Annotated in this window: 51 protein-coding genes (1 of these 51 running past the window's edge); 35 read left to right on the forward strand and 16 right to left on the reverse strand. The window is 72.2% G+C overall.

Going from position 1 to position 55,538, the window contains the following annotated elements:
- The first annotated feature begins 292 nt into the window (after positions 1-292).
- The 5 genes from ACFC0Z_RS32840 (at position 293) to ACFC0Z_RS32860 (ending at position 4,851) form a co-directional block, all read left to right on the forward strand.
- On the forward strand, positions 293-811 hold the full coding sequence (locus tag ACFC0Z_RS32840; protein ID WP_376445811.1) for a toxin-antitoxin system HicB family antitoxin: 519 nt from the start codon (positions 293-295) through the stop codon (positions 809-811).
- A 108-nt stretch (positions 812-919) separates the two neighbouring features.
- Complete coding sequence (locus tag ACFC0Z_RS32845) at positions 920-1,762, forward strand: DUF4097 domain-containing protein (RefSeq protein WP_376445813.1); 843 nt, start codon at positions 920-922, stop codon at positions 1,760-1,762.
- A 108-nt stretch (positions 1,763-1,870) separates the two neighbouring features.
- Entirely contained in the window at positions 1,871-2,851 is a 981-nt protein-coding gene (locus ACFC0Z_RS32850; protein WP_376445816.1) for an ATP-binding cassette domain-containing protein, read from the forward strand.
- On the forward strand, positions 2,848-3,633 hold the full coding sequence (locus tag ACFC0Z_RS32855; protein ID WP_376445819.1) for an ABC transporter permease: 786 nt from the start codon (positions 2,848-2,850) through the stop codon (positions 3,631-3,633). Before ACFC0Z_RS32850 ends, ACFC0Z_RS32855 begins: the two co-directional genes overlap by 4 nt.
- Positions 3,634-3,993: 360 nt before the next feature.
- Positions 3,994-4,851 (forward strand): hypothetical protein, encoded by an 858-nt coding sequence (locus ACFC0Z_RS32860; RefSeq protein WP_376445822.1) that lies wholly within the window; start codon positions 3,994-3,996, stop codon positions 4,849-4,851.
- Here ACFC0Z_RS32860 and ACFC0Z_RS32865 read toward each other — a convergent pair.
- Complete coding sequence (locus ACFC0Z_RS32865; RefSeq protein ID WP_376445824.1) at positions 4,848-7,295, reverse strand: cation-translocating P-type ATPase; 2,448 nt, start codon at positions 7,293-7,295, stop codon at positions 4,848-4,850. The two genes, ACFC0Z_RS32860 and ACFC0Z_RS32865, sit on opposite strands and share 4 nt — an antisense overlap.
- 147 nt (positions 7,296-7,442) lie before the next feature.
- Entirely contained in the window at positions 7,443-7,754 is a 312-nt protein-coding gene (locus ACFC0Z_RS32870) for a DUF2530 domain-containing protein (protein ID WP_376445827.1), read from the reverse strand.
- Positions 7,755-7,932: 178 nt separating this feature from the next.
- Between ACFC0Z_RS32870 and ACFC0Z_RS32875 the strand changes: the two genes are divergently transcribed.
- A complete protein-coding gene (locus tag ACFC0Z_RS32875) occupies positions 7,933-9,387 on the forward strand; it encodes an NCS2 family permease (RefSeq protein ID WP_376445830.1) in 1,455 nt (484 codons plus the stop codon).
- 97 nt (positions 9,388-9,484) lie between these two features.
- On the opposite strand, the gene ACFC0Z_RS32880 is transcribed toward ACFC0Z_RS32875, so the two are convergent.
- On the reverse strand, positions 9,485-9,952 hold the full coding sequence (locus tag ACFC0Z_RS32880; protein WP_376445832.1) for an NUDIX hydrolase: 468 nt from the start codon (positions 9,950-9,952) through the stop codon (positions 9,485-9,487).
- Positions 9,939-10,715 (reverse strand): DUF5919 domain-containing protein, encoded by a 777-nt coding sequence (locus ACFC0Z_RS32885; protein WP_376445835.1) that lies wholly within the window; start codon positions 10,713-10,715, stop codon positions 9,939-9,941. Before ACFC0Z_RS32885 ends, ACFC0Z_RS32880 begins: the two co-directional genes overlap by 14 nt.
- A 108-nt stretch (positions 10,716-10,823) precedes the next feature.
- Between ACFC0Z_RS32885 and ACFC0Z_RS32890 the strand changes: the two genes are divergently transcribed.
- Together ACFC0Z_RS32890 and ACFC0Z_RS32895 are read left to right on the forward strand one after the other, a co-directional pair.
- Positions 10,824-11,357: a class IV adenylate cyclase gene (locus tag ACFC0Z_RS32890; RefSeq protein ID WP_376445838.1), complete on the forward strand. Its 534-nt coding sequence runs from the start codon at positions 10,824-10,826 to the stop codon at positions 11,355-11,357.
- Positions 11,358-11,430: 73 nt separating this feature from the next.
- Positions 11,431-12,552 carry a radical SAM protein gene (locus ACFC0Z_RS32895; RefSeq protein ID WP_376445841.1) on the forward strand — a complete coding sequence of 374 codons (1,122 nt, stop codon included), beginning with the start codon at positions 11,431-11,433 and terminating at the stop codon, positions 12,550-12,552.
- On the opposite strand, the gene ACFC0Z_RS32900 is transcribed toward ACFC0Z_RS32895, so the two are convergent.
- Entirely contained in the window at positions 12,474-12,719 is a 246-nt protein-coding gene (locus tag ACFC0Z_RS32900; RefSeq protein ID WP_376446088.1) for a ribbon-helix-helix protein, CopG family, read from the reverse strand. The two genes, ACFC0Z_RS32895 and ACFC0Z_RS32900, sit on opposite strands and share 79 nt — an antisense overlap.
- A 174-nt stretch (positions 12,720-12,893) precedes the next feature.
- Here ACFC0Z_RS32900 and ACFC0Z_RS32905 point away from each other — a divergent pair, with 174 nt between their 5' ends.
- The 3 genes from ACFC0Z_RS32905 (at position 12,894) to ACFC0Z_RS32915 (ending at position 15,380) form a co-directional block, all read left to right on the forward strand.
- Positions 12,894-13,337, forward strand: coding sequence for a MarR family transcriptional regulator (locus ACFC0Z_RS32905; RefSeq protein WP_360799701.1), 444 nt, complete (start codon positions 12,894-12,896; stop codon positions 13,335-13,337).
- A gap of 26 nt (positions 13,338-13,363) precedes the next feature.
- Positions 13,364-14,701 (forward strand): MFS transporter, encoded by a 1,338-nt coding sequence (locus ACFC0Z_RS32910; RefSeq protein WP_376445845.1) that lies wholly within the window; start codon positions 13,364-13,366, stop codon positions 14,699-14,701.
- A 205-nt stretch (positions 14,702-14,906) separates the two neighbouring features.
- Entirely contained in the window at positions 14,907-15,380 is a 474-nt protein-coding gene (locus tag ACFC0Z_RS32915; protein WP_376446091.1) for a lamin tail domain-containing protein, read from the forward strand.
- Between the two features lie 42 nt (positions 15,381-15,422).
- Here the strand turns inward: ACFC0Z_RS32915 and ACFC0Z_RS32920 are convergent, their stop codons facing one another.
- The gene (locus ACFC0Z_RS32920; RefSeq protein WP_376445847.1) at positions 15,423-15,929 is read right to left on the reverse strand and encodes a GNAT family N-acetyltransferase; all 507 of its coding nucleotides are present in this window, start codon (positions 15,927-15,929) and stop codon (positions 15,423-15,425) included.
- A gap of 34 nt (positions 15,930-15,963) precedes the next feature.
- On the opposite strand from ACFC0Z_RS32920, the gene thpR reads away from it, so the two are divergent.
- The 3 genes from thpR (at position 15,964) to ACFC0Z_RS32935 (ending at position 20,120) form a co-directional block, all read left to right on the forward strand.
- On the forward strand, positions 15,964-16,554 hold the full coding sequence (thpR, locus tag ACFC0Z_RS32925) for an RNA 2',3'-cyclic phosphodiesterase (RefSeq protein ID WP_376445850.1): 591 nt from the start codon (positions 15,964-15,966) through the stop codon (positions 16,552-16,554).
- A gap of 164 nt (positions 16,555-16,718) precedes the next feature.
- A complete protein-coding gene (locus ACFC0Z_RS32930; protein WP_376445853.1) occupies positions 16,719-17,708 on the forward strand; it encodes an aldo/keto reductase in 990 nt (329 codons plus the stop codon).
- A gap of 126 nt (positions 17,709-17,834) precedes the next feature.
- Positions 17,835-20,120, forward strand: a complete 2,286-nt coding sequence (locus ACFC0Z_RS32935) for an FG-GAP repeat domain-containing protein (RefSeq protein ID WP_376445854.1) — start codon at positions 17,835-17,837, stop codon at positions 20,118-20,120.
- Between the two features lie 26 nt (positions 20,121-20,146).
- On the opposite strand, the gene ACFC0Z_RS32940 is transcribed toward ACFC0Z_RS32935, so the two are convergent.
- Complete coding sequence (locus ACFC0Z_RS32940; protein WP_376445857.1) at positions 20,147-20,698, reverse strand: MarR family winged helix-turn-helix transcriptional regulator; 552 nt, start codon at positions 20,696-20,698, stop codon at positions 20,147-20,149.
- 31 nt (positions 20,699-20,729) lie between these two features.
- Here ACFC0Z_RS32940 and ACFC0Z_RS32945 point away from each other — a divergent pair, with 31 nt between their 5' ends.
- Positions 20,730-21,143 carry a carboxymuconolactone decarboxylase family protein gene (locus ACFC0Z_RS32945; protein ID WP_376445860.1) on the forward strand — a complete coding sequence of 138 codons (414 nt, stop codon included), beginning with the start codon at positions 20,730-20,732 and terminating at the stop codon, positions 21,141-21,143.
- Between the two features lie 21 nt (positions 21,144-21,164).
- Here ACFC0Z_RS32945 and ACFC0Z_RS32950 read toward each other — a convergent pair whose 3' ends face one another.
- Both ACFC0Z_RS32950 and ACFC0Z_RS32955 read right to left on the reverse strand, forming a co-directional pair.
- Positions 21,165-21,863, reverse strand: coding sequence for a GDSL-type esterase/lipase family protein (locus tag ACFC0Z_RS32950; protein ID WP_376445862.1), 699 nt, complete (start codon positions 21,861-21,863; stop codon positions 21,165-21,167).
- Positions 21,864-21,922: 59 nt separating this feature from the next.
- Positions 21,923-22,780 carry an alpha/beta fold hydrolase gene (locus tag ACFC0Z_RS32955; protein ID WP_376445865.1) on the reverse strand — a complete coding sequence of 286 codons (858 nt, stop codon included), beginning with the start codon at positions 22,778-22,780 and terminating at the stop codon, positions 21,923-21,925.
- A 70-nt stretch (positions 22,781-22,850) separates the two neighbouring features.
- On the opposite strand from ACFC0Z_RS32955, the gene ACFC0Z_RS32960 reads away from it, so the two are divergent.
- The gene (locus tag ACFC0Z_RS32960) at positions 22,851-23,840 is read left to right on the forward strand and encodes a WD40 repeat domain-containing protein (protein ID WP_376445866.1); all 990 of its coding nucleotides are present in this window, start codon (positions 22,851-22,853) and stop codon (positions 23,838-23,840) included.
- Between the two features lie 67 nt (positions 23,841-23,907).
- On the opposite strand, the gene serC is transcribed toward ACFC0Z_RS32960, so the two are convergent.
- The gene (serC, locus tag ACFC0Z_RS32965) at positions 23,908-25,026 is read right to left on the reverse strand and encodes a phosphoserine transaminase (RefSeq protein ID WP_376445869.1); all 1,119 of its coding nucleotides are present in this window, start codon (positions 25,024-25,026) and stop codon (positions 23,908-23,910) included.
- A gap of 51 nt (positions 25,027-25,077) precedes the next feature.
- Here serC and ACFC0Z_RS32970 point away from each other — a divergent pair, with 51 nt between their 5' ends.
- From ACFC0Z_RS32970 to ACFC0Z_RS32980, 3 genes are all read left to right on the forward strand, one after another.
- Positions 25,078-27,855, forward strand: coding sequence for an FAD-binding and (Fe-S)-binding domain-containing protein (locus ACFC0Z_RS32970; RefSeq protein WP_376445872.1), 2,778 nt, complete (start codon positions 25,078-25,080; stop codon positions 27,853-27,855).
- Between the two features lie 105 nt (positions 27,856-27,960).
- Positions 27,961-29,697, forward strand: coding sequence for an FG-GAP repeat domain-containing protein (locus ACFC0Z_RS32975; protein WP_376445875.1), 1,737 nt, complete (start codon positions 27,961-27,963; stop codon positions 29,695-29,697).
- Between the two features lie 111 nt (positions 29,698-29,808).
- Positions 29,809-30,402: a hypothetical protein gene (locus ACFC0Z_RS32980; RefSeq protein WP_376445878.1), complete on the forward strand. Its 594-nt coding sequence runs from the start codon at positions 29,809-29,811 to the stop codon at positions 30,400-30,402.
- 54 nt (positions 30,403-30,456) lie between these two features.
- Here ACFC0Z_RS32980 and ACFC0Z_RS32985 read toward each other — a convergent pair whose 3' ends face one another.
- Positions 30,457-31,314 carry a LysR family transcriptional regulator gene (locus ACFC0Z_RS32985; protein ID WP_376445881.1) on the reverse strand — a complete coding sequence of 286 codons (858 nt, stop codon included), beginning with the start codon at positions 31,312-31,314 and terminating at the stop codon, positions 30,457-30,459.
- A 218-nt stretch (positions 31,315-31,532) separates the two neighbouring features.
- On the opposite strand from ACFC0Z_RS32985, the gene ACFC0Z_RS32990 reads away from it, so the two are divergent.
- From ACFC0Z_RS32990 to ACFC0Z_RS33000, 3 genes are all read left to right on the forward strand, one after another.
- Positions 31,533-32,471, forward strand: coding sequence for a DMT family transporter (locus ACFC0Z_RS32990; protein WP_376446094.1), 939 nt, complete (start codon positions 31,533-31,535; stop codon positions 32,469-32,471).
- Between the two features lie 36 nt (positions 32,472-32,507).
- The gene (locus ACFC0Z_RS32995; RefSeq protein ID WP_376445883.1) at positions 32,508-32,888 is read left to right on the forward strand and encodes a VOC family protein; all 381 of its coding nucleotides are present in this window, start codon (positions 32,508-32,510) and stop codon (positions 32,886-32,888) included.
- A gap of 80 nt (positions 32,889-32,968) precedes the next feature.
- A complete protein-coding gene (locus tag ACFC0Z_RS33000; RefSeq protein WP_376445886.1) occupies positions 32,969-33,157 on the forward strand; it encodes a DUF1272 domain-containing protein in 189 nt (62 codons plus the stop codon).
- Positions 33,158-33,163: 6 nt separating this feature from the next.
- Here ACFC0Z_RS33000 and ACFC0Z_RS33005 read toward each other — a convergent pair whose 3' ends face one another.
- Entirely contained in the window at positions 33,164-35,725 is a 2,562-nt protein-coding gene (locus ACFC0Z_RS33005) for an FtsX-like permease family protein (RefSeq protein ID WP_376445889.1), read from the reverse strand.
- 237 nt (positions 35,726-35,962) lie between these two features.
- Here ACFC0Z_RS33005 and ACFC0Z_RS33010 point away from each other — a divergent pair, with 237 nt between their 5' ends.
- From ACFC0Z_RS33010 to ACFC0Z_RS33030, 5 genes are read left to right on the forward strand one after another with little or no spacing between them, the layout of a single operon-like run.
- Positions 35,963-36,778 carry a TIGR03084 family metal-binding protein gene (locus ACFC0Z_RS33010; protein WP_376445892.1) on the forward strand — a complete coding sequence of 272 codons (816 nt, stop codon included), beginning with the start codon at positions 35,963-35,965 and terminating at the stop codon, positions 36,776-36,778.
- A complete protein-coding gene (locus ACFC0Z_RS33015) occupies positions 36,775-38,535 on the forward strand; it encodes an acyclic terpene utilization AtuA family protein (protein WP_376445894.1) in 1,761 nt (586 codons plus the stop codon). Before ACFC0Z_RS33010 ends, ACFC0Z_RS33015 begins: the two co-directional genes overlap by 4 nt.
- A complete protein-coding gene (locus tag ACFC0Z_RS33020) occupies positions 38,532-40,130 on the forward strand; it encodes an acyl-CoA carboxylase subunit beta (protein ID WP_376445897.1) in 1,599 nt (532 codons plus the stop codon). Before ACFC0Z_RS33015 ends, ACFC0Z_RS33020 begins: the two co-directional genes overlap by 4 nt.
- A gap of 8 nt (positions 40,131-40,138) precedes the next feature.
- Positions 40,139-42,052, forward strand: a complete 1,914-nt coding sequence (locus ACFC0Z_RS33025) for a biotin carboxylase N-terminal domain-containing protein (protein ID WP_376445900.1) — start codon at positions 40,139-40,141, stop codon at positions 42,050-42,052.
- On the forward strand, positions 42,049-43,194 hold the full coding sequence (locus ACFC0Z_RS33030; RefSeq protein ID WP_376445903.1) for an acyl-CoA dehydrogenase family protein: 1,146 nt from the start codon (positions 42,049-42,051) through the stop codon (positions 43,192-43,194). Before ACFC0Z_RS33025 ends, ACFC0Z_RS33030 begins: the two co-directional genes overlap by 4 nt.
- A 34-nt stretch (positions 43,195-43,228) precedes the next feature.
- Here ACFC0Z_RS33030 and ACFC0Z_RS33035 read toward each other — a convergent pair whose 3' ends face one another.
- Positions 43,229-44,125, reverse strand: a complete 897-nt coding sequence (locus ACFC0Z_RS33035) for a sporulation protein (RefSeq protein ID WP_376445906.1) — start codon at positions 44,123-44,125, stop codon at positions 43,229-43,231.
- A 71-nt stretch (positions 44,126-44,196) separates the two neighbouring features.
- On the opposite strand from ACFC0Z_RS33035, the gene ACFC0Z_RS33040 reads away from it, so the two are divergent.
- From ACFC0Z_RS33040 to ACFC0Z_RS33055, 4 genes are all read left to right on the forward strand, one after another.
- Positions 44,197-45,318: an ABC transporter substrate-binding protein gene (locus ACFC0Z_RS33040; protein ID WP_376445907.1), complete on the forward strand. Its 1,122-nt coding sequence runs from the start codon at positions 44,197-44,199 to the stop codon at positions 45,316-45,318.
- Between the two features lie 51 nt (positions 45,319-45,369).
- Positions 45,370-46,392: a hypothetical protein gene (locus ACFC0Z_RS33045; RefSeq protein WP_376445910.1), complete on the forward strand. Its 1,023-nt coding sequence runs from the start codon at positions 45,370-45,372 to the stop codon at positions 46,390-46,392.
- Positions 46,393-46,467: 75 nt separating this feature from the next.
- Entirely contained in the window at positions 46,468-47,199 is a 732-nt protein-coding gene (locus tag ACFC0Z_RS33050) for an enoyl-CoA hydratase family protein (protein WP_376445912.1), read from the forward strand.
- A complete protein-coding gene (locus ACFC0Z_RS33055; RefSeq protein ID WP_376445915.1) occupies positions 47,187-47,789 on the forward strand; it encodes a TetR/AcrR family transcriptional regulator in 603 nt (200 codons plus the stop codon). The genes ACFC0Z_RS33050 and ACFC0Z_RS33055 overlap by 13 nt, the downstream gene beginning before the upstream one ends.
- Positions 47,790-47,793: 4 nt before the next feature.
- On the opposite strand, the gene ACFC0Z_RS33060 is transcribed toward ACFC0Z_RS33055, so the two are convergent.
- Entirely contained in the window at positions 47,794-48,864 is a 1,071-nt protein-coding gene (locus ACFC0Z_RS33060) for a M4 family metallopeptidase (RefSeq protein WP_376445917.1), read from the reverse strand.
- Between the two features lie 393 nt (positions 48,865-49,257).
- Here ACFC0Z_RS33060 and ACFC0Z_RS33065 point away from each other — a divergent pair, with 393 nt between their 5' ends.
- Positions 49,258-50,367, forward strand: a complete 1,110-nt coding sequence (locus tag ACFC0Z_RS33065) for an isopenicillin N synthase family dioxygenase (RefSeq protein WP_376445920.1) — start codon at positions 49,258-49,260, stop codon at positions 50,365-50,367.
- An 84-nt stretch (positions 50,368-50,451) separates the two neighbouring features.
- On the opposite strand, the gene ACFC0Z_RS33070 is transcribed toward ACFC0Z_RS33065, so the two are convergent.
- The gene (locus tag ACFC0Z_RS33070; RefSeq protein ID WP_376445923.1) at positions 50,452-51,552 is read right to left on the reverse strand and encodes a citrate synthase 2; all 1,101 of its coding nucleotides are present in this window, start codon (positions 51,550-51,552) and stop codon (positions 50,452-50,454) included.
- Positions 51,553-51,741: 189 nt separating this feature from the next.
- On the opposite strand from ACFC0Z_RS33070, the gene pdxH reads away from it, so the two are divergent.
- Both pdxH and ACFC0Z_RS33080 read left to right on the forward strand, forming a co-directional pair.
- Entirely contained in the window at positions 51,742-52,413 is a 672-nt protein-coding gene (gene pdxH, locus ACFC0Z_RS33075; RefSeq protein WP_376445925.1) for a pyridoxamine 5'-phosphate oxidase, read from the forward strand.
- Between the two features lie 457 nt (positions 52,414-52,870).
- On the forward strand, positions 52,871-54,184 hold the full coding sequence (locus tag ACFC0Z_RS33080) for a PAS domain-containing protein (protein ID WP_376445927.1): 1,314 nt from the start codon (positions 52,871-52,873) through the stop codon (positions 54,182-54,184).
- Between the two features lie 107 nt (positions 54,185-54,291).
- Here the strand turns inward: ACFC0Z_RS33080 and ACFC0Z_RS33085 are convergent, their stop codons facing one another.
- Positions 54,292-54,642: a winged helix-turn-helix transcriptional regulator gene (locus ACFC0Z_RS33085; protein WP_376445929.1), complete on the reverse strand. Its 351-nt coding sequence runs from the start codon at positions 54,640-54,642 to the stop codon at positions 54,292-54,294.
- Between the two features lie 81 nt (positions 54,643-54,723).
- Here ACFC0Z_RS33085 and ACFC0Z_RS33090 point away from each other — a divergent pair, with 81 nt between their 5' ends.
- Positions 54,724-55,538, forward strand: the 5' portion of a protein-coding gene (locus ACFC0Z_RS33090) for an NAD(P)-dependent oxidoreductase (RefSeq protein WP_376445933.1). Its footprint extends 76 nt past the window's final position; the window shows 815 of its 891 coding nt (coding positions 1-815); the start codon lies at positions 54,724-54,726; the stop codon falls past the right edge of the window.

The raw sequence follows: 55,538 nt of genomic DNA on the forward strand, positions 1-55,538 counted from the left end.
GGCCATCGGCTTCGCCGACTTGCCCTTGACGCGGCGCCGGAAGCTGCGACTCTCGGAAAGAGGGCGGTCCCACCAGGAGCCCATAGGAAACCCCCACCTCTAGGGCCCCTCTTTCCCTTATAGGGCCAGGCGCCCCGGCGGTGACGCCACCTACTGGTGCCACATGGCGCCACCCGGCGCCATGTGGTGCCACCCATTGTTTCCGCAGGTCAGGGGCCCAGGTGCCAGAAAGTGCACCCGATGGCACCACTAGGGGTTGCGCATGGCGCCATCGTGGTGCCATGATGACGTCATGGACCTCACCCCGTATGTCGACACTCTCCGCCGCGAACTCGCGGTGGCTGCCGAAGCCGGCGGCGACGCGGCTCGCGAGCTGGCCGAGAGGCTCACCGCTCCTCTGGAGTCGGCGACCCGCCTGGCGATGCTCAACGTGCTGTCCGCCGCGACGGACGAGATCACCCGTGAACTCGCCCCCGGCTCGGTCGACGTACGGCTGCGCGGGCTCGACCCCGACTTCGTGGTGACGCTGCCGCCCACCGGCGGCACCGCCCCCGCCGAGCCGGTCGCGCCCGTCGAACTCGCGAAGGCCTCGGCCCCGGCCGAGGGCGACGACGGCAGCACCGCCCGCGTCAACCTCCGCCTTCCGGCGCACCTCAAGGCCCGCGCGGAGGAGGCCGCCGCCCGCGAGGGCCTGTCGGTCAACGCGTGGCTGGTGCGGGCCGTCTCGGCGGCGGTGGACGGCGGGACCCGACCCCGTACCCAGGACACGACCCACACCGTCGGACAGAGCATCACCGGCTGGGTCCGCTAACAGTCCACCTCGCCCCAGCCCAGCTCACCCCAGCGCACCTCACTCCCTTCACCCACACCACGTCCCACCAGCGGGGACGCCCTGAAGACCCAAGAGGACGGGACAGCCATGCCTTCTTTCGACACTCCCGAAGCGATCTCGGCCACCACCCGCGTCGAGGCCGGCTCCATCCGGTTCGCCGCAGGCGACCGCGTCGACACCGTGGTCTCGGTGGCGCCGCGCAACCCGAAGAAGGACCTGGACGTGAAGGCCGCCGACCAGACCGAGGTCACGTACTCGGGTGGCGTCCTGACGGTCAGGACGCCGAAGTCGGGCCTGTTCGGCCGTACCGGCGTCGTGGACGTGACGGTCGAGCTGCCCACCGGCTCGCGGGTCGAGGTGGACGGCGCCTGGACCCAGGTGCTCGGCGAGGGCCGGCTCGGCGAGGTGCGCGTGAAGACCTCGTCCGGTGACGCCCGCTTCGACACCACCGGCCCGCTGAACCTCACGGCCTCGCACGGCTCGATCACGGTCGACCGGGTCGAGGGCCAGGCCGAGATCACGACGAGCTCGGGCAGCATGCGGGTCGGCGTGATCGACGGTTCGGCGGTCCTCAAGAACTCCCACGGCACGACGAACGTCGACGCCGTGACCGGCGAGATCCGCGTGAGCGGCGCGAACGGCGACATCGAGATCCGCCGCGCCGATGACTCGGTCACCGCGAAGACGGCGCACGGAACGGTCCGGATCGGCGAAGTGTCCAACGGGACGGTCCAGTTGGAGACGCGCCACGGCGGGATCGAGGTCGGCATCCGCCCCGGTGTGGCCGCGTGGCTGGACGCCAACTCCGGTCAGGGGCAGGTGCGGAACTCGCTGGCGACGTCGGACGCGCCGGGTGAGGCGGAGGGCCGGGTGAAGATCGTGGCCCGGACGTCGTACGGAAACATCGACATCCGCCACGCGAAGCACTGACCGAGGCCGAAGCGCACCGGGGGCCCAGGCCCCCATCCCCTCCCGCCCCTCCCTCCCTACCTCCCCTTCCCCAGCCCTCTAACGGAGGACCCCATGCCTTCTTCTGTCATGCCCACATCACACGACGCTTCACGCGCGGCCGTCTCGGCCACCGGCCTCCGCAAGTCCTACGGCGACAAGACCGTCCTCGACGGCATCGACCTGAGCATTCCGGCGGGTTCGGTGTTCGCACTGCTCGGCCCGAACGGAGCCGGGAAGACCACGGCCGTGAAGATCCTGTCCACGCTGATCTCGGCGGACGGCGGAAACGCCCAGGTGGCGGGCCACGACCTCGCCAAGGCGCCGCAGGCCGTACGGGCCGCGATCGGCGTCACCGGCCAGTTCTCGGCGGTCGACGGGCTGATCACGGGCGAGGAGAACATGCTCCTCATGGCGGACCTCCACCACCTCCCGAAGCGCGAGGGGCGGCGGGTCGCCGCCGAGCTCCTGGAGCGGTTCGACCTCACGGCGGCGGCGAAGAAGCCGGCGTCGACGTACTCCGGCGGCATGAAGCGCCGCCTGGACATCGCGATGACGCTGGTGGGGAACCCCAGGATCATCTTCCTCGACGAGCCGACGACGGGCCTGGACCCGCGCTCCCGCCACAACATGTGGGGAATCATCCGGGGCCTGGTGTCCGACGGCGTGACGGTCTTCCTGACCACCCAGTACCTGGAAGAGGCCGACGAGCTGGCCGACCGCATCGCGGTGCTGAACAACGGCAAGATCGCGGCAGAGGGAACGGCGGAGGAGCTGAAGAGGCTGGTCCCGGGCGGGCACGTACGGCTCAGGTTCTCGGACCCGGCGACGTACCAGACGGCGGTGTCAGGCCTGGGAGAGGCGCTCCGCGACAAGGACGACGAGGCGCTGACGCTCCAGATCCCGAGCGACGGAAGCCAGCGCGAACTCCGCTCCATCCTCGACTGGCTGGACGCGACGCAGATCGAGGCGGACGAACTGACGGTCCACACGCCGGACCTGGACGACGTCTTCTTCGCGCTGACCGCCCCTTCCGCTTCCCTCAACTCCTCGAAGGAGAACGCCCGATGAGCACGATCTCGCTCGCCGTCCGCGACTCGACCACGATGCTGCGCCGCAACCTCCTGCACGCGCGCCGCTACCCGTCGATGACGCTGAACCTCCTCCTGACCCCGATCATGCTCCTGCTCCTCTTCGTCTACGTCTTCGGCGACGTGATGAGCGCGGGCATGGGCGGCACGGGCCGCGCCGACTACATCGCGTACCTGGTCCCGGGCCTGGTTCTGATGACGATCGGCTCGACGACGATCGGCACGGCGGTCTCGGTCTCCATGGACATGACCGAAGGCATCATCGCCCGCTTCCGCACGATGGCGATCCACCGGGGATCGGTCCTGATCGGCCACGTCATCGGCAGCGTGCTCCAGTCGGTGGCGAGCGTGGTCCTGGTCGGCGGCGTCGCCGTCGCGATCGGCTTCCGCTCGACGGACGCCACGGCCGTCGAATGGCTCGCGGCCTTCGGCCTCCTGGTCTTCTTCGCCCTGGCCCTGACCTGGATCGCGGTCGGCATGGGCCTGGTCAGCCCGAACGCGGAGGCGGCGAGCAACAACGCGATGCCGCTGATCTTCCTGCCGCTGATCTCCAGCACGTTCGTGCCGATCGACGCGATGCCGGGCTGGTTCCAGCCGATCGCCGAGTACCAGCCCTTCACCCCGGCCATCGAAACCCTCCGAGGCCTCCTCCTCGGCACCGAGATCGGCCACAACGGCTGGCTGGCGGCCGGCTGGTGCGTAGCCCTCACCCTCCTCGGCTACTTCTGGTCGAAGTCAGCCTTCAACCGCGACCCGAAGTAATCCCCCTCGCCCCTCGCCTCACCGAGCCCACCCTCCTCTTCGCGTCCGGCGAAGAGGAGGGTGGGCTCGGTGAGGGGTGCGGGGAAACGCCTGCGTGGCTTCACGGTCGTCTTCCTCACCGGGGCGTGGTGGGCCGCGTCCCGGTCGGGTGCGGCGCCCTATAAAGGAATGAGGGTAAGGACCTACCAAACCTCCCCTTCCGCGGCTGAGTTGGGGAGTGTCACACGTTCGGGTGACGGGGCGTCCGGAAGGCGGACGGATGGGGTACGGTCGGCCGCAACAACGGCATATGACAGTGCGGCCCCCGACAGGACTGGCATCCTGGCGAGGGCCTGACCAATCAGGAAGTAGCGCTTCCCCATGGCTTGTCAGCAGTCTAACGCGGTCGTCTCCGCGTACCCCGATTCCTTCCAGATCCCCGCCGACGCGCCCGCCTCCGGGCTGATCCGCGTGCGGTTCCGGCACACCGAGAGCTTCACCGTCGTCGGCAACCACCTCGGCCAGCATCCGACGCTCGACCCCTTCGCGATGGGGCTCGGACTGCACATCCAGTCGAAGCCCCCGGGCGCCAACGTCACCGTCAAGAAGCTCGTCGAGCGGTTCGGCTGCGAGATCAGGATCCGCCGCGCCCTCAACGAGCTGGCTGCCGCAGGGTACTTGCTCCGCGTCCGGGTCCCCCTCGAACGGGGCCGCTTCTCCACCCGCGTCGTGTGGTTCGAGAACCCGCAGTCCCGGATGGCAGCGCCGACACCCCCGCCGCCGCCCCCGCCCGCCCCTGTGGAGCCCGTACCGGACCCGACTCCCGAGCCCGAGCCCGTACGGACGAAGGCACCGGCGCCGGTGCGGGCGCCGGAGGCTCCGGCCACCCCCGCCACCGACATCCTCGCCCGCCTCCGTACCCAGGACCCCCGCCTCTGCCTCTCCCGGCGGGACGTCGAGCGCCTCGCGCCCGCCGTGGACGAGTGGCTGGCCAGGGACCTGTCCCCGGCCCAGGTGGTCCGTACGCTCACGGCGACCCTGCCGCCCGCCCACGTACCCATCCACCACCCCGCCCGCTTCGTCGCGTACCGCCTGTCCGCCTTCCTCCCACCCCGGCTCCCGGCGGCCTCACCGCCCCAGGCGGCCCCGCCACCCCTCGTCACCTGCGACGGCTGCGACCGCGCCTTCCGCAGCCACGATCCGGACGCGAGCTGTGCGGAGTGCCGCACGGCGGCTTAGGCCGGGAACCTCTTCGTCACCCAGCGCCAGGCGATCTCCAGGAGCACTCCGCCGATCGCCGCGATCGCGACCGCCGTCCACGGCATCGTCACGCCGACCAGTTTCAGGGCGAAGAAGTCCTGGAGCCAGGGGATCACGAGGACGAGGAGGAAGGCGCCGGCCATCGTGGCGACCAGGGCCAGGCGCCACAGGGTGTAGGGGCGGGCGATGATCGCGAGGACCCACATGGAGACCAGGAAGAGGGTCAGGGTCGCCGCGCTCGTCTCCGCTTCCAGGGCGCCTTCGCCGACGTAGTAGTGGCGGGCCAGGAGGTACGTCGTGAAGGTGGCAGCCCCGGCGATGACGCCGCCGGGGATCGCGTACCGCATGACCCTGCGGACGAAGTTCGGCTTCGCCCGTTCCTTGTTCGGCGCGAGGGCCAGGAAGAAGGCCGGGATGCCGATCGTGAGGGTGGAGAGGAGCGTGAGGTGGCGGGGGAGGAAGGGGTACTCGACCTGGGAGCAGACCACCAGGACCGCGAGGAGGACGGAGTAGACCGTCTTCGTCAGGAAGAGGGTGGCGACTCGCGTGATGTTGCCGATGACCCGGCGGCCTTCCGCCACCACCGACGGGAGCGTGGCGAAGCTGTTGTTCAGGAGGACGATCTGCGCGACCGCCCGCGTCGCCTCCGATCCCGAGCCCATCGAGACGCCGATGTCCGCGTCCTTCAGCGCGAGGACGTCGTTCACGCCGTCGCCCGTCATCGCGACCGTGTGCCCGCGGGACTGGAGCGCCGCCACCATGTCCCGTTTCTGCTGCGGGGTGACCCGGCCGAAGACCGCGTTCTCGTCGAGGACCTTCGCCATCTCGTCGACGTCGGTGGGGAGGGTCCGGGCGTCCACGGTGTTCTCCGCGCCCGGCATGTCGAGTTTTCCGGCCACCGCGCCGACCGAGACGGCGTTGTCGCCCGAGATGACCTTCGTCGCCACGTTCTGGTCGGCGAAGTAGGCGAGGGTGTCCGCCGCGTCGGGGCGCAGGCGCTGTTCGAGGACTACGAGGGCCGTCGGTTTCGTGCTCTTGGCGACCTCGGGGGAGTCGAGGTCGTGGACCGTGCGGGAGAGGAGGAGGACCCGGAGGCCCTGCTCGTTGAGGTGGTCGATCTCGGGGAGCGTCGGGTCGTCGGCCGCGAGGAGGACGTCGGGGGCGCCGAGCAGCCATGTCGAGTTCTCGCCGTCGCCCTCGCTGAACGCCGCCCCGCTGTACTTGCGGGCCGAGGAGAACGGGAGGCTCTCGGTGCACCGCCACTCCACCGTCTCCGGGTACGCGTCGATGATCGCCTGGAGGGAGGCGTTCGGGCGCGGGTCCGATTCGCCCAGCGCGCCGAGGACCTTCCGTACGTACGTCTCGTCCGCGCCGTTCAGGGTCCGCAGCTCCGTGACGTCCATGCCGCCCTCGGTCAGCGTGCCCGTCTTGTCGAGGCAGACGACGTCGACCCGGGCGAGGCCCTCGATCGCCGGCAGCTCCTGGACGAGGCACTGCTTGCGGCCGAGGCGGATCACCCCGATCGCGAAGGCGACGGAGGTGAGGAGGACGAGGCCCTCGGGGATCATCGGGACGATGCCGCCGACCGTGCGGGCGATGGAGCCCTTGAGGTCGTTGTCCTTCACCACCAGCTGGCTGATGATCAGGCCGATGGCCGTGGGGATCATCATCCACGTCACGTACTTCAGGATCGTGGAGATGCCGGTACGGAGTTCCGAGTGGACGAGCGTGAAGCGCGAGGCCTCCTCCGCGAGCTGCGCCGCGTACGCCTCCCGGCCCACCTTCGTGGCCGTGAACGCGCCGCCGCCCGCCACCACGAACGAACCCGACATGACCGGGTCGCCGGGCTGTTTCACCACCGGGTCCGCTTCGCCGGTGAGGAGGGACTCGTCGATCTCCAGGCTGTCGGCCTCGGCGACGACGCCGTCGACGACGACCTTGTCGCCCGGGCCGAGCTCGATGAGGTCGCCGAGGACGATCTCCGAGGTGGAGATCTCGGCGGCGGCTCCGTCGCGGCGGACCGTCGGTTTCGCCTCGCCGATGACGGCGAGTCCGTCGAGGGTCTTCTTCGCGCGGAGCTCCTGGATGATGCCGATGCCCGTGTTCGCGACGATCACGAAGCCGAAGAGGCTGTCCTGGATCGGCGCGACGAACAGCATGATCACCCAGAGCACGCCGATGATCGCGTTGAAGCGGGTGAAGACGTTGCCGCGCACGATGTCGGCGGTCGAGCGCGAGCTCCGGAGGGGTACGTCGTTGATCTCGCCGCGCGCGACCCGCTCGGCCACCTCGGCGGTGGTCAGGCCGCCCGGGCGGTGGACGACTTCCGGCCGACCGGACGTTTCCGACCGGCCGGCCGCTTCCGGCGGCCTCACCGCCTCGGCTCCGCCGTCGTCCGTGTCGGTCTTCGCCCGCTGAGTCATGGTTTCGACGTTACGGGCGGAATCGGTCGATTACCTGCTGATCTCCGTCAGGAGAGGGCAAGATCCGACCGGGGGAGGAGGCGGATCGTCCCTGGGTGGCATGCCGCAGCGGGACCCCAGCAGGACGTCACCTTCCGTGGGGCGGTGTTACGCCTCCGGGGTCGGCGCCGAGCCGGAAGTCCCGTCGGAAGCGGCGCCCGCCGCCCGCTCCGCCTCGTGCCGCTTGATCGCCGCGTCCCGCCCCCGTACGTACCAGATGCCGATCAGGCCGAGGCCCGCGCCCGCGAGGCAGGTCCAGATCCACCAGGTCAGGTCGCGGTCGGCGAACCAGCTGTAGAAGGGGACCTGTACCAGGAAGAGGACGAACCAGAGGATCGTTCCGCCGGTGATCGTGGCGACGACCGGCCCTTCGAGGGGTTCGGGTGCCTCGTGCTTCGGTGTCCACTTCGCCTTCGCCATGGGGCTCAGTTTAGGCCGCCCGGATTCGTATCTACGCGCGGAGATGGACTCCCCCTCGTTCATGTGTTCATACTGAAACGGTTTGCCTCTGGCGGGTTTCCTTCGTATGAATCGACAAATCGATCACCAAGCCGATTGATAAGCCGCCAAGCCCTTTGACCTCCGTAGAGGAAACCCCATGAGCTCGACGGCCACCGCCAAGGCCAATCAGCCGGAGAACCCTGGAACCCCGGGAACGCCCACCTCCGGCCTCGACCGCTACTTCAAGATCTCCGAGCGCGGTTCCACCGTCGCCCGCGAGGTCCGTGGCGGCTTCGCCACCTTCTTCGCGATGGCCTACATCATCGTGCTGAACCCGATCATCCTCGGCAGCGCCAAGGACATGTACGGGCACCAGCTCGACGGCGGCCAGCTCGTCACCGCGACCGTCCTCACGGCCGCGTTCACGACCCTCCTCATGGGTGTCATCGGCAACGTCCCGATCGCCCTCGCCGCCGGCCTCGGCGTCAACACGGTCGTCGCGCTCCAGCTCGCGCCCAAGATGTCCTGGCCGGACGCCATGGGCATGGTCGTCCTCGCCGGCATCGTCGTGATGCTGCTCGTCGCGACCGGTCTGCGCGAGCGCGTCATGAACGCCGTCCCGGTCGGCCTGCGCAAGGGCATCGCGATCGGCATCGGCCTCTTCATCATGCTGATCGGCCTCGTCGACTCGGGCTTCGTCTCCCGCATCCCCGACGCCGCGCACACCACCGTCCCGCTCCAGCTCGGCAGCGACGGTCACCTGAACGGCTGGCCGGTCCTCGTCTTCATCCTGGGCACGCTGCTCACCCTCGCCCTGATCATCCGCAAGGTGCCGGGCGCGATCCTCATCTCGATCGTCGCCATGACGATCGTCGCGATGGTCATCGACGCGGTCGCGACCGTCCCGTCCTGGGGCCTCACCACCCCGAAGTGGCCGGGCAACCCGGTCGCCTCGCCGGACTTCGGCCTCGTCGGCGAGGTCAGCATCTTCGGCGGCTTCGAGAAGGTCGGCGTCCTCACCGGCGTCCTCTTCGTCTTCACGGTCCTGCTGTCCTGCTTCTTCGACGCGATGGGCACGATCCTCGGCGTCGGCGACGAGGCCAAGCTGATCGACAAGGACGGCAACTTCCCGGGCATCAACAAGGTCCTGCTCGTCGACGGCCTCGCCGTCGCCTCCGGCGGTGCGACCTCGTCCTCCGCCACCACCTGCTTCGTCGAGTCCACGGCCGGCGTCGGCGAGGGCGCCCGGACGGGTCTCGCCTCGGTCGTCACCGGTGGTCTGTTCTCGGTCGCGCTGTTCCTCACGCCGCTCGCGACGATGGTCCCGTCCCAGGCGGCCACGCCCGCGCTGCTCGCGGTCGGCTTCCTGATCATGGCCGGTTCGATCAAGGACATCGACTGGACCGACTACACCATCGCGGTGCCGGCGTTCCTGGCCATGATGATGATGCCGTTCACGTACTCGATCACGAACGGCATCGGCATCGGCTTCATCGCGTTCAGCGTCCTCCGACTCGCGACCGGCCGGGGCCGTGAGGTCCCGGTGGCCATGTACGTCGTGTCGGCGGTGTTCGTCTTCTACTACGCGATGCCGGCGCTCGGCCTCACGTGATGCCCCCGTCCGAGCAGTAGCCGCCGCCGGCCCCGTCCTGAGTGAAGGACGGGGCCGGCGCCGTATCCGGGGTCCGCCACGAGGGGACGGCGCCGCCCTACCGGACCGCGGGAATCCTCCCCGACCTCCAGTCGTCGACCCGCTTCCGGATGCTCGGGACCATCGGCAGGCGGTCCACCTCCTCCGGAGCGAACCACGCCACCTCGAAGGACTCGTCCGAGGCGCGGAGCGTGCCGCCTGCCGGGCGGCCGAGCAGGCAGACGGAGAACTCCTGGCGGACCTCACCGTCGTCGTAGGCGAAGACGTGACCGGGGTTGGTGTACGTCCCGACGATGCCGGTGATCTCGACATGGACGCCGGTTTCCTCGAACGTCTCCCGGATGCCGCAGCCCGCGAGGGATTCGCCCAGCTCCATCTTTCCGCCGGGCAGGGCCCACATGCCGTTGTCGGTACGCCGGTGCAGCAGCACGCGCCCCGCCTCGTCCACGACCACGACCGAAGCGGCCGGCACCAGACTGTTCGCCTCGGGCGCGTCCGGATCGTCCTCGTAGTCACGCCTGGCCATGCCCGGCCACCTCCCCGATGTCGCGTCCCCGGCTCCACAACTCCTCGACATGATCGACGAAGCGGTCGAACATGCCGTCCGCCTGGCTTCGGCGCAGGTGAAGCATCGGGGAGTCATGGCCGACCCTGCGCGCGAGGATCGGTGTCACGATCATCTCGTCATCGAAGCGGAAAACGGACAGGTTGACGTGACCGGTCTCGAATCGCCCCTCGACGTTCCCGTCCTCTTGTACCCCGGTCTCCCGGAGGCGTCGCAGGGCGCTTGTCGTCACCGCGATGCGCGTGGACAACGTGAGCGGTACGGCTTCCTCGGCCTCGCGCGCTCTGGTGACCGGGCTCTCCGGGTCCCCGATCAGGAACCGGACCCGACACCCGGTCCGCGCTTTGCGCCGGAGTACGTCGGCCAGATTGGCCTGCTCCAGCCACAGGAAGTAGTTGGTGTAGCCGGCGAAGGTCAGCTCGTGCCGTGCCTTCGCGATAAGAGAACGCCAGAGTGAAGCCGGTGCCGCCGACCGGTAGGGGAAGACCTGGACGATCTCGCGGTCGGGCCCTGTCCTGAGAGCCGAACGGACGGCCGTGGGCCAGAGGCCGGACTCCTCTTCCCCTAATGCCTCGCAGGCGGCCCATCGGTGTCGGGCGTGAGGGATGCGGCTGGGGTCGGCGATCCAGCGGCTGACGGTCTTGGGATCGACGCCACATGCCTGGGCGAGCTGGGATTCCGTCATCTTGGCGCGGGCCAGAGCATGCCGAAGACCATGATTCATCGTTCGCCTCCGTGGCCTGTGGGGGAGGGAACGACCGTAGCGGTGAAGCGTCCCAAACGTCCTGCGAACGCGGTGGGAACGCCCTCACGGGCAGTGAAGGATCGCACTGTGACTGCGACTGAGTTCGAAGCGAAGATCCTCGCCGTCGAGCCGGAGAAGATGCGTGCTCGTCTTGCCCAGGCCGGGGCGGAGCACCTGGGCGAGCGTTTCCAGCGCCGCTACGTGTACGACATCCCCGGGCGTCCCGGTGCGTGGGTCCGCCTCCGGGACACCGGCAGCGAGGTGACGCTGTGTGTCAAGGAGATCCACTCCGAGAGGATCGACGGGGTGACCGAGACGGAGACCGCTGTCGGTGACTTCGACACCACGGACATGCTGCTCGGCAAGCTCGGCTACCGGCCGAAGGCGTACCAGGAGAACCGCCGGTCGTCCTGGACGCTGGGCGGCGCGGCGATCGAGATCGACGAGTGGCCCCTGATCCCGCCGTACCTGGAGATCGAGGGAGACAGCGCGGACCACGTCCACGCGACGGCGCGCGCCCTCGGGCTCCCTCTGGAGGAGCTGACGAGCGAGAACACGACCAAGGTCTACCGGCGGTACGGGATCGACATCGAGGCGATTCCCCGGCTCACGTTCGAGTGACAGGAGGCAAGTGTTGTCCGCTACCCAACGCCCGGCGGTCCGAGTCGTCCGGGACAGGACCATTCGCGTCAAGGTGATCGACGACTGCGGGCTGGCCTGCACGTTCTGCCACAACGAGGGAACGCCTGTCACCGCCGACAACAAGGGCCGTACGCTGCTGCCCTTCCTGTCGGGGCCCGGCAGGTCAGGACGCGTGTCCCTCTACAGCGAGACCAACGGGGTCGACTTCCTCGCCGCGAAGATGGCTCCGGACCTGGCCTTCCGGCGGGCGGTGCGGACGGTGGCACGGGCCTTCGACTGCGGCGAGGTCCACCTCACCGGAGGGGAGCCCACCCTCCACACCGAGGTGACCTCGCTGGTCTCGGCGCTCACCGGAATGGGGCTGACCGTCGGGATGACCAGCAACGGAGAACGCGGTCGGCAGGTCATGCCGGACTGCTCGGCGGCCGGACTCAACCGGGTCAACGTCTCGGTCTTCGGCACCAACGCGGAGGAACTCCAAGCCGTCCAGCCCGAGCGCTTCCGGTCGGTGGGCCTGGCCGACGCGAAGATCCGCGCCGCGGAACAGACCATCCGCGCCGCGGTGTCCCATGGTGTCAAGGTCTCCGTGAACGTCGTGGTTCCCGGCGCGACGCACGTGGACCGGGTCGTCAATCTCATCGAGTCGTACGGCCAGTTCGCGGACGTGCGGATGCTCACCAGCATCCAGGAGGGTCCGGAGTCCATCGCGGCCATGTCCGAGGTGCTGTCCCGCGTCGGCGCGGAACCGGTGCTCCGGACGTTCACCGCCGGCACCTCCGACGAGCGCACCCTCTACCGGGCGCTCGGCAGCCGGGCGGTGTACGTCAAGCGCCTGTTGCCGGTGCGGCGGCGTCTGCATCCAGCGCATGGATCTGTGTGTGTCCGTGGCCGAGCTGGCGAAGAGCGGGCTCGCGGAAGAGGTGCGGGCCTTCAAGGACGCCGAGGTCCGGAGGCTGCGGAGCCAGTACGGTGCCGCAGCCTGACCGACGGGCGCATGTCTGGATCACGAACCGGCCGGGGTCGTGAGGTCCCGGCCGGTTGTGCACGTCGTGTCGGCGGTGTTCGTCTTCTCCTACGCGATGCCGGTGCTGGGCCTCACGTAGCCGACCCCGCGGCCGTTCCCGCGGCCGTTCCTGCGGCCGATCCCGCGGCCGACTCCGCCGCGGAGCCGTAGAACTTCTCCGTCTCTTCGACGGCGGTCTTGAACCGCTCGTCGAAATCCTCCCGAATGAGCGTCCGGACGACATAGTCCTGGACGCTCATTCCTCTTTTGGCAGCGTGACCCTTGAGCCGGTCGAGCAGCTCACTGTCGATGCGCAGGCTGAGCACTGTCGATCCCATGTCGTCAGGGTCGGGGCTCTCGGTGCTTGTTTGCGTCACTTTCCGGATCCTACTCACTCATTTGGGTGATACATCGATACGAGCCGTGACGTTCAGCTCATGTGACAAAGGGGACGTGCGGGGCGGTGCGTGTCGATTGGTCTTTAGGAAGGGTAATGAGTTAGGCTAACGAACATGCCTGACCTGTCCCACGGCACCGCCGACGACGCCGCCGCCGTGAACGCGCTGCGCTCCTCCGTCATGAGACTGAGCCGACGACTGAAGCACCAGCGGGTCGACGAGTCGCTGAGCCCCACCGAGATGTCGGTGCTCGGCACCCTCGCCCGCTGCGGCTCCGCCACCCCCGGCGAGCTGGCCCGCAAGGAGCACGTTCAGCCGCCGTCGATGACCCGCATCGTCGCCCTGCTCGAAGCCAAGGGACTGGTCCGGCTGGAGCCTCACCCCGACGACCGCCGCCAGAAGGTGGTCCGCCAGACCGAGCAGGCCGAGGCCATGCTCGACGAGTCCCGCCGCAAGCGGAACGCCTGGCTGGCCGCCCTCGCCGAGGGTCTGGACGAGGACGACTGGGCCAAGCTGCGCGCCGCCGCCCCCGTCCTGGAGAAGCTCGCCCACCTCTGACCCGAGCGCCAAGGAGGCGACGCACATTGAGCACGGGACACGGAGCAGACTCCGCACCCGTCCATCAACCCACCCTCAAGACCCGCGGGCGGGGGGAAACCTTCTCCTCGCTCCGCATCCGCAACTACCGGCTGTTCTTCACCGGAGCCATCGTCTCCAACACCGGTACGTGGATGGCCCGCATCACCCAGGACTGGCTGGTCCTCAGCCTCACCGGCTCCGCCGCGGCCGTCGGCATCACGACGGCCCTGCAGTTCCTGCCGATGCTGCTCTTCGGCCTGTACGGCGGAGTGATCGCCGACCGCTACCCGAAACGGCAGCTGCTCCTCGTCAGCCAGGCCGCCCTCGGCCTCTGCGGTCTCGCGCTCGCCGCGCTCACGCTCTCCGGAGCCGTCCAGGTCTGGCACGTCTACCTGATCGCCTTCCTCCTCGGCATGGTGACGGTCGTCGACAACCCGGCCCGGCAGTCCTTCGTCTCCGAGATGGTCGGCCCGAAGTACCTGCGCAACGCCGTCTCGCTGAACTCCGCGAACTTCCAGTCCGCCCGGCTCGTCGGCCCCGCCGTCGCCGGTGTCCTCATCGCCGGGGTCGGCAGCGGCTGGGCCTTCCTGCTCAACGGCCTCTCCTTCCTCGCCCCGCTGATCAGCCTGCTGCTGATGCGCACCAGCGAGCTCCACAAGGTGGAGCGCGCCCCGCGCGGCAAGGGCCAGCTGCGGGAGGGACTGCGGTACGTGGCGGGGCGCCCCGACCTGATCTGGCCGATCGTCCTCGTGGGCTTCGTCGGCACCTTCGGGTTCAACTTCCCGATCTGGCTGTCGGCCTTCTCCAGTGACGTCTTCGCCCTCGGCCCGGGCGCGTACGGCTTCCTCAACACGCTCATGGCGGCCGGCTCCCTCGTCGGCGCCCTCGCGGCGGCCCGGCGCGGCTCGACCCGCCTGCGGATGCTCGTCATCGCGGCAGGAGTCTTCGGCGCCCTGGAGATCGCGGCGGCCCTGTCGCCGACGTTCTGGCTGTTCGCGCTGCTGCTCGTGCCGATCGGCATGATCGGCCTCACGGTCAACATCACCGCCAACTCGGCGGTCCAGATGGCGACCGACCCGGCCATGCGCGGCCGTGTCATGAGCCTCTACATGATGGTCTTCGCCGGTGGTACGCCGATCGGCGCACCCCTGCTGGGCTGGGTCACCGACACGTACGGAGCCCGCGTCGGCTTCGCGACCGGTGGCGCGATCTCGCTGGTGGCCGCCGCCGCCATCGGACTCGTCCTGGCCCGCGTCGGCGGCCTCAAGGTCGCGATGGGCTGGCACCACGGGCACCCGCAGGTGCGGTTCGTGGCGCGCGAGCGGCTGGCGACGGCCGCGTAACGGAGAGCTGTTCCAGGGGTACGGGAGCGGGGGCGGGGCCTTGTCAGGGGCCGCCCCCGTCTTCGTACCGCCCCCGTCTTCGTACCGCCGTCAACTGACAAACTGCCAGGGGCGCGTGCGTCACCTGTGAACGTCCTGTGTATCTTCTGTGCCGCCCAGTCACGGGCATCCCACAGGAGGTCTCACCTTGCGCAAGCTCAGCGTCATAGCCCCGGCCCTCGCCGTCGGCGCGCTCGCCGCCCTCTCCACCGCCCCGGCCCAGGCCGCCGAGTACTCCTCGGCGCTGAAGATCAAGGCCGTCCAGTACGACGCCCCCGGCCGGGACTCCAACGCGTGCGCCACCGGCAACACCGCCGCCGAGTACGTGACCATCAAGAACTACTCCCGCTCCACGGTGAACCTCAAGGGCTACACCGTGAAGGACGCGACGGGGAACTCGTACGTCTTCCGGATCAACCACTACCTGGAGCCGGGCGACTACGTGAACCTGCGGGGCAACCGCGGCACCGAGTCCGACGCCCGCAACGTCGCCTACCGCAACAACTGCAACTTCATCTGGAACAACGACCGCGACACCATCAAGCTGCTGAAGCCCGGTGGCGCCTACGCCGACGTGCACGCGTACACCAAGAGCGCCAACGACCGCGACGGGAACGGCTACATCACGTTCCACGGCTGATCCGGCCAGACGGGCTGATCCCGGTCAGGAGGGCCGATCCGGTCAGGGGCCTACGCGGCGCTCCAGCACCTGCCCCGGCCACTCGCCCACCACGAACGGCTCCGTCCGCGTGAAGCCCTGCCCCTCGTAGTACGCGACGAGCCGGCCCTCGCTGCCCGCGAAGCAGTCCACGCGCAGCAGCGAGACGCCCCGGCGCCGGGTCTCCTCGGCCGCGTGCGCGAGGAGGGCCGCGCCGACCCCGCGGCCGTGGAAGCGCGCGTCGGTCGCGAGGAGCCGGACGTACACCTCCGGCTCCTCCGCCGGAGGCACGTACTGGCCGGGGTGCGGGGTCAGCGTCATCGTCCCCGCCGGTACGCCGTCGATCTCGACGATCCACGGGTCGCCCTCGCCCAGCGTCCGCGCCACCTGCTCCACGGCCGCCGGGCGCGCGGAGAACGGCTCCGTGCCCCACTGGGCGGTGATGCCCTTGCCGCCCAGCCAGACCACGGCGCTGTCGAGTATCGCGAGAATCGCGGGGAGGTCTTCCGCCCCGCCCTTACGGATCTCCATGCCGGTGAGGGTATCGGCTGCCAGACTGCACCCCATGAGGCTTTTCGCCGCCGTCCTGCCGCCCGCCGGGCCGCTCGCCGAGCTGGCCGGCGTCGCCGACCGGCTGCACGCCCTCCCCGGCGCCGACGGGCTCCGCTGGACCTCGCGGCCCGGCTGGCACCTCACGCTCGCCTTCATGGGCGAGGTCGACGAGGACCTCCTCCCCGACCTGCGCACCCGCCTCGCCCGCGCGGCCCACCGCACCCCGCCGTTCCCGCTCCGCCTCCACGGCGGCGGCCACTTCGGCCACCGGGCCCTGTGGACGGGCGTCGCCGGAGACCTGGACGAGCTCCGCCTGCTCGCCGAACGGGCGGACGCGGCGGCCCGCCGCGCGGGCGTCGCGATGGAGGAGCACCGCCGCTACCAGGCCCACCTGACCCTGGCCCGGACCCGCGCGCGAACCGACGAGACGGACCTGCGCCCCTTCCTCGACGAACTCGCCCCCTTCGAGGGCACCCGCTGGCAGGCCGGGGAGCTGACCCTCGTCCGCTCGAACCTCCCGGCGAGCGGGGTCCGGGGCGAGCAGCCCCGCTACGAGACGGTCGAGTCCTGGCCCCTGGCGGGGCGGGCGGAAGCGGCGGGTTAACCTCAAGAGGTGGATCCGAAGACCCGAAACCGAATCATGGCCGGCGTGCTCGTTCTGATGTTCGCGATCATCGCGGTGGCATCGCTCACGGGCCAGTGAGCCCGCGCCCGGACAGTAAGTAACCCCTTGCTTCGAGTGAACTCGAAGCAGTTGGCTTGACCTCCATGGAGTACACGCAGCTCGGACGCACCGGACTCAAGGTCAGCCGTCTCGTTCTCGGCACGATGAACTTCGGGCCCCAGACGGACGAAGTCACCAGTCACGCCATCATGGACACGGCGCTGGACGTGGGCCTCAACTTCTTCGACACCGCCAACGTCTACGGGTGGGGCGAGAACAAGGGGCGTACGGAGGAGATCATCGGCTCGTGGTTCGCCAAGGGCGACGGCCGACGGGACAAGACCGTCCTCGCCACCAAGGTCTACGGGAACATGGCCCCGGACGGTGATTCCTGGCCGAACCACGACAAGCTCTCGGCGCTGAACATCCGCCGGGCCGTCGAGGCCAGCCTCAAGCGCCTCGGCACGGACTACATCGACGTGTACCAGTTCCACCACGTCGACCGCGCGACCCCCTTCGAGGAGATCTGGCAGGCCGTCGACGTCCTGATCCAGCAGGGCAAGATCCTCTACGCCGGCTCCTCCAACTTCCCCGGCTACAAGATCGCCCAGGCCAACGAGATCGCCGCCCGGCGCGGCTCCGTCGGCCTCGTCAGCGAGCAGTGCATCTACAACCTCTTCGAGCGGCGCGCCGAGATGGAGGTGATCCCGGCGGCCCAGGAGTACGGGCTCGGGGTCATCCCGTGGTCGCCCCTGCACGGTGGTCTCCTCGGGGGCGTCCTCAAGAAGGAGACCGAGGGCAAGCGCCGTACCGAGGGCCGCGCGGCGGAGAGCCTCGCCGACCCGGTGATCCGGGCGCGGTTCCAGGCGTACGAGGACCTGCTCGACAAGCACGGGCTCGCCCCCGGCGAGGTCGGTCTCGCCTGGCTCCTCACCCGCCCGGGCGTCACGGGCCCGATCGTCGGCCCGCGCACGCCCGAGCAGCTCGCGGGCGCCCTGCGCGCCCTGGAGCTGGAGCTGTCGGACGAGCTCCTGGCCGAGCTCGACGAGATCTTCCCGGGCCCGGGCCCGTCGCCGGAGGCGTTCGCCTGGTAGGCGGCCTGACGGGGCCTCATGTCGGTGAGACTGCCGGTGAGGCTCCTCGGACCGCTCGTACAACCATCCGGTCGGGCGGGTGGTCTCCCCCCTCGTATGCATCGCTTTACGAGGGGGGAACCTCACATGCTTACTGCTGTTTCTCGTCGTCAGGTCGCGGTCGCGGTGGCGGTCGTCGCCGCGCTGACCGTCGCGCCGTTGGCGGCCGGGCCGTCCGCCGTGGCCGCGTCGGCCGCGGTGACAGCCGCGCCGGCCGCCGTGCCGTTCCTGGCGTCCGGTGGTCAGGTGCTGGGTGCGGGGAAGTCGGGCTTCCTGACGCGGGACGCCGACGGTTTCTCGTGGTGGACCCGGTACACGGACGGCGTCTCGAAGAAGGTCGTCGCCACCCGGGGGGCCGACGTCCGGGGTTCGGCCTCGGACGTCGTGGTGGACCTCAAGAGCTGGGCGCCGGCGGAGGACCGGTACGGCACCGCGTCGGCCACGCTGTACTCCATGGCGCCGGGCGGCGGGGCTCCCGTCACGATCGGCGGCTTCGGCTCCGACGCGCTGGCCGTGGCGGACCGTATCGCGCTCGCGGTGGCCGGTGACAAGCTCGTCGTCGTCGCCGAGACCGTGGGCCGCCGGAAGGTGACGGGCGTGCCGGTCGACCGGGCGGCCGACGGGAGCTACGACCTCTTCAACTACTTCTCCGTCGCCGACAGCGTGAGGGGCGCCGCCGCCGTGGTCCGGCGCACCGGCGACCGGAGCGCGAAGGACGTGATGGTCGTCGACCTCGCGGGCGCCCGCGTCAGCCAGGCCTACCGCGTGCCCGCCGACGTCTCGGTGTCCGGTGTCTCGATCACCGGGGACCGTGTCGTCTGGGTGGAGCGGACCGGGACGGGCGCGGCCGCGAGGAGCGTCTTCGCCTCGGTCCCGCGCGGTTCGGCCGTGGTGACGCGCGTGCCGCTGGCGAACGGGACGACGGCGCCCGACGGCGGCCTGCTGGGCGACTGGATCCTGTCGTACGGAGCCGCCGGGCCCAAGGGCGGGCTCCAGGCCGTCCGCCCGGCGGGCGGCGCGCCGGTCTCGCTGCTCGCGTACGCCGAGAGCGTCCAGCGGTCGGCCGACGGCACGGTGCTGGCGCTGGGGACGACGGCCGACCGGGGGACCGGCGTGTACCGGCTCGCGGTCGGGGCGGACGGGAAGCCGGCCGCCGAGCTGATCGCCGCCACGGGGCAGCCGCCGGCTCCCACCACGCCGCTGAGCTACGTGGGCACGTCGGTCCCGGCCACGCTCAGGCTCGACGGCGTGGCGAAGACGCGGCTGAGCTGGAAGTTCTCCACGACCAGGGCCGACCTCGCCATTTCTGCCGTCAGGAAGGGCAGCACCTGGGACTTCAGGACGATCGGCTTCACGCAGGTCGTGCGTCCGCGGACGACGGGCACCGGCGTGTACGCCGACGGCTCGCTCGGCTTCGACTGGGCGGGGGAGATCTGGGGCGACGACCGTCCTCGGGCCGCCGCGCCCGCCGGTACGTACGAGGTGACGGTGACGGCCAGGCCCTGGAACGGGATGCCGGCCGTGACGGTCACCCGGCTCGTCGAGGTGAAGCGCACCCCGCAGACGCACGACTTCAGCGACCGCGACAACGGCTCGCCGGACATCCTGGCGCGCCGCGCCAACGGGGCCGTCGACGCGTTCGACACGCGCTGGGACGACGCGAGCCGGCGGCTCGTCCGCGTCGAGAAGCGCAAGGGGGCGATCTGGTGGAGGGACTGGAACGAGTACGACCGCGTCGAGGTCGCGGGCAACATCGCGGGCCAGAGCGTCCCCGACGTCATCGCCCGCGACAAGTCCGGTGTCCTGTGGCTGCACAAGGACAACCACGGTGGATACTCCTCCGCCCGCGTGAAGATCAGCGCCGGCTGGGCCGGCTACACCCGCTTCGCGGCGGGCAGCGACCTGACGGGCGACAAGCGGGCCGACCTGGTCGCGGTCGACAAGCTCGGTGACCTGTACCTGTTCAAGGGCACGGGCGTCGCGGCGGCTCCGTTCGCGGCGCGGAAGAAGATCGGTCACGGCTGGGGCGTCTACCAGGACGTGGTGGCGGTCGGGAACGTCGGGGGCGCGGCGGCCGGTGACGTCGTCGGGCGCGACAAGGACGGCGTGCTGTGGCTGCACCTGGGCAAGGGTGACGGCACGTTCGCGCCGAGGACGCGGATCGGCGGCGGCTGGAACGCGTACGCCGACCTCGTCGGCATCGACGACGCCGACAAGGACGGCCGTCCCGACCTGTACGCGCGGACGAAGACGGGCGAGGCGTACTTCTACGCCGGTACGGGCAACTGGAAGGCCCCGTTCAAGGTGCGGTCGGTGACGGAGGCCGGTGCCGGCAAGGACGCCTCGGGGATCGTCTACAACCAGGCGTTCTAAGGGGTGATGAGGGGTTCCGGAGCGCTCTAAGGCGCGCCGAGCCAGCTGGTGGCGTCCAGGCGGAACGCCGTCTCCGCGGGGACGACGTGCCGCAGGGACGCCTCCATGTCCCGTACGCGCTCCGCGCCGAGGGCCTCGACCCACTCCGCCCGCAGGTCGTCGAAGATCGCGGCGGAGCGGGCGAGGGCGTCGTACCCGCGCGGGGTGAGGCGGACGAGTTTGCGGCGGGCGTCGGCGGGGTCGTCGGCGCGCTCCGCGTAGCCGACGGCGAGGAGCCGGTCGACGGTCTTGCCGGCGGCCTGCTTGGAGACGCCGAGGCGGCGGCCGATGTCGCTTGCGGTGGCGCCGTCGGTGCCGATGGCCTGCATGGCGAAGCCGTGGGCGGGGCGCATGTCGGGGTGGCCCTCGGCGGCGAGCCGGGCGTGGAGCCGGTCGATGAGGGTGCGGAAGCCGCCGAAGAGGAGCAGGGGGAGCTCGAACCCGGGGCCGTCGGCGGTCGTTTCCGGCGCTGCCAAGGGAATCCCCTTGCCCAGATCGACAACCTGGTTTACGTTTTCTCCATCGACATGGTCAACCATGTTGTCGATTCTACGCCTCTGGGGGCCCACCGTGTCCGGAAACCTCTCCGCCCGCACCGCCGCCGCCGTCGCGCTCCTCAAGGAGTCGCCCGAGACCCTCGACGGTTTCCTCAAGCTCAGCGCGATCTTCGAGTCGACCACCCTCGACCCGCACTCCCGCGAGACGGTCATCCTGACCGTCGCCGAGCGCAGCCAGTGTCACCTCTGTGTCGACATGCACGAGGGCAAGATGGCCGCCCTCGGTCCCGCCCCCGACCCCGAACGGCTCGCCGCCGTAAGGGCGTTCACGCTCCGCGTGCTCGCCGCGTCCGGCGCGGTGAGCGACGAGGACCTCGCCGACTTCGCCAAGGCCGGCTACACCCGGCGCAACGCCCTTGAAGTGGTCCTCGGCGTCGGCACGTACACCCTCTCCACCTTCGCGAACCGCCTCACCCGGGCGGCGTGACCGAAGCTAACGTGACCGAAGCTAAAGGGCGTCTCGGGGGAGGTAGGGGCCGCCCAGCCCCCATGCCTGGTGCATCGCCGTCGCGAAGGCGGACGCGAGTTTGTGTTCGCCCGTCACGCCCGGGTGCGTCCCGTCGTACGTGTCCGTGTGGAGCTCGTACGACTCCGGGACCGTCGCCAGCAGCAGCGGCGAGGACGGGGTGTCGAGGTCGGCGACCGCCTTCGCGAGGAGCTCGTTGAAGCGGGCGCACTCGGCGGCGAAGGGGGCGTCGTACTCGGCGCGGACGTTCGGGATGACCGGGAGGAGGACGGCCCGGACGCGCGGGTTCGCGGCGCGGGCGGCCGCGACGAACGCGCGGACGTTCTCCTCCGTCTGGTCGCTGTTCGTGTAGAAGCCGAGGTCGATCAGGCCGAGGGAGATGAGGAGGACGTCCGCGCCGGTCTCCGCGACCGTCTCCCCGATGACCGGCGCCATGTGGAGCCAGCCCTCGCCCCAGCCGGCCAGGTGGCGGCGGGCCGGGGCGGGGAAGTCGGGGGCGGCGTAGGCCTCGACGCCGGAGGGTTCGTCGGGGGCGGTCGGGTCGTACAGCCCGGTGCGCGGGCCGACGATCTCGTACCCGCCGGGCAGCGTGGCCTCAAGGTGCCGCCACATCCGGTAGCGCCAGGTCCAGTCGCCGACGCGTCCGATGGTCATGCTGTCGCCGACGAACAGAAAACGCATGGTCACATCATCCCGGACCGTCGCGACGCGCTGATACGTGATCCCCGACACCAGACGGGTCACGCGAGGAAGGCGTCCACCGTCCTCGCGAACCACTTCGCGTCGTCGTGCCACGGGAAGTGCCCGGCCCCGTCGAGGGCCGCGAGCGTCGACGCGGGGAACAGTTCCGCGTACGCCGTCGCCGTCGGTACGGGCGTGTTCGCGTCGCCCTCGCCCGCGACGACGAGCACCGGGCGCCCGAACTCCGCGAACGCGGCCCGCGTCGCCTCCGGCGCGAACGCGCCCTCGGAGCCGTACACCCCGGCCGCCTCGCCGTTCCGCTGCGTCACCATGTCCGCGTTCCGCCGCCGCGCGGCCTCGTCCCACGTCCCGTGGAAGAAGGGCGCCACCGCCTTGAAGGTCTCCGGCCCGCCGCGCCCGGCCGCCAGCTCCTCAAGGGCCGCGTACGCCTCCGGGAACCACGGCTCGTCCTCGCGCCAGGGCTGCCGCGCCGCCGCGAGCCGCTCCTCGCCGCTCGTCTCGATGCCGACGGCCGCCGTGCCGGGGGTCGCGAGGACGAGCCGCCGCACCCGCTCCGGGTGCGCGGCCGTGTAGAGCGCGGCCAGGTTCGCGCCCGCCGAGTGCCCGAGGACGTCGACCGTGTCGAGCCCGAGGTGGACGCGGAGCGCCTCCACGTCCTCGACGAGCCGGTCGCAGCGGTACGAGGACGGGTCCTCCGGCACCGCCGAGGCGCCCGTGCCCCGCAGGTCGAGCCGGATCACCGCCCGGAAGGCCGTGAGCCCGCCCAGGTCCCCGAGGTACGCCGAGTCCTGCATGGGTCCGCCGGGGAGGCAGAGGAGGACGGGGCCGGAACCGGGGAAGGAGCCCTGCACGTGGTAGGCGAGAAGGGTGCCGTCCGGCGAGGTGAAGGTAGGCATGATCGCGACCATGGCAGTGGCTCCTGTGCAGGTCAAGCGTGTTTCCGGGGCCCGTGGCAGGCTTGGGGGCATGCGAACTGCTCTGTGCGCCCTCGGCGCGGCCGCGGTCCTGGCCCTGCTCCCCGCCGGCCATGCCCATGCCGAAGGGCAGGAACCCGACCGGGACTTCACGATCAAGGACCCGCGGATCACCGAGTCCAGCGGCCTCGCCGCGAGCCGGGCCCACCCCGGGATCTACTGGACGCACAACGACCAGGACGCACCCCTGATCTACGGGGTCGACTCCCGTACGGGAGAGACCGTCGCGACCCTCACCATGACCGGGGTCGGCACCCCGAGGGACATGGAGGCCATCTCCGTCGGCCCCGACGGCGACATCTACGTCGGCGACATCGGCGACAACCTCGACGGCTCCTGGGACCACGTGTGGATCTACCGCTTCCCCGAGCCGAAGACCCTCGAGGACCAGAAGGTCAAGGCCACGCAGTACGTCGTGAAGTACGCCGACGGGGCGCGCAACGCCGAGGCCCTGATGGTCCATCCGAAGACCGGCCGGGTCTACATCGCGAGCAAGCGGGAGGGCGGCGGCAAGCTCTACGCCGGCCCCGAGAAGCTCTCCGCCTCCGGCACCAACACCTTCAAGGCGATCGGCGAGGTCCCCTGGGTCACCGACGGCGCCTTCTCGCCCGACGGCGGAAAGCTCGTCCTGCGCTCCTACTTCAGCGCCCGCGAGTACGACTGGAAGGACGGCCGCATCGAGGGCGACGGCGTCTCGCCGGGCGCCCCCTTCCAGGCGCAGGCGGAGTCGGTGACGTACACGACGGACGGCTCGGCGTTCATGTTCGGCACGGAGGGCAAGGAGAGCCCGGTGGTGCGCGTGGACCGGCAGGGCGGCGGGGGAGGGGAGTCCGGCGGCTCCAAGCCGCCGTCGACGGGCTCCCCCGAGGCGAGCGGGGCGCAGGACGAGGAGCAGACCGGCAGCGCGACGAAGGGCTTCCTGGTCCTGGCGGGCGCGACGGTGCTCGTCTTCGGCGCGAAGCGGCTGATGCGGCGCAGGTGAGCGAAGAGAAGGGCCCGGCACCGGTGAAGACCGGTGCCGGGCCCTTCGTACAGCCGTAAGTCCTCGGTCAGAGCTGGCCGATGACGTAGTCGATGCACGCCGTCAGCGCGCGGACGTCCGCCGGGTCGATCGCCGGGAACATCGCGATGCGCAGCTGGTTGCGGCCGAGCTTGCGGTACGGCTCGGTGTCGACGATGCCGTTGGCGCGCAGCACCTTGGCGACCGCCGCCGCGTCGACGTCGTCGGAGAAGTCGATCGTGCCGATGACCTGCGAGCGCTTCGCCGCGTCCGTCACGAACGGGGAGGCGTACTTGGACTCCTCGGCCCAGCCGTACAGCGCGTCCGAGGACTCCTTCGTCCGGGCCACGGCCCAGTCGAGACCGCCCTGGCCGTTGATCCACTTCAGCTGCTCGTTGAGCAGGAAGAGGGTCGACAGCGCGGGGGTGTTGTACGTCTGGTTCTTCAGCGAGTTGTCGATCGCCGTCGGCAGCGAGAAGAACTCGGGGATGTGCCGGCCGGACGCGTGGATGCTGTTCGCGCGCTCGATCGCGGCCGGGGAGAACGCCGCGAGCCACAGGCCGCCCTCGGCGGCGAAGGACTTCTGCGGGGCGAAGTAGTAGACGTCGGTCTCGGCGATGTCGACGGGCAGACCGCCGGCGCCGGAGGTCGCGTCGACCAGGACGAGCGCGCCCTCGTCGGCGCCCGCGACCCGCTTCAGCGGGGCGGCGACACCGGTCGAGGTCTCGTTGTGCGTGTACGCGTAGACGTCGACGCCCGCCTCGGCCACCGGCTCCGGGTGCGTGCCCGGGTCGGAGGAGATCACGGTCGGCTCGGCAAGCCAGGGAGCCAGCTTGGCGGCCTTCGCGAACTTGGAGGAGAACTCGCCGAAGGTGAGGTGCTGCGACTTGTTCTCGATCAGACCGTGGGTCGCGACGTCCCAGAAGGCGGTGGAGCCGCCGTTGCCCAGGATCACCTCGTAACCCTCGGGCAGGGAGAACAGGTCGGAGATGCCGGCACGTACCTCGCCGACCAGGTTCTTCACCGGAGCCTGGCGGTGGGACGTGCCGAGGAGGGAAGTGCCGGTCGCGGCCAGGGCGTCCAGCGCCTCCGTACGCACCTTGGAGGGGCCCGCGCCGAAACGGCCGTCGGCGGGCTTGATGTCAGCGGGAATCCGGATCTCAGCCACGAGGCGGAGAGTAGCGGGTCGGGGAGGGGCCGGTCGCCGGATGTCCGCACGATGAGACAAGATCTGAGCCATCCTGACGTTGTGGTAACAGACGAGAGAACGGCCGCGCACCTCGCCTCCGAGCTGCGGAAATCCGTCCGCGGGGAGGTCGATTTCTCCGTCGCGGCGCGGGCCCTGACGACGATGGACGCGTCCAACTACCGCCGTGTGCCCGTCGGTACGGTCGCGCCGCGCGACGCGGACGACGTCGCGGCGGTGCTGGCCGTGTGCCGCGCGCACGGCACGGTGCCGGTGGTCGCGCGGGGCGGCGGGACGTCCATCGGAGGGCAGGCGACGGGCACCGGCGTCGTGCTCGACCTCACACGGCACATGGCCGGGATCGTCTCCCTGGACCCGGAGGCGCGGACGGCGGTGGTCCGCCCGGGGCTGGTCCTCGACCGGTTGCGGGAGGCGGCGCGCCCGTACGGGCTGACCTTCGGCCCCGACCCGTCCACCCACGGCCGCTGCACCCTCGGCGGGATGATCGGCAACAACGCGTGCGGGGCGCACTCGGTCGCGTGGGGGACCACGGCGGACAACGTGCGCTCCCTCGACGTGGTGAGCTACCAGGGCGAGAGGTTGACGCTGGGGAGGGACGGGCAGGGCGCCCCGCCCGGCCTCCTCGACCTGGTCCACCGCAACCTGGGGGTGCTGAGGACCGGCTACCCGGCCGGGCTGCCCCGCCGGATCTCCGGGTACGCGCTGGACGCGCTGCTCCCCGAGCGGGGCGTCGACGTGGCCCGCTCCTTCTGCGGCAGCGAGGGCACGCTCGGGGTGGTCACGGAGGCGACGGTCCGACTCGTGCCGCTGCCGGCGGAACCGGTGCTCGTCGTCCTCGGGTACGCCGACGAGAGCGCGGCGGCGGACGCGGCGGCCGGCCTGCTGCCGTACGGGCCGCTGACGGTGGAGGGGATGGCGGCGGACCTGGTGCGTCGGGGCGGGGAGGGGCTTCCTCGTGGCGGCGCCTGGCTGTTCGTGGAGGTCGACGGCGCGGGAGCGGCCGCGGCCCTGGTGAGGGCGGCGGACGCGCTCGACGCGGTCGTGGTGAAGGACCCGGCCGGACAGCGGGCGCTCTGGCGGATCCGGGAGGACGCGGCGGGCACGGCGACCCGCATGCCGGACGGGACGGAGGCCTGGCCCGGCTGGGAGGACTGCGCGGTGCCGCCGGCCCGCCTCGGCGCGTACCTGCGCGAGTTCCGCGCGCTCCTGGCCGAATTCGGCCTCAGGGGAACCCCGTACGGGCACTTCGGCGACGGCTGCGTGCACGTGCGCATCGACTTCGACCTGTGGACGGGGAAGGGGGTACGGGACTTCCGCCGCTTCTCGGAGGCGGTGGCGGACCTCGTCGTCGCCCACGGCGGCTCGCTCTCCGGCGAACACGGCGACGGGCAGGCGCGGGCCGAGCTGCTCCCGAGGATGTACGGGGACGAGCTCGTCGCCCTGTTCGGCGCGGTGAAGGACGTCTGGGACCCGGACGGGGGCCTGAACCCGGGGATGCTGGTGCGGCCGAGGCGCCTGGACGAGGGGCTGCGGTTCGAGGGGCTGCCGCTGGTGGGAGTGGGGAGGGAGGCGGCGCGCTGCGTCGGCGTGGCGAAATGCCGTATGACGGGGCCGACTCCGGGGGTCATGTGCCCGTCCTACCGGGCGACGGGTGAGGAGAAGCACTCCACGCGGGGGCGGGCGCGGCTGCTGCACGAGATGGCGATCGGCGAGGTCGTCACGGACGGCTGGCGGTCGGAGGAGGTCCGGGAGGCCCTCGACCTGTGCCTGTCGTGCAAGGGGTGCCGGAGCGACTGCCCGGTGGGCGTCGACATGGCCGCGTACAAGGCGGAGTTCCTCGACCGCCACTACGCGGGCCCGTCCGGCTTCTGGCGCCGCCCGCGCTCCCACTGGTCGATGGGCGGCCTGCCGCGCTGGCTGGCGCTGTTCGGGAGGGGCGTGAACGCGGCGGCGCGGCTGCCGTTCGGCCTGGGCGCGCGGCTGGCGGGGGTGACGCCGGAGCGGGAGCTGCCGAGGGTGGCGGGCCGGACCTTCACGTCCTGGTTCGAGGACCGGAGCTCGTTCCGCCCCACACGGGCGACCCTGTGGCCGGACACGTTCACGAACCACCTGGCACCGGAGGTGGGGAGGGCGGCGGTACGGGTCCTGGAGGACGCGGGGGTGGGGGTGCGGCTGCCGGAGGGCCGGGTGTGCTGCGGGCTGACGTACGTGTCGACGGGAAGGCTGGCGGCGGCCCGCCGGGTCATGCGCCGCACACTGGACGTACTGGGCCCCTCGGAGGACCCGGTGATCGTCCTGGAACCCTCCTGCGCGGCGGCCCTCCGCACGGACCTGCCGGAACTCCTCCCCGACGACCCCCGCGCCGAACGCCTGGCCGGTCGCGTCGTCACCTTCGCGGAGGCCCTGGAGAACCTGGCCCCCGACTGGCGCCCGCCCCGCCTGGACCGCGAGGTCACCGGCCAGACCCACTGCCACCAGCACGCGGTCCTTGGCGACACCCCCGACCGCCGCCTCCGCGAACGCGCGGGCCTGACGGGCGCCCTGGCGGGCGGCTGCTGCGGCCTGGCGGGCAACTTCGGCTTCGAGCCCGGCCACTACGAGGTCTCGGTGACCTGCGCGGAAGACCGCCTCCTGCCGGCGCTCCGGGCGGCGGACCCGACGGCGGAGGTACTGGCGGACGGCTTCTCGTGCCGGACGCAGATCGGCGACCTGACCGACTACCGGGCCCGTCACCTTGCGGAACTGCTGGCAGAAGGGCTGGACAGGGGAACCGGACAGTCCGGATCTTGACTCCGGGCGCAGGATGGCCGACGATGCGCCGATCCGCGGCCACGGGGTGGGACCCCTTGCCGCACGTTCTTGTTCCGGGGGGAACGACTCTTGAGACTGCGAAACATGGGCCGTGCCACGGCGATGGCCGGAATGGCGGCACTGCTCGCCGCCGCCGGCGTGACGGCGGGGGCCGGACCCGCCACGGCGGCCGACGAGCTGCGGCTCGTGGGGTACGACGGGGTGACGGGGCCGGGCGGCGTGCCGCGCTTCTACCCGATCGTCGAATCGGGCTCGGGTGCCGGGGGGAAGATCGTCGTCGCGGTCGGTACGAAGCCGATGACGGACCCGGCGGGGGCGGGCGCGGGACTCCCTAAGGGATACACCCCCCAAGCCAACAGCTGCACCCTGGCTGCCGGGTACACCGGTGTGTTCGTCTGCGGCTGGCCGTTTGTCGCCGTACCCGACGCCCTCGTCCCGAAGGACGCCACGGACACCACCCTGTACTGGGGCTTCGCGCACACGCGGAGCGGCGACATCGCCGCCGCCGTGAAGGAGGCCCGCAGCGCGGCCGCCCTCCCGGCGGCGGGACATCGAGGCACGGGCAAGGTCGTGGTGAAGTCGGCCGCGTCCGCCGCCCTCAACAAGGTGGCCTTCGATCTGCCGTCCGTTCCGAAGGCGGGCACGGTCCGCCAGCGGCTCCGGGTCCACGCCGTGGACGCGGGCAAGCTCGCCCTGTCGTTCCGCCTCGCCGAGGGACAGCTGCGTGGCCCGAACGTGATCGACGTGCGTCTCGGCAAGCCGATCCCGGACGCCGGAGCCACGTGTAGGACGCCCGATGCTCAGCTCACCTGGGGAGCCGGAGCCAACCTGCTGTGCGAACTCGCCCCCGGCGATCACGTCATCAGCTACGAACTCACCAGCGCTCCGGGCCAGTACGCCCAGAAGTTCCAGGCCCTGAGCTCGTACGACCTCTACCCCAACACCCCCACCCCCTACGAGGCGAACGTCCGCCAGGTGAGCGCCGCGTTCACCGCCCAGGGCCTGGCCGTCAAGCCCTGGCACGGCCTCCACGCCCGTGGCGCCGACGGTCGCCTGTGGCAGTACGACGGTACGAGGAAGGCCGCCCCGCTCTTCCGGAGCCCGGCCGCCGTCGGCACCGGCTGGGGGACCTACACCGCCGTCACCTCGCTCTCCCCCTACCGGCAGGGCCCCTGGTACGCCTCGGACGTGAAGCCGTCCGCCGCCACCCGCGGCCTCGGCGACGTCGTCGGCCGTGACGCGTCCGGCGCCCTCTGGTACCACGACCGCCAGCTCGTCCGCGGCAAGCCCTACGCGCCCCGCGTCAGGGTCGGCGGCGGCTGGAACGTCTACGACCGGATCGACGGCGCCGGAGACGTGGACCGCAACGGGTACGTGGACCTGATCGCCCGGGACAAGGCCGGAGTCCTCTGGCTCTACAAGGGCACCGGAAGCTTCGGCTCGGCCCGCTTCAAGGCGCCCGTGCGGATCAGCGGCGGCTGGGGCGCGTACAACCAGCTGGCCGGCGGCGCCGACCTCACCGGCGACGGCCGCCCCGACCTCCTCGCGCGCGAGAAGACCGGCGCGCTGTGGCTGTACAAGGGCACGGGCAGCGGCACCGCCCCGTACACCACCACCCGCACGAGGGTCGGCGGCAGCTGGGGCGCGTACGACCAGATCGTCGTCACCGGCGACCTCACCGACAACGCCAAGGCCGACATCGTGGCCCGCGACCGCTCCGGCGTCCTGTGGCTGTACAAGGGCACGGGCGTCGCGACCGCACCGTTCACCTCGCCGACCCGCGTCGGCGGAGGCTGGAACACGTACAACCGCCTGTTCTGACGCCAGTCGCCTCCGACCGGACCGCTGCGGCGCCGGGACCGCCTCCGCCGTTGAGGTGATCCCGGCGCCGTTCCCGTGACGGGACCGGGCCCCCGGGCCGTTGGGCCGGGCATGCGCACTCTTACGACCGCGGCCGTCGCCGCCGCCGGAGCCGTCCTCGCCCTGGTCTCCGCCGCTCCCGTTCCCGCCGCCGTCCAGCGGCCCGCCGACACCCGGGCCGTCGTCGGGGTCGACGGCACCTGTCACGACGCCGAGGGCAGCTGGGCCTGCACGGTCGAGACGACCGTGCAGGACAGCAAGAAGACCTACGGGCGGGCGCGTGTGGAGGGCGAGGTGTTCGTGAACTGCACCCGCAACGCCGTCACGCGGACCCGCTCGCTCCAGTACGCCACCGCGGGCCAGGCGGACTTCGCCGCCGTCGAGCCCGCCGCCTCGGGCCGTACGCCCACGTCCTTCACCTGGACCAAGTACGACTACCGCGATGTCGCGGAGCGCGTCGAGGTCGGGGAGGTGTCCTGGGTCGAGGTCCAGGGGGTCACCGAGAAGGGCACCGCGTCCTTCCTCGTCCGTGACGAGAACGGCCGCGAGCAGCGGCTCACCGGGACCTTCGAGGGTCCGGCGGCCGGTCTCTCCGACCGGATCTACCAGCGCACCGGTCCGATGACCACCGCCGAGCAGCAGCGCTGCGCCTCCGCGCGCCCGTAGGACCGGTAGGACCGGTAGGACCGGTAGGACCAGCAGGGCCGGCGGGGGCGGTGTTCAGCCCCCGCTGACGATCTCCCGGGCCATGGCCACCAGCGCCTCCGTCGCCGGGTGGGCGAAGGCGTCGCGCCAGGCGAGGACGACCGGGAGCGGGGGTGCGTCGGGCAGGGGGCGGTAGGCGACGCCGGGGTGGGGGTGGAGCGCGGCGGTCGAGGCCGAGGAGACGCCGATGCCCCGGCCGGCCGCGATCGCCGTCAGCCAGTCGTCGGTGTTGGCGACGGTCAGCGTCGCCGCCGGGCGGGCGGTGACGGGCCACAGCGCGAGGGTGGTCGTGCCGGAGACGGTGTTGAGGACGACCGTCTCGGCGGTCAGTTCCGCGAGCGTCAGGCCGGGCCGCTCGGCGAGCGGGCTGTCGGCGGGGAGCGCCGCGACCCGGTCCTCCGTGGCGAGCTCCTCCGTGACGAGCCCGGGCGCGTCGACCGTGCCCCGGAGGAGGGCCGCGTCGACGTCGCCGCGCGCGAGTCCCGCCGTGCGGTCGTCGATCCGGAGGAGTTCGAGCGGGGTCTCGGGGTGCAGGCGCTGCCAGCGCCGGAGCAGCGGGGTCGTGTACGGGCCGAAGGCCGACCAGGCGTGCCCCAGGCGGAGGGGGCGGTGGCGGAGGCGGGCCGGGTCGACGGCGTCGTCGAAGGCGGCGAGCGCGGCGGCGGCCCGGTCGCGGAACGCGCGGCCCTCGGCGGTGAGGGCGAGGTGGTGGGTGGTGCGGTCGACGAGCCGCGCGCCGAGGTGCTGTTCGAGGGCGGCGAGCGTGCGGGAGACGGCGGGCTGGGTGAGGTGGAGCCGGGCTGCCGCCCTGGTCAGGCTGGGTTCTTCGGCGATGGCGAGAAAGCAGCGGAGGTGACGTAGCTCGATGCTCATGCGTTTGGAGCATAACCGCAGCTAAGTCGGCATTTCCGGCGCCGCGCGGTGGCTCGTAGCGTGGAAGGGCAGCCTGGCGGAATTCTTCCCTAGGTGCAGTGTGTTGTACTTGCAGTACGGTTTGTTGCTCTAGTGGGCGTGTGCGGAGAGTGGGGTCACCGGTGGGAAGCCCGGTCAAGGAGAGGCCGTCCGTTGCCTCGGTGGCAGTGGCAGGGGCGGTGGAGCCCGGGGCTCCGGCCGCCGCCCCGGCGACCTCCGGGGTCGCCGGGGTCGCCGCGCGCCTCCGGAACGGCGGGCGCCTCAAGAACGGCGGGCTCCTCGGGCCCGTCGCGCTCGTCGTCGCCGGCGGGCTCTCCGTCCAGTTCGGATCGGCCGTCGCCGTCCTCCTCATGCCCCGCGCCGGCGCGCTCGGCGTCGTCACCCTCCGGCTCGTGCTCGCCGCCCTCGTGCTGCTCGCCGTCTGCCGGCCCAAGGTCCGCGGCTACAGCCGCGCCGACTGGGGCACGGTCCTCGCCTTCGGCGCCGCCATGGCCGGGATGAACATCCTCTTCTACCAGGCCGTCGACCGGATCCCGCTGGGCGCCGCCGTGACCCTGGAGGTCCTCGGCCCGCTCGTCCTCTCCGTCGTGGCCTCCCGCCGGTTCGCGAACCTCCTCTGGGCCGGGCTCGCGCTCTGCGGGGTCGCCCTGCTCAGCGGCGGCGGCTTCGACCGGCTCGACCCGCTCGGCGCGGCCTTCGCGCTCGCGGCGGGCGCCATGTGGGCCGCGTACATCGTCTTCAGCGCGCGCACGGGCCGCCGCTTCCCGCAGGCCGACGGGCTCGCGCTCGCGATGGCCTTCGGCGCGGTGCTCAGCCTGCCGCTCGGCATCGCGGAGGCCGGCGACAAGCTCCTCGTACCGTCCACGGTCCTGCTCGGCCTCGGGGTGGCGCTGATGTCCTCCGTCCTGCCGTACACCCTGGAACTCCTCGCCCTGCGCCGCCTGCCCGCGCCGACCTTCGCGATCCTCATGAGCCTGGAACCGGCCATCGCGGCGGGCGCCGGCTTCCTCGTCCTCCACCAGGCCCTCTCGGCCACCGACGCGCTCGCGATCGCGCTGGTCATCGGGGCGAGCATGGGCGCGGTACGGATGCAGTCCCGGCGGGCGCGGCAGCCGTAGGGCGTTCGCAGGCCGGCCGGTCCCTAGGATGCGGCCATGATCGCCGAACTCCAGTGCCTCGTCCTCGACTGCCCCGCCCCGCGCGCGCTCGCCGGGTTCTACGCCTCCGTGCTCGGCGGCGAGGTCGACCGGCCCGACCCCCGCTGGTCCCTCGGCGACGCCTGGTCCACGCTGCACACCCCCGGCGGCCTCGTCCTCTGCTTCCAGGCCGTCGCCGACCACCGCCCGCCGACCTGGCCGGACCCGGAGCGCCCCCAGCAGTTCCACCTGGACTTCGAGGTAAGGGACCTGGACACGGCCCAGACCGACGTCCTCGCCCTCGGCGCGACCGTCCTCGACGAGGGCGACGGAAAGCGAAGCTGGCGGGTGTACGCGGACCCGGCCGGCCACCCGTTCTGCCTGGTCCGGCATCGGTGAACCCGTTCGTGGCCCGATCCTGATGATCTTTGGCATCCGGCCTGTTTCGGGGGTGCGGGGGCGGGGCCGAGGATGAGGGCATGGCTCTGGAAATGCGTGACCTCTGCGAACGTTGTGAGACCGCCGTCCTGACCGTGGACGGCCCCGCCCGGATCTGTACCTACGAGTGCACCTTCTGCGTGCCCTGTGCCGACGCGATGCACCACGTCTGTCCCAACTGCGGGGGCGAGCTCGTGGCGCGGCCGCGTCGGGGTGTCGTCACTGCCTAGCCCCCTCTACGTCGTCGCCTGGAGCGCGTCCACCACGGCCATCCGCCGTACGCGGCGGGCCGGCAGGCGGGAGGCCGCGATGCCGGTGAGGACGGTGGCGGCGAGGATGCCGGCGATCGTCAGGGCCGTACCGCCCGAGGCGGTGAGGATCTCCCAGGCCGACACCTTCGTCAGGACCGAGCGTGCGGCCAGCGTGCCGTACACGAGCCCGAGGAGGGTGCCCGCGAGGGCGCCCGAGAGGGCCAGGAGGACGGACTCCAGGGTGAGCATCCGGCGCAGCTGTTCGCCCGCGAGGCCGACCGCGCGGAGCATCCCGAACTCCCGGGTGCGTTCCTCGACGGTGAGCATCAGGGTGGCGGCGACGCCGAGCGCGGCGATCGCCATCGAGAAGCCGAGCAGCACGGTCACCACGAGCATCAGGCGGTCCATCGTGCCCCGGATGACGCGCGCGTCGGAGGCGGTGTCGGAGACCCGCAGTTCGGGGTGGTCGACGAGGGCTTGGTCGAGGGCGGCGCGGGCGGTGGTGTGGTCGGTGCCGGGGGACGGGTTGAGGACGACGCCGGTCGCGCCGTTCGTGGCCGCCGCGCGCGGGGCCAGGCGGTCGAAGGTGGCCGGGGTGACGTAGACGGTCGCGGTGGGGTGGAGGCCGATGGCCAGGGCGGACTGGTGGGACGTGAGGGTGAGGGTGGGGGTGTTCCCCGGGCCCTTGACGGTCAGGGGGCGCCCGCCCGTCAGGGTCAGTGCCTCCCCGTCCTTCAGTGCCCGCGCCTCCGGCACTCCCTCCGCCGTCGCGTTCAGCGTCGCCGGGTCGGCGGTCGCGATGACGGTCTTCTCGCCGTCGACGGTGAGGGTGGCCGTACGCACCGGGGTGACGGCCAGTTCCGGGCGGGCGCGCAGGGCCTCGACCGCGTCGGCCGGGATCGTGCCCGCCGGGATCGTGCCCGCCAGTGCGGTGCCCGCCGGTGCGGTGCCCCGCTCGCCGACCAGGGTGAACGCGCCCGGCATCCGGTTCGCGAGCATCGACTCCAGGCCGCCGCTGGTGACGCCGATCGCGGTGACGGCGGAGACGGCGACCGTCACGCCGACGAGCATCGCGGAGGCGGCGGCCCCGGTGCGGGCCGCGTTGGCGCGCAGCTGCTGGACGGCGAGCTTGCCGGGGGTGCCGAAGGGGCGCCGGAGCAGCGGCCCGAAGAGGCCGACGAGCGGCGGCAGCAGGTAGCGGGCGTACCGCAGGACGCCGAAGAACGTGAGGATCGAGCCGGCGGTCACGGCGAGCAGCGACATCGGCGAGCCGCCGGCCGCGCCGGCCGCGAGCAGCGCGCCGCCCGCGACGAGGAACAGTACCGAGACGGCCTCGCGGACGGCCCGGCTGCCGGGCTCGGGGAGCTTCGCCGCGCCGCTCGCGGAGAGCGCGGCGACCGGCGGGACGGCCGCGGCGGCCCGCGCGGGCTTGCGGACGGCCCACAGGGTGAGGAGGACGCCGAAGATCCCGGCCAGGATGAAGGTGAGGCGGCTCGGGAGGAGCGTGACCTCGATGGGGCCGAGGCCGCCGAGACCGTTGAGGAGCGCGGTGCCGAGGAGGCAGGCGCCCGCGCCGACGGCGAGTCCGCTCGCGGAGGCGAGCAGGCCGAGGAGCAGACCCTGGACGCGGATGATCTTGCGGACCTGTTCGCGGTCGGCGCCGACGCAGCGCAGCAGGGCGAGCTGGCGGGCGCGTTGGGCGAGCACGACGGAGAAGGTGTTGGTCACGACCATGCGGGCGACGGCCATGGCGATGAGGACGAAGGAGAGCGCGGCGGTGAGGACGACGGCGTACATCATCTTGGCGTCGGCCTTCGCGTTCTCGACCGCGCCCGCGTGGGTGTACGCGGCGACCTTGCCGCCGATCGCCTTCTTGGCGGCCTTCGCCGTGGCCAGGGCCTCGGTGCCGGGCCTCAGGTTCAGGTCGAGGTGCGTGGCGCGGACTCCTTTGGCGTACGTACGGGTCTCCCCGTACGGGACGCCGATCGCCGGCTGCGCGCCGAGGAGTTGCGACGCGGAGGTGTCGAGGAGGCCGGTGAGGCGGACGGTGGCGGTGCCGCCGGCCGCCTTCGTCAGCCGGATGGTGTCGCCGGGCTTCGCGCCGAGCCGCCGGGCGGTGTCGGTGTCGACGACGGCCTCGCCCCGGCCGGCCACGGGCCACTGACCGCTGTCGAGCCGCTGCCAGCGCAGGGCCGGGTCCGCGGCGACGGAGGTGACGAGGGCCCGGTCGTCGAGGGGCCGCCCGGAGGGCAGCAGGACGTTGGCGCGGCCGACGAGCCGCTCGCCCACCTCGACGACCCCGGGGACCCGGGCGGCCTTCCCGGCCGCGCCCGCCGGGAGCTCGCCCGTGTCGGGGGAGATCACCTGGACGGGGGCCGCGCCGACGTCGGCGGCGGCGGACTGCTCGTACGACTGGACGAGCGCTCCCGCGCCGCCGACGGACAGGACGAGGAAGGCGACGCCGACGGCGACGGCGGCGCCGGTGAGGACCAGCTGGCGCAGCTGGGACCGGAAGTCCTTGAGGGCGAAGGCGGGGAGTGACGACATGCCTCCACGCTAGGAGCGGACCGGGGCCGGAATCGGCCCCACGAGGCACGATTCGGGGTCGTCCCGGAGTCGGCCGTCGGGGACGGTTCCCGTACCTCTGAGGTATGACGCGTACCCCGAGGTGCCTGGCGGGGGCGGGAAGGCGCCAATCAAAGCAAGCATGCTTGATTGTTTTCTGGATCGCTGCCATGCTCCGGTCACGCCGAGGGTTTCCGAGGGTTTCCAAGGGGAGCGCACGTGTCCGATCCCGCCGCCGTGACCGACGACCTGCTCGATGATCTGCTCGACGATCTGTGCGAGGAGGGCGAGGAACTCGACCGCTTGGTCGGCGAGTTGGGGGACGGCGACTGGGCCTTGCCCACCCCCGCCCCCGGCTGGACGGTCGCCCACCAGATCGCCCACCTCGCCTGGACCGACCGCGCCGCCCTCCTCGCCGCCACCGACCCCGAGGCCTTCGTCGCCGAGGTCGAGAAGGCCATGGCCGCCCCCGACCGGTTCGTCGACGAAGGCGCCGAGGAAGGCGCGAAGCTGCCGCCCGTCGAGCTCCTCGCCGCCTGGCGCATCGGCCGCGAGCGCCTCCAGGACGTCCTGCGGGCGGCCCCGGCCGGGGCGCGCTTCCCCTGGTACGGGCCGCCGATGAGCGTCTCCGCGATGGCGACCGCCCGGCTCATGGAGACCTGGGCGCACGCCCAGGACGTCGCCGACGCCCTCGGCGTCACCCGCGTCCCCACCGCCCGGCTCCGGCACGTGGCCTGGATCGGCGCCCGGGCCCGCGACTACGCCTATCTCGTCCGGGGGCTCCCCGCGCCCGCCGCCCCCTTCCGGATCGAACTGGACGGCATCGACGGGAAGTTGTGGGCGTACGGCCCCGAGGACGCGCCCCAGAAGGTCACCGGGCCCGCCCTCGACTTCTGCCTCCTCGTCGCCCAGCGCGTCCACCGCGCCGACACCGCCCTCGTCGCCCACGGCCCCGACGCCGAGCACTGGCTGACCATCGCCCAGGCCTTCGCGGGCCCGGCGGGCGGCGGCCGCGACCCCCAGGGGGCACGGTGACCGCCCCTCGTACGCCCCTCCGCATAGGCAACGCCTCCGGCTTCTACGGCGACCGCTTCGACGCGGTCCGCGAGATGCTCACCGGTGGCGAACTCGACGTCCTCACCGGCGACTACCTCGCCGAACTCACCCTCCTCATCCTCGGCCGCGACCTCCTCAAGGCCCCCTCGGGCGACGCCGGGTACGCGAAGACCTTCCTCCGCCAGATGGAGGACGGCCTCGGCCTCGCCCACGAGCGCGGGGTCCGGATCGTCGCCAACGCGGGCGGCCTCAACCCGGCGGGCCTCGCCGACGCCCTCCGTGCGCTCGCGGGGAAGCTCGGCCTCCCGACCCGTGTCGCGCACGTCGAAGGCGACCGACTCCCGCCCAGAGATGGCGAGTTGACCTCGAACGCCTACCTCGGCGGCGGCGGGATCGCCGCCTGTCTCGCCGCCGGAGCCGACGTCGTCGTCACCGGCCGCGTCACCGACGCCGCCCTGGTCACCGGCCCCGCGCAGTGGCACTTCGGCTGGGGCCCCGAGGAGTACGACCGGCTCGCGGGCGCGGTCGTCGCCGGGCACGTCCTGGAGTGCGGCACCCAGGCCACCGGCGGCAACTACGCCTTCTTCCGGGAGATCCTCCGCGACCGCGACCGCGACCGCGACCGCGACCGCGACCGCGACCACGATCCGGCCGTCCTCCGCCGCCCCGGTTTCCCGCTCGCCGAGCTCCACGCCGACGGCAGCGCCGTCATCACCAAGCACCCCGGCACGGGCGGCGTCGTCGACGTCGGTACGGTCACGGCCCAGCTCCTGTACGAGACGGCCGGCGCCCGCTACCCCGGCCCCGACGTGACCGCCCGCCTCGACTCCGTACGCCTCACCCAGGAGGGCCCCGACCGGGTCAGGATCGACGGGGTGCGCGGCGAGGCCCCGCCGCCCACGCTCAAGGCCGGGTCCTGCCGCCTCGGCGGCTTCCGCAACGAGGTCGTCTTCGTCCTCACCGGCCTCGACATCGAGGCCAAGGCCGCGCTCGTCCGGGACCAGCTCGCCGACGCCCTGTCCGAGAACCCGCCCGCCGAGGTCCGGTGGGAGCTCGCCCGTACGGACCGCGAGGACGCCCCGACCGAGGAGACGGCGAGCGCCCTGCTGCGGCTCGTCGTCCGCGACCCCGACCCCGAGAAGGTCGGCCGCACCCTGACGGGGGCGGCGATCGAGCTCGCCCTCGCGAGCTACCCCGGCTTCCACGTCACCGCCCCGCCGGGCAGGGGCGCCCCCTACGGGGTCTTCACCACCTCCGCCGTCCCGGCGGCGGACGTTCCGCACACGGCGGTGCTCCCCGACGGGACCCGCCACGACATCCCCGTACCGGCGCGGACCCAGGCCCTGGAACCCGTACCCGACCCGGAGCTCCCGCCGGCGCTCCCGCCCGGCCCCGTCCGGAGGGCGCCCCTCGGGCGGATCGCCGGCGCCCGCAGCGGCGACAAGGGCGGGGACGCCAACGTCGGCGTGTGGGTGCGCACGGAGGAGGAGTGGCGGTGGCTCGTCCACGCCCTCACCGTCGACCGCTTCCGCGAACTCCTGCCGGAGACGGCCGACTTGCCGGTCACCCGGCATGTCCTGCCGAACCTTCGCGCCCTCAACTTCACCGTCGCCGGGATCCTCGGCGAGGGCGTCGCCTCCCAGGCCCGCTTCGACCCCCAGGCCAAGGCCCTCGGCGAATGGCTCCGCTCCCGCCACGCAGACGTACCGGCGGACCTTCTGGAGGAAACCCGATGACCGTCCTCGCCTCCGCCCTCGACACCGGCGGACCCGACTACCAGTCCCACCGCGCCGCCATGCTCGACAAGCTCGCCGCCCTCGACGCCGAGCACGCCAAGGCCCTCGCGGGCGGCGGCGAGAAGTACACGGCCCGCCACCGGTCGCGCGGCAAGCTCCTCGCCCGCGAGCGGATCGAGCTGCTCCTCGACCCCGACTCGCCGTTCCTTGAGCTGTCCCCGCTCGCCGCCTGGGGCAGCGACTACACCGTGGGGGCCTCCCTGGTGACCGGCATCGGGACCGTCGAGGGCGTCGAGTGCCTGATCACGGCGAACGACCCGACCGTGCGCGGCGGCGCCTCCAACCCGTGGACGCTGAAGAAGGCCCTGCGCGCCAACGAGATCGCGTTCGCCAACCGCCTCCCGGTCATCTCGCTCGTCGAGTCCGGCGGCGCCGACCTGCCCTCCCAGAAGGAGATCTTCATCCCGGGCGGCGCGCTCTTCCGCGACCTCACCCGGCTCTCCGCCGCCGGCATCCCGACGATCGCGGTCGTCTTCGGCAACTCGACGGCCGGAGGCGCGTACGTCCCCGGCATGTCCGACCACGCCGTGATGATCAGGGAACGGTCGAAGGTCTTCCTCGGCGGTCCGCCGCTCGTGAAGATGGCGACGGGCGAGGAGAGCGACGACGAGTCCCTCGGCGGCGCCGAGATGCACGCCCGGACGTCCGGTCTCGCGGACCACTACGCCGTCGACGAGACGGACGCGATCCACCAGGCACGCCGGATCGTCGCCCGCCTCAACCACCGCAAGGCGCAGGCGGACCCGGCGCCCGCCGAACCCCCGAAGTACGACGGGGACGAGCTCCTCGGGATCGTCCCCGGCGACCTGAAGACCCCGTTCGACCCGCGCGAGGTCATCGCCCGGATCGTCGACGGCTCCGACTTCGACGCGTTCAAGCCCCTCTACGGGACCTCCCTGACGACCGGCTGGGCCCGGATCCACGGCTATCCCGTCGGCATCCTCGCCAACGCGCAGGGCGTGCTCTTCTCCGCCGAGTCGCAGAAGGCCGCCCAGTTCATCCAGCTCGCCAACCAGCGCGACATCCCGCTCCTCTTCCTCCACAACACCACCGGCTACATGGTCGGCAAGGAGTACGAGCAGGGCGGGATCATCAAGCACGGCGCCATGATGATCAACGCGGTGGCGAACTCGAAGGTCCCGCACCTCTCGGTCCTCATGGGCGCCTCGTACGGGGCCGGGCACTACGGCATGTGCGGCCGGGCGTACGACCCGCGCTTCCTCTTCGCCTGGCCGAGCGCGAAGTCCGCCGTCATGGGCCCGCAGCAGCTTGCGGGCGTGCTCTCGATCGTGGCGCGGGCCTCCGCCGCCTCCAAGGGGCAGCCGTACGACGAGGAGGCCGACGCCGGGCTCCGCGCGTTCGTCGAGGCGCAGATCGAGTCCGAGTCCCTGCCGATGTTCCTGTCGGGGCGGCTGTACGACGACGGGGTCATCGACCCCCGCGACACGCGGACGGTCCTCGGGCTCTGCCTCTCCGCGATCCACACGGCACCGGTCGAGGGCGCGCGCGGCGGCTTCGGCGTCTTCCGAATGTGAGGCCCCAGATGCCCCAGTCCCTGCAATTGGCGACCGTCCTCGTCGCGAACCGCGGCGAGATCGCCTGCCGCGTCTTCCGCACCTGCCGTGACCTCGGCATCTCCACCGTCGCCGTGTACTCCGACGCGGACGCCGACGCCCTGCACGTACGGGAGGCGGACGCGGCGGTACGGCTGCCGGGGGCCGCGCCCTCGGAGACGTACCTCCGCGGCGACCTCGTCGTGGCGGCCGCGCTCGCGGCGGGCGCGGACGCCGTCCACCCCGGCTACGGCTTCCTCTCCGAGAACGCCGGCTTCGCCCGGGAGGTCCTCGCCGCCGGCCTGGTCTGGATCGGGCCGCCGCCGGAGGCGATCGAGGCGATGGCCTCGAAGACCCGGGCGAAGGAACTCCTCGGGATCGCGCCCCTGCGTCCGGAGGACGTGACGGAGGCCGACCTGCCGGTGCTCGTGAAGGCGGCGGCGGGCGGCGGCGGGCGCGGCATGCGCGTGGTGCGTGAACTGGCCGCTTTGGAAGGTGAGTTGGAGAGGGCATCGGCCGAGGCGGCGAGCGCCTTCGGGGACGGCGAGGTCTTCGTCGAGCCGTACGTCGAGAACGGCCGCCACGTCGAGGTCCAGCTCCTCGCCGACACCCACGGCACGGTCTGGGCGCTCGGCACCCGCGACTGCTCGCTCCAGCGCCGCCACCAGAAGGTGATCGAGGAGGCCCCGGCGCCCGGCCTGCCCGCCGGGCTCGTCGACGAGCTGTACGAGCGGGCGACGGCGGCGGCGAAGGCCGTCGGGTACGTCGGCGCGGGCACGGTCGAGTTCCTCGTGAAGGACGGCCGGGCGCACTTCCTGGAGATGAACACCCGCCTCCAGGTGGAACACCCGGTGACGGAGGAGGTGTACGGGGTCGACCTCGTCGCCCTCCAGATCGCGGTGGCCGAGGGGCGCGGACTCCCGGCGGAACCCCCGGCGCCCCGGGGGCACGCGATCGAGGCCCGCCTCTACGCGGAGGACCCGGCGCGGGAGTGGGCGCCGCAGACGGGCGTCCTGCACCGCTTCGAGGTGCCGGACGGCGTCAGGGTCGACACGGGATACGTGTCGGGGGACACGATCGGCGTCCACTACGACCCGATGCTCGCCAAGCTGATCGTCCACGCCGGGACCCGGGAGGCGGCCCTCCGCAAGCTCGTTCACGCCGTGGAGCGGGCGGTGGTCCACGGCCCGGTGACCAACCGCGGCCTCCTCGTCGCCTCCCTCCGCCACCCCGAGTACGCGGACGCCGCCGACGGCCTCGACACCGGCTTCTACGACCGGAACCTCGCCGCGCTGACGGCCCTCGCGCCGGGCGGGGAGCACGCGGCCGTGGCCGCCGCCCTCGCCCTCGCCTCCTCCCGCGCGGGCCGGTTCGGCGGCGGGTGGCGCAACCTCCGCTCGCAGGACGAGACCCGGACGTACGGCGACCACACGGTCCGCTACCGGCCGACGCGGGACGGCGGGTACGAGGTCACGTCCCCGGAGGGCGTACGGGTGGTGAAGGCGGGGCCGACCGCCGTGAGCCTGGAAGTGGCCGGAGTCGTACGGCACTTCGAGATCGCCGCCTACGGGGACACGGTCCACGCGGGCGGCCACCGCCTCACGGCCCGCCCCCGCTTCCCCGACCCCGCCGCAGCCCAGCGGGAACCCGGCTCCCTGCTCGCCCCCATGCCCGGCACCGTCGTCCGGGTCGCGGACGGCCTCGCCGTCGGCGACCGGGTCACCGCCGGACAGCCCCTGCTCTGGCTGGAGGCCATGAAGATGGAGCACCGCGTCACCGCTCCCGCCTCCGGCACGCTCACCGCGCTCCACGCCGCCCCCGGCCACCAGGTCGAGGTCGGTGCCCTGCTCGCCGTCGTACAGACCGACGTACCGACCGAAGCAACGGAGGAAGACCCCGAATGAGCACTCTCGCGAGCACTCTCGTCGATTCCGAGGAACTGACCGCACTCCGCTCCGCCGTCTCCGCCCTCGGTCACCGCCACGGCCCCGGCTTCGACCGGGCCGCCCTGTGGGCGGAGGCCGGGAAGCTCGGCTACCTCGGGGTGAACCTGCCCGAGGAGTACGGCGGCGGGGGCGGCGGCATGGCCGAGCTGTCCGTCGTCCTGGAGGAGGCCGGAGCCGCCGGGGCGCCGCTCCTCATGATGGTCGTCTCGCCGGCGATCTGCGGCACGGTCATCGCCCGCTTCGGCACGGAGGAGCAGAAGCGCGCGTGGCTGCCGGGGCTCGCGGACGGCTCGAAGACGATGGCGTTCGGCATCACCGAGCCCGACGCGGGGTCGAACTCGCACCGGATCACGACGACCGCGACCCGCACCGAGGACGGCTGGGTGCTGAGCGGCCGGAAGGTCTTCGTCTCGGGCGTCGACATCGCGGACGCGACCCTGATCGTGGGCCGGACGTCGGACGCCCGGACGGGCAGCCTGAAGCCCTGTCTCTTCATCGTCCCGCGCGACGCTCCCGGCTTCGGACGCCGGCACATCGAGATGGAACTCGACGCGAACGAGAAGCAGTTCGAGCTGACCCTCGACGACGTGCACCTTCCGGCGGACGCGCTCGTCGGCGACGAGGACGCGGGGCTGCTCCAGCTCTTCGCGGGCCTCAACCCGGAGCGGATCATGACGGCCGCGTTCGCGATCGGCATGGGCCGGTACGCGCTCGCGCGGGCCGTGACGTACGCGAAGGAGCGCCAGGTCTGGAAGGCGCCCATCGGCGCCCACCAGGCCATCGCGCACCCCCTCGCCCAGGCCCACATCGAGCTCGAACTCGCCCGCCTGATGATGGCGAAGGCCGCGCACCTCTACGACGCGGGCGACGACATGGGCGCGGGCGAGGCGGCGAACATGGCGAAGTACGCGGCGGCCGAGGCGTGCGTACGGGCGGTGGACACCGCCGTCCACACCCTCGGCGGCAACGGCCTCACCAAGGAGTTCGGCCTCGCCCGGCTGGTGACGGCGGCGCGGGTGGCGCGGATCGCGCCGGTCAGCCGGGAGATGATCCTCAACTTCGTGTCGCACACGACGCTGGGGCTGCCGAAGTCGTACTGAGTCCGAGTCCGGTGACCCCCACCCGGCGACCTGCTCAGCTGTCCTGCCACCACCGTGGGATGTCGAGGTCGTAGTAGACGTGCTCGCCGTCGTCGACGGCGGTCTCCGGCAGCTCGGCGAGCGCGTCGATCCACTCCCGGGCCTTCGCCTCGAAGTCCACGTGGCCGATCTCGTGGTGGGCGGCGACGCGCCGGAGGGCCGGGGGCTTCTTCCACCAGTCCTTCTCCGCGAGGGCGGCCTTCCGCAGGTAGATCTCGGCGCCGACCGCGTTGGAGTGCAGGTAGAGCTCCAGGTCGGAGCCGGCGGCTCCTGCGGCCGTGGGGGCGGCGAGGTGGAAGCCCTGTCGGCAGTAGAGGATCTGCCGCTCCGTGCGCGGGATGTACTCGGGGGCGACCCATGCGCCACGGCAGGCGTATCCGGCGGCGGCGAAGGCGTCGAGGAGGGTCTCGTGCAGGGCCGTGGCCTCGATCCGTACGGGGTCGCTGTCCGTGCGGTCGGAGGCGTTGTCGGCGTCGACCTCCGTGAAGAGCCCGAGCCGCACGCCCGCCAGCGGCGCCCCGCGGACCTCGGAGACGGGGGTCTGCCACTTCAGCCGGTACCGGAGCGGCACCCGGCGCTCCTCACCCCTGGGGATGGTGAAGTGGCTCGTCACCTCGAAGTGGGCGAGGGTGTCACCCGCGCTGGTGTCGATGTCCGCGCTCGTGCTCTTGTCGACGGGGGCGGCAGCCGCGTTGGCGACGAGCCGCGCGTTGACCCGCCGGATCCGGACGTCGCGGTCGAGCGCGCGCAGGACGACCTCGCCCCGCAGGATCTCCCCGGGGCGCACGGGCCCGTCCGGGAGGACGGTGTCGACCTCCAGGGGTATGCCGACGACCGCCTTGCCGCCGCCGCTGCCGTTGTTTCCACTGCCGAGCAGTCGCTTGAAGACCATGGCGGGATGCTAATCGGGCGGGGACATCAAGGGGTTGCCGTCCGGTGGTGGTCGCGGATCCAATGATCGTCATGTCCACTGGAAACGTGTCTCCCCCGCCCGTCCTGATCGGCGCCCTCGCCCCCCTCACCCGCCCCGGCTGGACCGAGGCCGGCCGTCATCTGCTCGCGGGGATCGAACTCGCCGTCGACGAGGTCAACGCGAACGGAGGGATCGCGGGCCGCCCCCTGGAGCTGCTCGTCCGGGACACCGCGGCCGATCCGGCGCGGGCCGCGGTCGCCGTGGAGGAGCTGGCCGGGCGCGGGGTGGCCGCCGTCGTGGGCGAGTACCACTCCGTCGTCGCCCGGGCCGCCGCCGCGCGGGCCGACGCCCTCGGCGTCCCGTTCCTCTGCTCCTCCGCCGTGCTCGACGGGCTGATCGACGGGCAGAGCGAGTGGGTCGCGCGGATCGCGCCCGTCCAGTCGCGCGGCTGGCGGATCTACGCGGACTTCCTCCTCGCCACCGGCCGCGGCGACCGGGTCGCCGTCGCGACCCAGCCCAGCGTGTACTGGGCCTCCGGCACCCGCGTCCTCCGCGAGCACCTCACAGCCCACGGCGGGAGCCTCGTCGAGCTCGACGCGAACGCCCTCGCTCCGGCCGAACTCTGCGACGCCCTCGCCGAGCACGGCGCCACCGCCCTCCTCCTGCTCACCGGCGCTCCGGAGCCGGCGGTGCCGCTCGTCAGGGCCGTACGGGCGGACGAGCGCCTCGCCGGCCTCCTGGTCGGCGCGCCGGCCGGGCAGCCGGAGTTCGCCGAGTGGGTGGCGGAGCTGGGCGAGGCCGGGGCCGGGATCCCGTTCCTCCGGTACCTGCCCGAGGACCCCGGCCCGCTGGGGGAGCGCGTCGGCAAGGAGCTGCGCGAACGGCTCGGCGGGGAGCCGTCGTTCGTCGCGTACGAGGGCTGGGACACCGTCACCGTCCTCGCCGAGGCCCTGCGCGCCGGCGGCACCGACCGGGCGGCGGTCGCCGGGGCCTGGCCGCGCGTCGAGGCCGAGGGGACCCGGGGGCCGATCCGGTTCTCGCGTACGGAGGGGGTCGGCGTGTGGCAGTGGGCGTGGGCGCCGATCCGGGTCGTGGACCGGGATCCGGCGGACCTCGGGCGCATCCGTGTCCTGCACGGTGACGAGCGGGCCAACTTCCTGCGCGAAGACTGATCGCCCCGTACCGTCTGGCTCATCTGGTTGTCACATCAGGGGAGTTGAGTGATGCGTCGTCGCGTCCGGGCGGCCACCGTGACCGCCTTCGTCCTCCTGGCGGGGCTCGTCCTGCCAGGATGCGGCTCCGGCTACGACAAGTACGGCTACGAGGGGTACGGCGACCCGTGGGGCCAGGATCCCAAGCCGCCCCGCGCGGGCCACGACGGGCTGCCCGGCAGGGACAAGCAGTCCGACAAGCCCGACGAGCCGGGCTTCAGGCCCGACGGGCATCTCGCCTACCAACTCCCCATCATCCCGATCTCGTTCTCGATCAGCGCGAGCGGGAAGTTCCGCGTCAGCGTCACCCCCAAGCTGTCCACACCCCTGGGGACGGTCTCCTTCAGTACGGGGGTGAGCTCGGCCACGGACGAGGAGACCGGCAAGCCGCTCCCGCCGGCGCCCGCCGACGTGACGCAGCTGTTCCTCTGCGAGAAGGGCCAGGCCCGGCGGCACTGCGAGGGCTACCGCATCGGGACGGGCCGCAAGCTGACGATCGAGATGGACGGGAAGTTCGTCCAGCAGGTCGAGCAGCAGCGCATCGTCATCGAGGCCGAACCCGGCTCCACCATCCGCGTCCTGGACGCGGGCGAGCCGACGAAGCGGGACGTGCGGGGGCCCGCGTACTGGGCGATCGAGGAGTACGAGATCAAGGCGCGCGGCAAGGACTACTCCGCGATCGACCTGGAGCAGAGCTACTCCGGGACCAAGGCGGACCTCGCGTACGACCACGTCACGGGGGAGCTGAAGACGGTCAACGGCGCCCAGGTCTCCCAGGTGACCCGGCACAGCGTCTTCGGCTACCGCGACGACGTCATGACCGGGGCGGACTATCCGACCGAGGACAAGTGCCTCAAGACGCCGGAGGCCGAGTGGCGTCCCGGTTTCACGGCGGAGGACCTGGGCGAGGACATCGTCGTCAGCTGCGTCAAGACGGCGGAGGGGGACCTCGGCTTCCTGGCGATCGGCCCGCGCAAGTGGGATCCGTCGGAGCCGGTGGGGTACAGGGTGTACGCGCTGACGTGGGTGCGGTGACCCGTACGCCGCCTTCCCAAGAAGCATGCAAGCGTGCTTGATTGTTTCTTCCGAGACAACCACCGGGGGGCACGCATGACATCCACGCCGTCGATCCTCGTCACGGAGGAACGGGGCATCACCACCCTCGCCCTCGACTCTCCCGCCACCCGCAACGCCCTCTCCGTCCCCCTCGTCGCCGAACTCTCCGAGGCTCTCACCGCCGCCGGGAAGGACCCGGCGGTCCGGGCGGTCGTGCTCACGCACACCGGCGGCACGTTCTGCGCGGGCGCGGACCTGAAGGCCCCGCCGAGCCCGTACGTCTTCGTCGACCTGCTCCGGCAGGTCGTCGAGCTCCCGAAGCCGGTCGTCGCGCACGTCACGGGCCACACCCGCGCGGGCGGGCTCGGGCTGCTCGGGGCCTGCGACGTCGTCGTCGCGGGGGAGGGGGCGGACTTCGCGCTCACGGAGGTACGGATCGGGGTCGCCCCGGCGGTCATCTCGCTCACCCTGCTCCCGAAGCTGGAACCGCGCGCGGCGGCCCGCTACTACCTGACGGGGGAGCGGTTCGGGGTCGCCGAGGCGGTCGGGATGGGGCTGGTGACGGCGGCGGACGCGGAGCTCGACGCGATCCTCGACGCGCTGCGGGCCGCCTCGCCGCAGGGCCTGCGCGAGGCGAAACGGCTGGTCACCGCTAGAGTCCTGGAGACCTTCGACCGGGACGCGGAGGACCTCGTACGGAGGTCGGCCACGCTCTTCGCCTCCGCCGAGGCGCGCGAAGGGATGACGGCCTTCCTCGAACGACGGGACCCCGAATGGCGGCTCTGACTCCTCTTACGCCTCCCGACCGGAATCCCAAGCAGGACCGCAGCCGGCTCACCCGGCAGCGGCTGCTCGAAGCCGCCGTGGCCTGCCTCGCCGAGCGCGGCTGGGCCGGCTCCACGGTCACGGTCGTCGCCGAGCGGGCCGGGGTCTCCCGGGGCGCCGCCCAGCACCACTTCCCGACCCGCGAGGACCTCTTCACGGCGGCCGTCGAGTACGTCGCCGAGGAACGGTCCCAGGCGCTGCGGGAGCTGCGTACCGACGACCGCGAGAAGGCCGTCGCCGCACTCGTCGACCTCTACACCGGCCCCCTCTTCCGGGCCGCGCTGCACCTCTGGGTCGCCGCCACGGGCGAGGACCAGCTCCGCGACCGGGTCACGGAGCTGGAGGCCCGGGTGGGCCGCGAGTCGCACCGGGTCGCGGTCGAGGTCCTGGGCGCGGACGAGTCGCGGCCGGGGGTGCGGGAGACGGTCCAGGGCCTCCTGGACATGGCGCGCGGCCTGGGCCTCGCGACGCTGCTCACGGACGACCGCGCCCGCCGGGACCGTGTGGTGGCCCAGTGGGCGCGGCTGGTCAGCGAGGAGCTGAGTTCCTGAGGGCTCAGACGCCGGGGATCTGGCGCGCCTGGAAGGCCGCGCGGACGGCGTTCGCCGCCGAGGCGCCGTACATCTTCTGCGCGGTCGCGACGGTCGCCTTCGCGGCCGCCTCGAAGCTGGTGTCGGCGGCGAAGTCGAACTGCGCGTTCACGATGATCCGGTCGGCGGTGCGGGCGCCCAGGGCCGTACGGATGTCGAGGAGCGCGCGCGACCAGATCTCGCCGTCGGCGTGCACCTCGCCCTCGCGGTCGGCGTAGGTCTTGTCGCCGTCGATCGTGCGCAGGCAGTGCGGGGCGGTGGAGTACGCGGTGGAGTCCCAGTCGCCGACGCAGTTGGCGTCGGCCTTGAGGGGCCAGCCGTAGCGGGTGGCGGCGTTGGTGCCGACGGCGACGGCGAGGTAGTCGCCGAAGGCCTCGCCGATGGCGCCGGACTCGGCGGTCGTGCCGAAGCCGGGGACCTGCGCGTTGTGCACGGCGTGGCCGTACTCGTGGACGATCACGTCGGCGTCCTCGGCGTCGTCGACGCCGCCCTTGCCGAGGCGGATCTCGCCCTTCTTGTCGGTGAAGAAGGAGTTGTCGGCGCCCCACTGGTTGAGGCGGACGGCCTGGACGCGGTCGTTCGCGCCGCGCAGCTCGGTGCCGAAGCCGAGGCTCTGGAGGTACTCCTGCGCCTCGTTGATCCAGAAGTACGCCATGACCTGCTCGAACTCGTCGTTCGAGCGGTTGTACGTGGTGGCGGCGGCGACCGAGGCGGGGTTGCCGGTCTCGGAGCGGACCGTGACCCACTTGCCGGACAGCTTGCCGCTCGCGTCGAGGTTGCGCAGCGTGGCGAGCGCGTAGGCGGAGGCGGGCACGTCGCTCGCCGCGTCCTTGTGGTCGCTGAGGGTCTGGTCGCCCGAGGACTGGACCGGGTTGACCATGAAGACGCGGGCCTGCGGCAGCGAGGCGGCGGTGGCCCCCGTGGACGGGAGCAGGGCGGCGGCGGCCGTGCCGGCCACGGCGACCGCGGCGACGAGGCCGCGCGAGGCGCGGGCCCGGGGAGTGCGAGACGTACGAGGACGAGGCGTACGAGGCATACGAAGCATGGACATCCTTCTGCGAGGGGATGCTGCGACGGGAAGGTTGGCGTGTACTCAACACGCGGAGGCGGCGATCTTCGCGCACGGTCCGCCCCTTTGACCAGAGCCCGCGCCACCCCGGAGGGCGTCCGGGCCGCGTGACGCGGGCCACAGTCGTTCCGCGCCGGCCGCAGTACCCTGGTCGCATGCCTCCGCTCGTACGCCGCCGCCACGTGGACTTCGTCCGCGTCACGAGCATGAGCTGTCGACGCTCCGCCTGACCTTCCGGGACACCACAAGCACCCTCCCGGCGGGTCCCTCGTCTCCCGAGCACTGCCGACCGGCACCCGCGGCCCCCGCCCCACCCTTTGGCGGCCGCCCCGGGCACCCGTAGACCCCGCGGACGCACACATGACCCTCAGCTCGTACTCCGAGAAGCAGCAGCCGACCCCTCAGCCGCAGCAGCTTCAGCAGCCGAAGAAGGCGCACACCCACACGTACCCCTCGCAGCTCCCGATCGTCGACCTCTCCGCCGCCGACCGCGACCCGCAGGCCCGCCGCCTCCTCCACGCCCAGCTGCACTCCGCGGCGCACGACGTGGGCTTCTTCCAGCTCATCGGCCACGGCATCACGGAGGCCGAGACGCAGGCGCTCACCTCCGCCATGCGCGCCTTCTTCGCGCTGCCCGAGGCCGACCGGCTCGCCCTCGACAACATCAACTCCCCGCACTTCCGCGGCTACACCCGCATCGGCGACGAGCGCACCGCCGGCGCCCGCGACTGGCGCGACCAGCTCGACATCGGCCGCGAGCGCCCCGCGCACGCCCCCGGACCCTGGGAAGCCCCGTACTGGTGGCTCGAAGGCCCCAACCAGTGGCCCGAGGCCCTGCCGGAGCTCCGTACGGCCGCCCTGCACTGGATCGACCGCCTCAGCGCCGTCGCCGAGAAGCTCCTCCACGAGCTCCTGCTGTCGATCGGCGCGCGTGAGGACTTCTACGACGACGCCTTCGGCCCCCGCGCCTACCCGCACCTCAAGCTGGTCCGCTACCCCGGCAGCAGCGGCGAGGGCGACGACCAGGGCGTCGGCGCGCACAAGGACTACGGCTTCCTGACCCTGCTCCTCCAGGACCAGGTGGGCGGTCTCCAGGTGCAGCGGGAGGACGGCAACTTCCACGACGTACCGCCGCTGCCGGGCGCCTTCGTCGTCAACCTCGGCGAGCTGCTCGAAGTCGCGACCAACGGCTACCTGGTGGCGACCAACCACCGCGTGGTGTCCCCGCCCGGGGCGACGGAGCGGTACTCGGTCCCGTTCTTCTACAACCCGCGCCTGGACGCCCGCGTCGCGCCGCTGGAGTTCCCGTACGCGGACCGGGCACCGGGCGTGACGGAGGACCCGTCGAACCCGCTCTTCGCGGAGTACGGGCGGAACGAGCTCAAGGGCAAGCTGCGGGCGCACCCGCTGACGACGGCCCGCCACCACGCGGACCTGCTGCTGCACCCGGAGTCGGCGCAGCTGGTGTGAGCGCGGCTGGTGTGAGCGCGGCTGGTGTGAGCGAGCGACGAGAAAGGGCCGGCCCCCGAGGGGACCGGCCCTTTCTCGTGGGACTCAGCCGGAGATGTCGGCGTAACCCTCGATCTCGCGCGGGTCGCGCTGACCGGGCCCGGTGTAGCGGGCGGAGGGCCGGACCAGACGCCCGGTCCGCTTCTGCTCCAGGATGTGCGCGGACCAGCCGGCCGTACGGGCACAGGTGAACATCGAGGTGAACATGTGGGCCGGGACCTCGGCGAAGTCGAGGACGATGGCGGCCCAGAACTCGACGTTGGTCGCGAGGACACGGTCCGGACGGCGGTTGTGGAGCTCGTCGAGGGCGGCCTTCTCCAGGGCGGCGGCGACCTCGTAGCGCGGGGCGTCGAGCTCCTTGGCGGTACGGCGCAGGACGCGGGCGCGGGGGTCCTCGGCGCGGTAGACGCGGTGGCCGAAGCCCATGAGGCGCTCGCCCTTGTCGAGGGCCTGCTTCACCCACGCCTCGGCGTCGCCGCTCCGCTCGATCTCCTCGACCATGCCGAGGACACGGGAGGGCGCGCCGCCGTGCAGCGGGCCGGACATGGCACCCACGGCCCCGGACAGGGAAGCGGCGACATCGGCACCGGTCGACGCGATGACCCGGGCGGTGAACGTCGAGGCGTTCATGCCGTGCTCGGCGGCGGAGGTCCAGTAGGCGTCGACGGCCTTGACGTGCTTCGGGTCGGGCTCGCCGCGCCAGCGGATCATGAAGCGCTCGACGACGGACTCGGCCTTGTCGATCTCGCTCTGCGGGACCATGGGCATGCCCTGGCCGCGGGCGGACTGGGCGACGTACGAGAGGGCCATGACGGCGGCGCGGGCCAGGTCGTCGCGGGCCTGCTCGGCGGAGATGTCGAGAAGCGGTTTGAGACCCCAGACGGGCGCGAGCATCGCGAGGGCCGACTGGACGTCGACGCGGATGTCACCGGAGTGGACGGGGATGGGGAACGGCTCGGCGGCCGGGAGGCCCGGGTTGAAGGCGCCGTCGACCAGCAGTCCCCAGACGTTGCCGAAGGAGACGTGACCGACGAGGTCCTCGATGTCGACGCCTCGGTAGCGGAGGGCGCCACCCTCCTTGTCGGGTTCGGCGATCTCCGTCTCGAACGCGACGACTCCCTCAAGTCCCGGTACGAAGTCGGACATCAGGCGGCTCCTCTAATCGATGATCGATCAACTGAACGCTGGTCGCTGGAGAGATTCAACAGTCGTCCAGCTGTTGAGTCTGTACGGTTCCGATGATGCGGGGAAGCGTGACATCCGGCACACTGCGCCGCCCCGGCGACGGGCGGATAATGGCACGCGGTGCCGTGCCCGCGGAGGCCCTGGGGCAGGATGTGCCCCGTGACCGACGCTCTGGATCCCGCCGACATGCGCGAGCAGTACCGCACGATGGAGCTGACCGCGGCCGACCTCGCGCCCGAACCGATCGAACAGTTCTCCCGCTGGTTCAAGGAGACCGCCGCGAACCCGGCGATCCATGAGCCGAACGCGATGGTCGTCTCCACCGCGACCCCGGACGGCCGCCCGTCCTCCCGGACGGTCCTGCTGAAGCACTACGACGGGGCCGGGTTCGTCTTCTTCACGAACTACGGCTCCCGCAAGGGCCGGGAGCTGGCGGCCAACCCGTACGTCTCGCTGCTCTTCCCCTGGCACCCGCTGGCCCGCCAGATCATCGTCACCGGCCGCGCCGCCCGCACGGGCCGCGACGAGACGGTCGCCTACTTCCGCACCCGCCCCCACGGCTCCCAGCTGGGCGCCTGGGCGAGCCACCAGTCCACGGTGATCGCCTCCCGCGCCGAACTCCTCGCCCGCTACGAGGAACTGGAGACCCGCTACCCCGAGGGCGAACAGGTCCCGGTCCCGCCGGAGTGGGGCGGAATCCGCGTGATCCCGGAAACGGTCGAATTCTGGCAGGGCCACGAAAACCGCCTCCACGACCGCCTGCGGTACGTCCGCGACGCGGAGAACCCGGACGTGTGGCGGGTGGAGCGGCTGGCGCCGTAGAGGGCCGGTAGCGGCGCCGTGACGGCGCTGGGGCCCGAGGGGCCCGCACACGCAGACGACCCGTGGGTCTCGGCTCCGTCCGCCTAGGTTCGGGCGGAGCCTGCCGGCCGGACTGCCGGCGACCCACGGGTCGGGTGACTGCGGTGGTGTTCGGCAGAAGGCCTGCCGAGGTGCACTGGGTGCGACTGGCAGGCCTTAGCCCGCAGTCACCTCACGAGTCCGAAACGAAATCATGTTTTCGGATCACCTCCTTTCGCGTGTACCCACACCCTAGGAACCATCCCTGGGCGCCTCAACCGATTTAATTTCTCCTCCGCTTGCCCCGTGACCGGGCCGCACGCGTCGACCTGGCCTACCCCGGAGGCCCGGGGTCGTCACGCCGTAGGAATTCTCGGAACAGGGGTGTGCCCTGCGTCACGTTTCCAGTTGAATGGGCGCAGCAATGGGGGGTACCGGGATGAGTGCTTTCACGGGGTCCGCGAGTGAGACCGCTCCCGTGTCGGGGGACGGGGCCGATCTGCTGGCCGCGCTGCTCGACGGGATGGACGCGGCGCTCTGCGCGCTGGACGGCGGCGGGGTGATCACGCACTGGAACCGCGAGGCCGAGCGGATCCTCGGCTGGTCGGCGGCCGAGGCGGTCGGGCGGCGGGGGTTCGGGGGCTGGGCGGCGCGGAGCGCGGACGCCGAGGAGACCCTCGGGCGGCTGATGGGGGCCATGAAGGGGCCCGGTCGGCAGGTCCACGAGCTCGCGCTGCTGCGCAAGGACGGCGGGCGGGTGCTCGTACGGAGCCAGGTCGTCGGGGTGCGGGGGGCCGACGGCGGGCCCGCCGGGGTCTACTGCGCGTTCAGCGAGGTCCACGTACAGCTCGATCTGGAGCGGTCCGTCGCGCTCAGCGAGGCGCTGTTCGACGACGCCTCGTGGGGTGTCGTCCTGGTCGACGCCGACCTCCGCCCCGCCGTCGTCAACGGCCACGCGGCCCGCGCCTTCGGCACCGGGCGTACGTCCCTGCTCGGCCGCCCCCTCGGGGACGTCGTCGTGCACGGGGCGGAGGAGCTGGAGGCGGCCCTCCAGCACGTCCTGGCCGAGGGCACCCCGGCCGCGCCCGCCGAGGTGTGGGTGACGCTGCGGAGCGCGTCGGGGGAGCGCCGCCGGTGCTGGCGGAGCGGGTTCGTGCGGCTGGCGTCGCCGATGGCGGAGGAGCCCGTGCCGCTCGGCGTGGCCTGGCTGTTCCAGGACGTCACGGAGGAGCGGCTCGCCGCGCGCGAGGCGGACCGGCTGCGGTTCCGGTGGAGCCAGCTGCACCGGGCCGGCGCGGCGGCGGCCGAGTGCGAGGACCCGAAGGAGGCGGCGACGGTCCTGCTCGACTTCGCCCTCGCCGGCTTCGCCGACCACGCCCTCGTCGACCTCGTCGTCGGCGAGCGCCGCCTCACCCGCGCCTTCGCGACCCCGCCCCAGACGCCCGGCCCGTCGTCGCCGGTCGTCGGCGGCGACATACCCCTCCGGTACGGGCCGAGGCACCCGGCGCTCCAGGCCTGGGACCGGCTCGGCACGGTCCGCGCGAGCGCGGGCCGGACGGCCGAGGTCTGGGCCGAGGCCCACCAGTGGCCGACGGACGCGGCCCACGCGCTCTGCGTGGTCCTGCGCTCCCGGGGCCGCACCCTCGGCGTCCTGACCTTCCTCCGCGCCGCCTGCCGGCCGGGCTTCGAGCGGGAGGACGTCGTGTACGGGGAGACGGTGGCGGCCCGGGTGGCGGCGGAGCTGGGCTCCTAGGGCCTGGTCTGTCCGGGGGCATACCCACTTTTTTGTGGGTACTTGTCGGGGTTCCGTGCCCGGGAGAACCTGGTGGTGGCCCGGAGAGAGAGGGAGACCCCAGGGCCTCAGGAGGCGGCCATCGCCCCCGTCATCCGGTCGAGCCTGCGATGCCCCCAGTCCGACAACGGGCCGAGCAGCCCGGAGAGTTCACGCCCCTCCGCCGTCAGGGAGTAGACGGTCTTCGGGGGCAGTACGTCGTGCACCTCGCGGTGCACGAGACCGTCCGTCTCCATCTCGCGCAGTGCCTGGGTCAGCACCTTCTCGCTGAGCTCGGGAAGCTTGCGCCGCAGTTCGCCGGGCCGGTGCGGGCCGGATTCCAGCAGCCACAGCAGCGATGTCTTCCATTTGCCGTCGATGACGGCGATCGCCGCCGTCACTCCGCAGACGTTCGTGTCCTGGGCCCGTAGGCGTGTCATGCGTGCCGTCCCCGTCCGGTCATTCGGTCATTCGGTCATTCCGTCATGTCCTTACCCACTCATGTCCAAGGGAGTTCCGCCATGTCTTCTTCCCCTGCCTCCTCCCCCTCTTCCGTCACCGTCCTCGGTCTCGGGCCGATGGGCCGCGCCCTCGCCGGCGCCTTCCTCGACGCCGGCGTCCGCACCACCGTCTGGAACCGGACTCCCGGCAAGGAGGGCGACCTGCCCGCGCGGGGCGCGGTCCTCGCCGCGAGTGCCGAGGAGGCGGTCGCCGCGAGCGGGCTCACGGTGATCTGCATGGTCAACTACGACGCCACGGACTCCGTCCTGCGGCGGCCCGCCGTCACCGACGCGCTCAAGGGCCGGACCCTGGTGAACCTGAGCGCCGACACGCCGGGGCGCGCCCGGGACACCGGCGACTGGGCGGCGGAGCACGGCATCGGCTATCTGGACGGCGCGATCATGACGCCGACGCCGTCGATCGGGACGCCGGCGGGGGTGTTCCTGCACAGCGGGCCGGAGGAGCTGTACGGCGAGCACCGCCCGGTCCTGGACGCGCTGGGCGGCACGCACACGCACCTCGGCGAGGACGTCGGCCGGGCCGCCGCGTACGACGTGGCGTTGCTCGACATCTTCTGGACGGCGATGACGGGGTACGTCCACGCCCTGGCCGTGGCCCGCGCGGAGGGCATCTCGGCGCGGGAGCTGGCGCCGTTCGCGCAGGGCATCGGGGCGATCCTGCCGCCGCTGTTCGCGGAGTGGGCGGAGGACGTGGACGGCGGCTCGTACTCGGGCGAGGGCAATCCGCTGACCTCGGCGGTGTCGACGATGACGCACGTCGTGCACGCGTCCGAGGCGCACGGGATCGACGCGAGCGTCATGCGCGCGGCCGAGGC

The sequence above is a fragment of the Streptomyces sp. NPDC056144 genome, assembly GCF_042264145.1.
In the GTDB taxonomy this organism is placed as follows: Bacteria; Actinomycetota; Actinomycetes; order Streptomycetales; family Streptomycetaceae; genus Streptomyces.

Coding starts and splice junctions, on each gene's coding strand:
- ACFC0Z_RS32840 (WP_376445811.1), top strand. CDS start 293: ATGGACCTCACCCCGTATGTCGACACTCTCCGCCGCGAACTCGCGGTG.
- ACFC0Z_RS32845 (WP_376445813.1), top strand. CDS start 920: ATGCCTTCTTTCGACACTCCCGAAGCGATCTCGGCCACCACCCGCGTC.
- ACFC0Z_RS32850 (WP_376445816.1), top strand. CDS start 1,871: ATGCCCACATCACACGACGCTTCACGCGCGGCCGTCTCGGCCACCGGC.
- ACFC0Z_RS32855 (WP_376445819.1), top strand. CDS start 2,848: ATGAGCACGATCTCGCTCGCCGTCCGCGACTCGACCACGATGCTGCGC.
- ACFC0Z_RS32860 (WP_376445822.1), top strand. CDS start 3,994: ATGGCTTGTCAGCAGTCTAACGCGGTCGTCTCCGCGTACCCCGATTCC.
- ACFC0Z_RS32865 (WP_376445824.1), bottom strand. CDS start 7,295: ATGACTCAGCGGGCGAAGACCGACACGGACGACGGCGGAGCCGAGGCG.
- ACFC0Z_RS32870 (WP_376445827.1), bottom strand. CDS start 7,754: ATGGCGAAGGCGAAGTGGACACCGAAGCACGAGGCACCCGAACCCCTC.
- ACFC0Z_RS32875 (WP_376445830.1), top strand. CDS start 7,933: ATGAGCTCGACGGCCACCGCCAAGGCCAATCAGCCGGAGAACCCTGGA.
- ACFC0Z_RS32880 (WP_376445832.1), bottom strand. CDS start 9,952: ATGGCCAGGCGTGACTACGAGGACGATCCGGACGCGCCCGAGGCGAAC.
- ACFC0Z_RS32885 (WP_376445835.1), bottom strand. CDS start 10,715: ATGAATCATGGTCTTCGGCATGCTCTGGCCCGCGCCAAGATGACGGAA.
- ACFC0Z_RS32900 (WP_376446088.1), bottom strand. CDS start 12,719: ATGGGATCGACAGTGCTCAGCCTGCGCATCGACAGTGAGCTGCTCGAC.
- ACFC0Z_RS32905 (WP_360799701.1), top strand. CDS start 12,894: ATGCCTGACCTGTCCCACGGCACCGCCGACGACGCCGCCGCCGTGAAC.
- ACFC0Z_RS32920 (WP_376445847.1), bottom strand. CDS start 15,929: ATGGAGATCCGTAAGGGCGGGGCGGAAGACCTCCCCGCGATTCTCGCG.
- thpR (WP_376445850.1), top strand. CDS start 15,964: ATGAGGCTTTTCGCCGCCGTCCTGCCGCCCGCCGGGCCGCTCGCCGAG.
- ACFC0Z_RS32930 (WP_376445853.1), top strand. CDS start 16,719: ATGGAGTACACGCAGCTCGGACGCACCGGACTCAAGGTCAGCCGTCTC.
- ACFC0Z_RS32935 (WP_376445854.1), top strand. CDS start 17,835: ATGCTTACTGCTGTTTCTCGTCGTCAGGTCGCGGTCGCGGTGGCGGTC.
- ACFC0Z_RS32940 (WP_376445857.1), bottom strand. CDS start 20,698: ATGGTTGACCATGTCGATGGAGAAAACGTAAACCAGGTTGTCGATCTG.
- ACFC0Z_RS32950 (WP_376445862.1), bottom strand. CDS start 21,863: ATGCGTTTTCTGTTCGTCGGCGACAGCATGACCATCGGACGCGTCGGC.
- ACFC0Z_RS32955 (WP_376445865.1), bottom strand. CDS start 22,780: ATGCCTACCTTCACCTCGCCGGACGGCACCCTTCTCGCCTACCACGTG.
- ACFC0Z_RS32960 (WP_376445866.1), top strand. CDS start 22,851: ATGCGAACTGCTCTGTGCGCCCTCGGCGCGGCCGCGGTCCTGGCCCTG.
- ACFC0Z_RS32970 (WP_376445872.1), top strand. CDS start 25,078: ATGAGACAAGATCTGAGCCATCCTGACGTTGTGGTAACAGACGAGAGA.
- ACFC0Z_RS32975 (WP_376445875.1), top strand. CDS start 27,961: ATGGGCCGTGCCACGGCGATGGCCGGAATGGCGGCACTGCTCGCCGCC.
- ACFC0Z_RS32980 (WP_376445878.1), top strand. CDS start 29,809: ATGCGCACTCTTACGACCGCGGCCGTCGCCGCCGCCGGAGCCGTCCTC.
- ACFC0Z_RS32985 (WP_376445881.1), bottom strand. CDS start 31,314: ATGAGCATCGAGCTACGTCACCTCCGCTGCTTTCTCGCCATCGCCGAA.
- ACFC0Z_RS32995 (WP_376445883.1), top strand. CDS start 32,508: ATGATCGCCGAACTCCAGTGCCTCGTCCTCGACTGCCCCGCCCCGCGC.
- ACFC0Z_RS33000 (WP_376445886.1), top strand. CDS start 32,969: ATGGCTCTGGAAATGCGTGACCTCTGCGAACGTTGTGAGACCGCCGTC.
- ACFC0Z_RS33005 (WP_376445889.1), bottom strand. CDS start 35,725: ATGTCGTCACTCCCCGCCTTCGCCCTCAAGGACTTCCGGTCCCAGCTG.
- ACFC0Z_RS33020 (WP_376445897.1), top strand. CDS start 38,532: ATGACCGTCCTCGCCTCCGCCCTCGACACCGGCGGACCCGACTACCAG.
- ACFC0Z_RS33025 (WP_376445900.1), top strand. CDS start 40,139: ATGCCCCAGTCCCTGCAATTGGCGACCGTCCTCGTCGCGAACCGCGGC.
- ACFC0Z_RS33030 (WP_376445903.1), top strand. CDS start 42,049: ATGAGCACTCTCGCGAGCACTCTCGTCGATTCCGAGGAACTGACCGCA.
- ACFC0Z_RS33035 (WP_376445906.1), bottom strand. CDS start 44,125: ATGGTCTTCAAGCGACTGCTCGGCAGTGGAAACAACGGCAGCGGCGGC.
- ACFC0Z_RS33040 (WP_376445907.1), top strand. CDS start 44,197: ATGTCCACTGGAAACGTGTCTCCCCCGCCCGTCCTGATCGGCGCCCTC.
- ACFC0Z_RS33045 (WP_376445910.1), top strand. CDS start 45,370: ATGCGTCGTCGCGTCCGGGCGGCCACCGTGACCGCCTTCGTCCTCCTG.
- ACFC0Z_RS33050 (WP_376445912.1), top strand. CDS start 46,468: ATGACATCCACGCCGTCGATCCTCGTCACGGAGGAACGGGGCATCACC.
- ACFC0Z_RS33055 (WP_376445915.1), top strand. CDS start 47,187: ATGGCGGCTCTGACTCCTCTTACGCCTCCCGACCGGAATCCCAAGCAG.
- ACFC0Z_RS33060 (WP_376445917.1), bottom strand. CDS start 48,864: ATGCCTCGTACGCCTCGTCCTCGTACGTCTCGCACTCCCCGGGCCCGC.
- ACFC0Z_RS33065 (WP_376445920.1), top strand. CDS start 49,258: ATGACCCTCAGCTCGTACTCCGAGAAGCAGCAGCCGACCCCTCAGCCG.
- ACFC0Z_RS33070 (WP_376445923.1), bottom strand. CDS start 51,552: ATGTCCGACTTCGTACCGGGACTTGAGGGAGTCGTCGCGTTCGAGACG.
- pdxH (WP_376445925.1), top strand. CDS start 51,742: ATGTGCCCCGTGACCGACGCTCTGGATCCCGCCGACATGCGCGAGCAG.
- ACFC0Z_RS33080 (WP_376445927.1), top strand. CDS start 52,871: ATGAGTGCTTTCACGGGGTCCGCGAGTGAGACCGCTCCCGTGTCGGGG.
- ACFC0Z_RS33085 (WP_376445929.1), bottom strand. CDS start 54,642: ATGACACGCCTACGGGCCCAGGACACGAACGTCTGCGGAGTGACGGCG.